Below are 55,758 nucleotides of genomic sequence, written 5' to 3'. Positions count from 1 at the left end.
CCGACCACGTCCAGTGGCAGGCCGCCGATGTTCGGCATGCCGCCCGCGAGGGAGACCACTTCGGGGCGGCTGGCAACGGAGAACAGCGCCCGGATCTCGGATGCGGTCATGCCCTTGGTCCGGGCTGCGTACGCCTCGACGTAGTTGTCGAGGCGGGTCTGCCGGACATCAGGCACGTCAGCACTCACGAGGGCCACTCCAACGGTGATCGAGGGGGAAGTCACCAGGTTACGTCGACAGACCCGGGTCCGGGCTGTGGATCGGCGCGACCTCTCACTACCATGCCTTATAGGGGCAGGTTCGACCATGCCGCGATCTGGCTGCTGAGACAGCCGGGCCGGTGCGGTGCGGCCTGAGAGGTGGACTCGGAAGGCAGGATTCGGGATGAGCGTGGGCAAGACAGCCGGATGGACGCTCGGCGGACTGGCGCTGGGCGTGCTGGCCGGGTTCGCCGGCGAGCTGTTCCGGCGGCAACCCGCCGCCAAGGTGCAACAGCGGTACGTCGCCCCCGAGGCGACCCGTACTCCGGACGCGCGCACACCGGCACCGGAGCCCGAGCCGGCGACGGAGCCCGTCGCGCGGTGACACGCATCGTGACGAAGCTAACAAGCCACGATCGACCCGGCACCGCTGACCGGACACGCTGATGGCTCGACGGCTCGAACCGCTCACGCTCGCCAATCTCGACGAGCTGCCGGTCCCGTGCCGTGACTGCGTGTTCTGGGAGCTCGACCCGGTCGCCGCGCGCCAGGCCAAGCGCAACGGGGACACCGCGCTGGAGAAGGAAGCCTGGCTGTCCCAGTTGCTCCTCGACTGGGGACCGGCCGGAGTCGTGCTGTACGTCGACGACGACCCGGCCGGGTTCGCGCTGTACGCGCCGGCGACATACCTGCCCCGGATCCAGGCCTTCCCGACCGCTCCGGTCAGCCCGGACGCCGTCGTACTCGCGACCGGGCGGATCCAGCCGCGGTACCTGGGGCTCGGGCTGGGCAAGATTCTGGTCCAGGCGGTCGCCAAGGACGTGCTGAAGCGTGGGTTCCGGGCTATGGAGGCCTTCGGCGACTCACGCTGGGACGCGCCGGGGTGCGTCTGGCCGACCGACTTCCTCCGCGCTGTTGGCTTCGGGGTCGTCCGTGAGCACCCACGCAATCCGCGGCTGCGGCTCGACCTGCGTTCGGCGATCACCTGGCGCAGCGAGATGGAGGCCGCCGTCGAGCGTCTGATGGGGGCGATCCGCCCGGAGCCCTCGCCGTCGCGGCCGGTGACGGTCCGGGACGCGCTGAGGTCGGGGCCGGAGTAGGCGCATGATCTGGCGAGCGCTGGCCGACGTGGTCATGGTCGTGCACGCCGTCCTGCTGCTCTTCTTCGCGGTGGGTGCGTTCCTCGCCTGGCGGTGGCCCAAGCTGATCTGGCTCCACCTCGCCATCGTGGTGTGGAACCTCGTCATCGTCCTGGTCGACTTCGGCTGCCCGGTGACGGCGACCGAGAAGTTCTTCCGCCGGCAGGGCGGCGAGAGCGTCTACGCCGGCGGCTACATCCACCACTACCTCGAGGGACACCTCTGGCCGGAGGGCGCGACCCCGTGGGCGGAGCGGATCGGGTTCGCGCTGGTGCTGATCGGGTACGCCGGGTTCTTCGTCGTGCGGCACCGGCGGAAGACCAAGGTCAGGGGCGAGTCAGTGGGACCCCGGACGTGAGCAGGGGGCGGGCTCTCCATACTGGGAGGGTGCCCATCGACGACTACCTGGCCGCTTTGAGCAAAGAGCTCCGGGGACCGCGGCGCCGGAAGGCGGATCTGCTGGCCGAGGCCCGCGACCACCTGACCGACGCGACCGAGGCCTTCGAGGCCGACGGTTTCGACCGGTACGACGCGGAGAAGCACGCGGTCGCCGACTTCGGGGCGATCGAGGACGTCGCGCCGGGCTACCGGTCCGAGCTGGCGATCAGTCAGAGCCGGCGTACGGCGATGATGCTGTTGCTGGCGCTGATGATCCAGCCGATCGTCTGGCAGGGCGGCGCCTGGGTCTGGACCCAGGACCAGACCGGCTCGACAGCATTGAACGACCTGCTCCAGGTCGTGGTCCGGGACATCGGCGGCGTCGTGATCGCCGGCGCGGTGCTGGCTGTACTCGGCACCGGCATCGGGCAGCGGTTCCCGCTGGTGCGGGAGCACGTGAGCCGGGTGACCGCACTCTTCACACTGGCCGGTTCCGCGCTGATCGCCGCGATCGGCGTGACCATGACCGCGACCAGCGCCCACGCTCCCGGCCTGCCGGCCTACGGGGTCGTCGGGACGTTCGTCGTCCTGCCGCTCGCGTTCGTGAGTGTGCAGGCAGCCCGCGGGCTACGCCTGGCCCGGGCGTAGCACCCCTTCCACCACGGCGCGGAACGTCAGCCACTCCTGCTTGCCGGTGGCAAGCATCTTCGAGCCGGCGCTGGTGAGCTGGTACGTCCGGCGCTTCCGGCCGCCGACCGTGCTCCACTCGCTCGCCAGGTACCCGGCCCGCTCGAGTCGCCGCAGCGCCGGGTACAGCGTGCCGGTCGGCAGGTCGAGCTCGCCGCCGCTGCGCTCCAGCAGTGCCTCCATGATCGCGTAACCGTGCAGCGGCTCGTGCTCGACGACCGCCAGGATCATCGGGTCGAGGTGCCCACGCAGCGCATCCGCCTTCATGTAGCCAGTCTACTCATATGTCTGTTAGTGTCGAGAGGCAACATGTAGCCATTCTACACATCAAGCAGTGAGGAGGGCCCCGGCGATGACCGTGGACACCCCCGTACGACGACCGCCCGGCACGACACGACCGGGTCTGCTCCACCGGGTGTCCGGATGGGCCATGCGGCACGCCGGACTCGCGGTCCTGCTGTGGGTGGTCGTTCTGGCCGCCGTCACTGCCGCGTCGACGGTGGTTGGCGCCAGCTACAAGAACGACAACTCGCTCCCGGGCACCGACTCCCAGCGGGTGACGGACATCTTCCAGGCGCACCAGCCGAAGGGCGACACGGCGTCGGTGCAGATCGTCGTCCGGGCCGACGGCGGCCTCGACGCGGAGAAGAGCCGGATGGCGTCGATGCTCGCGGTTGTCCGCGACCTCCCGCACGTCGCTTCGGTCGCCGACCCGTTCACCGCGCCGGGCAGTATGTCGACAGATCGACGTACGGCGTACTCCACCGTCAGCCTGGATGTGGCGATGACGGACATGCCGGTGGCGGACGTGCGGACGATCATCGATCGCGCGCAGGACTTCGCGCGGACCGGCTTCCAGATCGAGGTCGGTGGGGATCTGGCGCGGAACGCAGCGGACAGCTCAGGCGGTGCGTCCGAGGGCGCGGGCATCCTGGCCGCGCTGGTGATCCTCGTGTTCCTGTTCGGATCGTTGCTTGCGGCAACACTTCCGCTCTTGACCGCGGTGTTCGCGGTGGGCAGTACGGTCGGGTTGCTGATGCTGGCGTCGCACCTGTTCACCGTTCCGGAGTACACGACGCCGGTAATGCTGCTGGTCGGGCTGGGGGTCGGCATCGACTATGCGCTGCTGATCTTCTCGCGCTACCGCCACGAGCTGCTGAAGGACGAGACGGATCGGGCGACGGCGGCGATCGTTGCCTTGGACACCGCGGGACGCTCGGTACTGTTCGCCGGCTGCACTGTTGTGATCGCCTTGCTCGGATTGCTTGCGCTCGGGCTCGGCTCGTTGCAGGGCGTTGCGCTTGGCGTCACGTTGACCGTGCTGATGACGATGCTGGCCGCGGTGACGTTGCTGCCCGCCCTGCTGACGTTGTTCGGGAAGCGGATCGAGCGGAGTGTTCGCAAACACGCGGCGAAACAGCGCCGTACGCCTGGCGACGGGTGGCGGAAGCTGGCCGCCTTGGTGCAGCGCGGGCCGTGGGTGCCGTTGCTGCTTGGGGTCGTCGCGTTGGTGGCGTTGTCGCTGCCGGCGTTGAACATGCGGCTCGGGTTCGCCGATGCGGGGACGGACGATCCGGCGAAGACCAGCCGGAAGGCATACGACCTGCTGGCCGACGGGTTCGGGCCCGGGTTCAACGGTCCGCTCGTCGTGGTGTCCGAGGGCGACCGGACCGCGGCTCAGGTGCTTGGTCAGACGTTGGCGGCGGATCCTGGCATCGCGGCGGTGACGCCGCCTCAGTTGACGCCGGACGGCAAGATCGCGACCGTACTGGCGTTTCCGAAGTCGGCTCCGCAGGACGCGGCGACCAGCGACCTCGTGCAACGACTGCGCGATGACACGTTGCCGAAGCTCGAGTCGCAGACCAAGGCGACGTACCTCGTCGGTGGGGCGACCGCGGCGGCCGACGACTTCGCGGCGGCGGTGAGCAAGCGGCTGCCGATCTTCGTCCTGGTTGTCGTCGGGCTGTCGGCGCTGCTGCTGATGGCCGTGTTCCGGTCGGTGCTGATCCCGTTGAAGGCCGCCGTACTGAACCTGCTCAGCATCGGCGCCTCGCTCGGCGTGATCACGCTGGTGTTCCAGCAGGGCTGGTTCGGCGCGCAGGCGGGGCCGATCGAGGCGTTCGTACCGGTGATGATCTTCGCGATCGTGTTCGGGTTGTCGATGGACTACGAGGTGTTCCTGGTGTCGCGGATCCACGAGGAGTGGCGGCGTACCAAGGATGCCCGGGCCGCCGTCCGGGAAGGACTGGCGACCACGGGCAGCGTCATCACCGCGGCCGCCGCGATCATGATCGTGGTGTTCGGCGCGTTCCTGCTCAGCCCGGACCGGATGCTCAAGCAGTTCGGCCTCGGCCTGGCGACCGCCGTACTGCTCGACGCCTTGCTGATCCGGTGCGTGATCGTCCCGGCGGTGCTGCGCCTCATGGGCAACCGAGCCTGGTGGCTACCCCGCTGGCTCGACCGCGTCCTCCCGAAGATCGCCCTCGAGAAGGACTGACCTCAGCCGTTGCCGGCGACGCCGATCTTGTGACCTTGTGCGTCGGCGAACACACCGAAGCTCGTGCCGGGGACCTGCTGGGCGGCCTGGACGATCCGTCCACCCAGCTCCTCGGCGCGGGCCAGCGTGGCCGCGACGTCCTCGACCGCGACGAAGAACAGCACCTCGTCCTCGGCGCTCTGCCGCGGACCGATCGCGACGTACGTCCCCTCCGGTGTCCCCGTGTCGATGAACGTGTAGCCCGGGAACGCGCCCTCGGACGCGATCTTCCACCCGAACAGCTCCGCGAAGAACTGCCGGGTCTTGTCCGGATCCGCCGATCGGATCTCGGCGTGGACGACTGGATGTGCCATGAGCCCCTCCTAGGTCAACTGATGCTCAACCAGTTGACGAACGGCTCATCCAGGAATCGACTCAGACGGTCAGTTGGCCGAAGCGGAGCATGCCGGTGGCGGCGTCCTGCTCCGGTGGGAGGTACACGCGCTGGATGGCGACCACGATGGCTTCGGCGATGACGTCGCGGAAGGCCGGGTCGGCCAGGCGGGCCGAGTCGTGGGGGTTGGTGACGTAGCCGATCTCGAGCCGGACCGCGGGCATCTTGGTGCGGCGGAGGAGGTCCCACGTCTTCGCGTGGGTGCGGCAGTTGAGCAGGTCGGTGCGGGCGACGATCTCGCGCTGCACCAGGCCGGCGAACTGCTCGCCGACGCTCGACGAGGCGCCGTGCAGGTCGTTGCCGTAGTAGTACGTCGCGACGCCCTGCGCCTCCGGGTTCATCGAACCGTCGGCATGCAGCGAGACACACAGGTTCGCGTCGGTCTCGTTCGCGAAGGCGGCGCGCGCCAGCTCGTCCGGCCCCTGATCGCGGCCCCGGGACAGATACGCCCGTACGCCGGTGGCGCCGAGCCGGCCCTCGATCCGGGCGGCCAGGTCGTACGCGATGTCGGACTCGCGCAGGCCGTAGCCCTCCCAGCCGTAGTCGAATCCGCCGTGGCCCGGGTCGATCACCACGGTCTTGCCGGACAACCGCGGCCCGGCGGCGCGAACTGCCTCCCGCGCACGCAGCGCATCCGGACGTCCGCCGGTCGCCATCGGACGGATCCGCTGCAGCGCCTTGAACGTCGACGGCCCACAGGTCCCGTCGCCGGGCAGCCCCATGTTCCGCTGGAAGTCGGTCACCGCGCGCTGGGTGTCCGCGCTGAAGATCCCGTCGATCCGCGCGACGGCGAACCCGAGCTCCTGCAGCTTCGCCTGCAGAGCGAGGACGTCGTCTCCGGACAGCGGGTGCGACGGGACGAACGTCAGCAGCCGGTCGCCCAGCCGCCAGCGCGCGTCGTCGATCGCCCGGTACGTCTGCGGGCCGACGACCCCGTCGATCATCAGCCCGCGTTGCTGCTGGAAACCCCGGACCGCGTGCGCGGTCGCCTCGTCGTAGACGTCGTGACCGCCGGCCAGCAGCCCCAGCCGCTGTAGCTTGCCGACGATCTCGGCGACCGCTTCACCGCTGTCGCCGATGCGGTACACGCCGTGCGGGCCAGACGGTGACACTGCCATGCAACTGCTCCTTGCCGTGGGCGGACGGGGCGTCCTCGGTAGATCTCAGGCGGTGAAGTCTGACAGCTCCCTGAGCAGCGCCGCCTTCGGCTTCGCGCCGACGATGGACTTCGCCAGTTCACCATTCACGTAGACGTTGATGGTAGGGATACCGGTGACCTTGTAGTTGCTCGGGGTGACCGGGTTCTCGTCGACGTTCATCTTCAGGAACGTGATCTTGTCGCTGTGGTCCTGCGCCAGCTCCTCCAGGATCGGGGAAACCTGGCGGCACGGGCCACACCACTCGGCCCAGAAGTCCACCAGCACCGGCTTGTCGCTCTTCAGCACGGTCTGGTCGAACTCGGCGTCGGTGACGGCGTTCATCTTCTCGCCCACGGGCGTATCTCCTTCAGTGGTTTTGAAATCAGGTCAGACAGAGACAGGCTCTGTGGCGGCCGCGGCGGCGTGCTCCGCGTCCTCCAGAGTGGCCAGGTAGCGCTCGGCGTCCAGAGCGGCCGCACAGCCGGTGCCGGCCGCGGTGATCGCCTGCCGGTAGGTGTGGTCGACCAGGTCGCCGGCGGCGAACACGCCGCGCAGGTTGGTCTCGGTGCTGTCCTGCTTGACCAGCACGTAGCCCTCTTCGTCCAGGTCGACCTGGCCCTTGACCAGCTCCGAGCGCGGGTCGTGCCCGATCGCGATGAACAGGCCGGTGGCCGGCAGCTCGCGGGTCTCGCCGGTGACGGTGTCCTTCAGCGTCACGTGGGTCAGCTTGTCCTCACCGTGGATCTTGTCGACCGCGGAGTTCCACTGGAACTCGATCTTGTCGTTCGCGAACGCACGGTCGGCCATGATCTTCGAGGCGCGCAGCTCGCCGCGGCGGTGCACCAGGTGCACCTTCTTGGCGAACTTGGTCAGGAAGGTCGCCTCCTCGACGGCGGAGTCGCCACCGCCGACGACCGCGATCTCGTGGTCGCGGAAGAAGAAGCCGTCACAGGTCGCACACCAGGACACGCCGTGCCCGGACATCCGGTCCTCGTCGGACAGCCCCAGCTTGCGGTAGCCCGAACCCATGGCCAGGATCACCGTCTTGGCCCGGTGCTCGGTGCCGGCGGAGTCGGTGACCACCTTGATGTCGCCGGTCAGGTCGACCTTGGTGATGTCGTCGGGCACCAGCTCGGCGCCGAAGCGCTCGGCCTGGGTGCGCATCTCGTCCATCAGGGCCGGGCCCATGATGCCCTGCGAGAAGCCGGGGAAGTTCTCCACCTCGGTGGTGTTCATCAGCGCGCCGCCGGCGGTCACGGAGCCTTCGAAGACCAACGGCTCCAGCGCCGCGCGGGCGGCGTACACGGCGGCCGTGTAACCGGCCGGGCCGGAGCCGACGATGATGACGTTGCGGACTGCGGAGTCGCTCATGCAGGCGTTCCTCGGGGAGTCGAGATTGATACGTCGTACTCAACGGATCCTAGAGGCCGTCCATTCCCCCTGACCGGGGCGGAGGGGTGGGGCCGTATCAATACGGTACCCACCCCGGTGGGGCGGGCCGTGAGTATCAACGCAGGGTGACCGTGGTGTCGTAGAACGGGCTGGCAACTCCGCTCGGCTCGCTACATCCGGTGACCGCGAAGACCTGGATGTCGCGCGCCGACTCGCCCTGCAGCCCGATGATCGTGGCCCGCTTGCCGTCGATCTTGGCGGGCTGGACCAGCCGGACGTTCGGATTCGGCTGCCCGGCCGCGAACGTCCGCGCGCAGGCCTGCTCGTCCGGCGAGCCGTGCATGATCGCGTTCGGAGTGTGTTCGAGCCACTGCTTGATCCGCGGCCCGATGTCGTTGGTCGTGATCGTCACCGCGTCCGCGGGGGGCGTGTTCTGGTCGGTGGCGGCGGCACCCTCGTTCGCCTGGTCGCGGGTGGCGAACACGACGCCGACGCCGATCGCGGCGATCAGCACGACGCCGGCGGCCGCGCCGAGCAGCTTCGGGAGGTGCCGGCGGGGCTCCTCGCGGATCTGGGCCAGCGAGTGCACACCGACCGTCGAGGCACGCAGTACCGACTCCGACACGATCACGGCGTCCAGGTGCTCGGCGACGTCGGTCGGCATCGGGATGTCGGCGCGACCCTCTTCGGCCAGGTCCTCGGACAGCTTCACGAGGGCGTCGTACGTCTGCTGGCACTCCGGACAGGCTTTCACATGCTCACGAGCGCGGTGCGCCTCGGCGGCAGGCAGCAGGTTCTCGATCAGGTCCGCGATCGTGTCCGTGTCCAGGTGCTCGAGGTGCTCACTGGTCGGAAGACCGGATTCGGTCATCGGGGGCTCGCCTCCTCACGGGAGGTATGCGGCGGCCATAGCCACATGGTCATAGAAAGCTCCGGGTCGAAGGCATCAGCAGTCCGGTCGCCAGAGGCAGGCGACTTCGCTTCGACGGGGTACCTACTCATTCGGTTCCCACTGCTTCCGCGGCGGATTTCTCCGGTACGTCGGACTCGCGGGTCGTCTGCCAGTGCCGCAGCAGCGGGAGGAGCTTGGCGCGGCCGCGGGCGCAGCGGGACTTGACCGTGCCGGGGGCGCAGTCGAGGATCGCGGCCGCCTCCTCGATCGAGTAGCCCTCCATGTCGACCAGGACCAGCGCGGCACGCTGGTCCTCGTTGATCTGTTTCAGGGCGTTGAGCACGTCGAGCCGGCGCTCCCGGACCTCGGCCGGGTCCTGCTCGGTCGGCCCGGCCAGCTCGGCAGCGCGGTCCTCGTCCTCGGGCAGCGGGTCGGCGGCGCGCACCTGGCGCCGGCGGATCCGGTCGAGGCAGGCGTTCACGACGATCCGGTGGAGCCAGGTGGTCACCTTCGCGTCGCCGCGGAACGAGTCGGCGCGACGGAAGGCCGAGATGAACGCCTCCTGCAGCGCGTCCGCCGCCTCCTCGGGCTCGCCGAGGGTGCGGATCGCGACCGCCCACATCCGGTCCCGGTGCCGCTTGACCAGGTACCCGAAGGAGTCCGGGTTGCCGGCCACGTGCATCCGGAGCAGCTCGTGATCGTCCAGCTGGTCGTAGCTCGTCGGCGCACCGGCATGGCCAGGTTGCGCAGCCTGCGGCACCGGATCGTCGGCGCCGATGCGCGGGACGTCCGGGCCGGGCTGGTCGCCCGAGTCCAGGTGAGCCGTCATTTCTGGATTGAGACCTCCGAGATGATGCCCCGGAAACCACCGTCGGCCTTAGGCAGCTTGGTCAGGTAGACCAGGACGTACTGCGTCTCGGTCGGCGACTGCGGAGTAAGGGTGACGGTACCCTCCGGCTGGTCCGCCTTGGTGTCCACGGCCGTCCAGCCGCTCACACTGGTCGGGGACTTGGTGGTGTCACCCTTCGGGATCATCAGCTGGACGCTCGTGTCGTCACCCTGCAGCGCGACCGCGACGCTCGAGATCGAGGTCTTCGCGCCGAGGTTGTAGACGATGCCCACACCGGGCTTCGTGCCGCCCAGGTTCGGCTTGTTGTGGTAAGTCTGCGTCTGCCAGGTGGTGCTGGCCTTGCCGTCGTACGTGTTCGGGACGTCGTCGCTGTGCTCTTCGCCGTTCCCGCCGTCGGCCTCCGGGTCGAAGTCCTTGGCGGAGACGATCTTGGCCGGCCCGCTGCTCGCCGACGGCGTGGTGCTGGTCTGCGGCGGGGCACTGCTCTTCGCGCCGCCGCCGTTGCTGTCCTGGTCGTTGTTCATCGCGCCCTTGAGCAGGAACTGCGCCATCGCGATCACCGACAGCAGCGCGAGGATGGCGAGCAGGATCAGGATCCGGCCGCCCCAGGAGCCCTTCCGCTTCGGCTCGTCGTGCCGGCGCCGGCCGTTCCCGTTCGACGGCGGGGGAGGCTGGCGGCGCACCGGCCGCGTCTCGGCCGCGGTGTTGTACGCCGACTGCGGCGGACGGTACCCGTTCGGCTCGGAGTCGTACGTCGGCTGCGGGGTCGGGTCGAGCGCCGGCGGCCCGGCCTGCGGCACCACCTGGGTGGCGTCGTCGATGCTGCCGTTCTGCCGGGCGACCTGGACCGTCTCGTCCATCTGGTTCGGCGGCTCGTGTGAGCTGCCGACGACTCCGGACAGCGCGGCGGACAGGCCGGCCGCGCTCGTGATCGGCGGGGCGTGGTGCCGCGGCGGGTCACCCAGCAGCCGGTCGCTGATGTCGTCCAGCGAGCGCGGTACGCCGGCTCGCACCTGACGCGGGCTCAGCAGCCGACCGTGCTCGACCGGGGCGGGCTGGAGTCCCCACGCGGGCGCCGGACCGGGCCAGCGGCCGGTCAGCGAGGCGAAGAGCAGCTCGCCGAGTGAATGGACGTCCTCCTCGGGCGAACCCGCTCCGGACGAACGCAGCGCCGCCTCGGTGGCGACACCGACGACCTTGATCGCACCCGCGTCCGTGATGATCACGGTCGCCGGGCTGATCGCTCCGTGCGCGTAGCCGGTGCGGTGCAGGTTCTCCAGCGCTTCGGACACCTCGCGGGCCAGCCAGCCTGCCTGCTGCCCGGTCAGCGGTCCGGTGCCGAGCATCCGCTCGAGCGACCGCCCGCCGGCCCACTCGCGCACGCAGTACGTGACGCCGTCGTGCATGTCGCAGTCGAGCACCCGCAGGAAGCGCGGGTCGTTGGCGGCGGCGGCCCGGCGCGCGGCGTCGAACAGCAGGTTCGTCCGCGGGTCACCGACCGGCAGCACGTCGACGACGACCGCCCGGCTGAGGACCTCGTCCACGGCCCGCCACACCCGCGCACCGTCGATCTCTGCCAGCAACTCGGCGATCCGGTACCGCCCGGCCAGCAGGGCACCAGGGGTCACGGTCTGGTTCGACACGGTGTCTCTCGCCCTCCTCGATGCCCCAGCGGCCCTTTCGCAGCCCCCATGCTAGTGCCACCGCTGACTAGACAAGTGGTGCACGAATGCACAAGCGTTCCGGTTCAGCGGCGTACAGGCAACTTCGATGTGACCATGGACACCACGTCGTTCACTTCGTGGATACGGAGTACCCGCGACACGGCGGCGTATATCGGCAGCATCACGACCGCCGCGATCGCCAGTTCGAGGATGGCTCCGACGGGTCCGGACCAGTCGACCGCCAGGCTCACCACCCAGAGCACCACACGTCCAGCACCGGCGCCGGCCACGGCGGCGATCACCATCGCCAGCAGCGGGAGCCCGATCCCGGCGCCGGGCACCCGCGGCACCCTCCGCCGCAGCACCGGGCGGGAGATCAGTACGGCGACCAGATAGGCGAGCGCGTACGCCGCTCCGAGCATCACGCCGCTGAAGCGCAGGTGCTCGGCGTCCAGCAGCACCCGGACCCCGATCACGGCCGCCGCGATGTTGGTCGCCGCGATCACGCACTGCAGGAAGAACGGCGTACGCGTGTCCTCGAAGGCGTAGAAGGTGCGCAGCTGGAAGTACTGCACCGTGAACGGCACGATGCCGAGGGCAAGCGTCATCAGCGTGTACGACATCAGCGTCAGGTTGTTCTTGCCCGAGCCATACCCGGCGATGATCGTGACGATCGGATAGGCGAACGCGATCATCGCGGCGGCCGCCGGTACGACGATCGCCAGCGTCTGCCGGATCGAACGCGCCGACAGCTGGGCCACCGCGGCGGTGTCGCCCTCGGCCGCCAGCGCGGACATCTGCGGCAAGGCAGCGGTCGCCAGTGAGACCGTGACGATGCCGTGCGGCACGAGGATGATCAGCATCGCGGTGCTGTACGCGAACAGACCGGCCTTCGCGCCCGGGTCGTCCGACGCGCTACCCGCGATGGCGAGCTGCGTGACCACGACGAGCGTCACCTGGTTCACGGCAACGAAAAGAACCGTCCAGAGGCCCAATCGGGCAGTGTGCCCCAGACCGGTACCGCGGAGGCCGAACTTCGGCCGATAGGTGTGCCCGCTCGCCTTCAGGTACGGCAGCAGCACCAGCAGCTGTACGGCGATGCCGACGGTGTGCCCGAGCCCGAGCAGCAGCTCCTCGCCGTGGCTGTACGTCGGAGGCGTGTCACCGACCCGGTAGATGAACAGGAAGACGATGATCGAGGCGCAGGCGACGATGTTGTTCGCGATCGGCGCCCACATCATCGGACCGAAGCGGCGCCGCGCGTTCAGCACCTGACCGACCAGCACGAACGCGCCGTAGAAGAAGATCTGCGGCAGGCAGAGCCGGACGAACATGATCATGTTCGCCTTCTCGGTCACCCGGGACGGATCGTGCAGCTCCTTCGGGAGGTACAGCTCGGCGATCGCCGGCGCGAGCATCACGCAGGCGACCGTGACGACGGCGAGGACGACGAAGCCGAAGGTGAGGACCCGGTTGGTGAAGTCCTGACCGTCGTCGTCGTGGTTCTTGATCGCGCGCACCAACTGCGGGACGAGCACCGTGTTGAACACGCCGCCGGCCAGCAGGATGTAGAGGCTGTTCGGGATGGTGTTCGCGGCGGTGAAGATGTCGCCACGCAGCGCGGTGCCGATGGCGGCGGCGAGCAGGGCGATCCGGACGAATCCGAGCAGGCGGGACAGCACCGTTCCGGCTGCCATCACCGCCGCTGATCGCAGGGTGCGGTCAGCCATCCTTCGAACCGACTCCTTCTTTCAGCGACGCATCCGGAGCAGAGGCTTCGGGTACGCCGTTCGCCTCGGGGCGATCGTGGGCGGGATCAGGGGTGTCGGCGGCTCCGGCGGCTCCGGCGGCCTCTGCAGCCTCGGCCGGCGCGGCCGGGTTGCGGCGCTCGGTGCGGACGCGGCGGTAGATACGGACGAACGACGTACCGAACAGGAGGGCGCAGGCGGCGCCGACCAGGATCCAGCCGACGCTGCCGTACTGGCTGGCCTGGATCAGCAGCTCCTGGGACTTGCCGACCGGCTGCCCGCCCGCGGTGACGACCTGGGCGTTGGCCCGGATCAGACCGTTCTGCTCGGCGCTCGCGGTGATCCGCGGGGTCCATTTCTGCCGGGGGCCGAGGACAGCGGTCTGCGGCTGCTTGATCTTCAGGTCGGGCCGGTTCACCGCGGTGACCTCGATGCCGACCCGGACCGACCACTCGGTGTCGTTGGTGATGGTCAGCGGGAACGTGCCCTTGCTACCGGCCAGGTTGACCTTGATCTCCTTGCGAAGCCCGCGCTGGACGCTGGCGTTCACCAAGGAGACCTTGCCGAGCTGCTGGTTGGCCGATCCGAGCTCCACCGCAGCGAAGTGCCGGGCCTCTTCCGGATAGCCGTTCCAGCCCAGTGAAGTGGAGCGCAGCAGCGCGTTGGACATCACTTCGGGCAGAGCGTTCTCGTCGACCAGCAGGTTCTGCATGGTGGTCGTCGCTGCGTCGAGCTCGCGAACGCCGTCCAGCTGCGCCTCGGTCAGCACGCCGTTGGAACGCGGCGCCTTCGGTGCTGCCGTTGCCTGCGGCTTCGGGTTGCTCGCCACGATCGCATCGACGTCAGTGGCCTTGATCCACGGCAACGACAGGCTCGCGGCCAGCTCCGCGGTGGCCGCGCCGTCGGTGTCCCAGCCGCGGGGCGGTAGTGCGACCACGGATGCGGCGCCCTTGCCGCTCGCGGCGATCAGCGCGGTCTCGGCTGCGAACCGCTGCCGCACCTGGAGCGGGGAGGCGGCGGTCTCCGGGTCCGGGCCGCCGTTGGTGAGCGAGGAGTTCGCAATGACGGTCCGTACGGAGCGGTCCGGGCCCACCGTCGTCACGTCGTACACGGGGGTCGTGGTCAGCACGGGCCGGGTCGCGGCGGACCACGAGGAACTGCTGACCAGGTTCAAGTCGTTCTCACTGGAACCGGCGAAGCCGACAGAGGCCGCGCCCAGGTAGCGGCTCGCTGCCGCGCCCGCTTCGAGCCACAGGCCGTTGGTGAACGCTGGTGGCATGTTCAACGAGGCTGTGCCCAAGGCATAGCCCTGAGTTGTCTCGCGGGCACCGGCGACCAACTTCTTCAGTGGGTCGCCCGAATCGAGAAGGCCGGCCACGTCTGGATCGCCGTACGGCAGGAGAACGACCTGGTTGCCCGCGATCCGGCTGGCGTCGAACTCCTTGAGCCAGGCCGCCGCGTCGGCCTGCCCGCTGCCGGGCGTGGTCTGGCCGTCGTCGCCGACGATGACGTAGCTCTTGGCCATCTGCCGGATCTCGTCGAGCATCGCGGGGTCGAGCAGCCAGGTGACCTTGTGCTGCTTGCCGAGCGCGAGCAGCCGGGTCAGCGAGCCCTTCGGCGCCAGTGCCTCCGCCAGCGAGTCGTTGGCGAAGTTCTTGCCGCCGAGCTGGGTCGGGCGGTGCCGCAGCGGGATGACCAGCGCCGTGTTCACGGTGCGGCTCAACGGTGTGGTGCCGGCCACCGGCATCAGCGTGCGGGCGCGGCCGGCCATGATCCGGGAGCTGTTCGGTGGTTCGCCGCGGAAGGTGACACCGACGACGTACACGCCGGTCTGGTCCTTGATCCGCCATTCCTTCCACGGCACCGTCAGCGTGAACGCGACCGTCTGCTTCGGCGCCAGCGGCTGCTCGAACGGCTTGAACGTCTGCGGATCGTTGGTCAGGTTGCTGCAGCTGTCCCGGTCGTTCAGGGGGATGTTCTGCTCGGTCGGGATCCGGTCCAGCGCGACCGTGCTGGCCAGCCGGGTCCGGTCGATACAGGCGAGCGCCTGCGGGTCGTTGAACGTCACCGAGCTGGTGTTGGTCACCCGGCCCTTGATCACCACCGGCTGGCCGGGCTCGAGCGCGACCGGGGAGAACGAGTCGATGGTGACCTGGACGGCCGGATCGTCGGCCGGTGCGGCATCGGCCGGAGCGCCCAGGGCCGCTGCCGAAGCAGCAACCAACAGGCACACCCCCATCACCACGGAAGGCCTCAGTCGCCGTCTGAACACGCCGTCACCGTAACCTAGTTCTCCGTGTCACCCTTTGCCGACCAGTCAGCCTCCGCCGGATCGTTGCCCGCAGTGCAGCGGCGAGCCGTCCAGGCGTTGCTGGAACTCGCTCCGGTCGTCGACGAACTGGGCTCCCGCTTCGATGCCGCCGGCCATGAGATCGCCCTGGTCGGCGGTCCTGTCCGGGACATTCTGCTCGGCCGGGGGAGCAAGGATCTGGACTTCACCACGTCAGCGCACCCCGATGTGATCGAGCGGTTGCTGTCCGGCTGGGCGGACCATGTGTGGGACATCGGCAAGGCGTTCGGCACCATCGGTTGTCGTAAGGGCGAGTGGGTCCTGGAGATCACGACGTACAGGTCGGAAACCTACGATCCCACCTCGCGCAAGCCCGAGGTCTCCTACGGCGACAGCCTGGAGGGCGACCTGGCCCGCCGGGACTTCGCGATGAACGCGATGGCGGTCCGGCTGCCGTCGCGCCAGTTCGTCGACCTGTACGGCGGGATCGAGGACGTCGCGCACAAGCGGATCCGGACGCCGGGCACGCCGGAGGACTCGTTCTCCGACGACCCGCTGCGGATGATGCGGGCGGCCCGGTTCGCCGCGCAGCTCGGGTTCACGCCCGATCCGGCGGTGGTGGCCGCGATGACGGCGATGGCCGAGCGGATCACGATCGTGTCCGCCGAGCGGGTCCGCGACGAGCTGGAGAAGCTGATCTGCGCCGACCAGCCGCGGATCGGGCTCGGTCTGCTGGTCGAGACCGGGCTGGCGGAGTACGTGCTGCCGGAGCTGCCCGCGCTGCAGCTCGAGGTCGACGAGCACCATCGGCACAAGGATGTGTACCAGCACTCGCTCACCGTCCTCGACCAGGCGATCGACCTCGAATCGCGTCTGTCTGTTCCGACGCCCGATTTCGTCATTCGGTTCGCCGCGCTGATCCACGACATCGGGAAGCCGAAGACCAAGCGCAACGAGGACGGCGGCAAGGTGACGTTCCACCACCACGACGTGGTCGGGGCGAAGCTGGCCCGGAAGCGGCTGAAGGCACTGCGGTTCAGCAACGAGCAGATCGACCAGATCAGCAAGCTGATCGAGCTGCACCTTCGCTTCCACGGGTACGGCGACGGCGAGTGGACCGATTCCGCCGTACGGCGCTATGTCCGCGACGCCGGCGACCAGCTCGAGCGTCTGCACGTCCTGACCCGGGCCGACTGCACGACCCGCAACCGGCGCAAGGCCGAGATGCTCCGGGCCGCGTACGACGACCTGGAGACACGGATCGAGCGGCTGCAGGAGCAGGAGGAGCTCGATTCCCTGCGCCCCGACCTCGACGGCAACCAGATCATGCAGATCCTCGGGATCGCACCGGGGCGCGAGGTCGGCGAGGCCTACAAGTTCCTGATGGAACTGCGCCTCGATCAGGGTCCTCTCGGCGAGGACCGCGCCCGCGAGGAGCTCCTGCGCTGGTGGTCCGAGCGCGGCTAGACCGCCTGCGCCGGCTGGGTCGCGTACGCCCGGGCGATGAGCTCGGCCGACTCCGGGTGGGGTTCGTACGTCGTGGTGTTGATCGCCGCGACCGGCAGCGCGGGGTCGATCGAGTTGGTGAGGTACGCCGCGTCGTACGTCGGGAGGTCGGCCAGCGGGATCGGCGCGGTCGTGTACGTGTCGAGGCCGCGCTGCAGCACCTGCTGGCGGATGCCGGGGAGGACCGGGGCGGCCGGGAACACGATCTCGGCGCCGCGGGCGAAGCAGATGTTCCAGATCGAGGCCTCGGAGATCTCACCGGACGCGGTGTGGAAGACAGCGTCGTCGTACCCCTCGCGCACTGCTCTGTGGGCGTAGTAGGTGAGGTCGAACGTGCCGGTGTGTTTGAGGTGCGGCACGGCGCGCTGGTGCTGGAAGGCTCGGAGCCGGACGGGTTCGGTGCCCGGAGCCACGGGCGGGCTGGTCCGCGTGAGCAGTTGGAGCTCGTCGGTCCAGAAGACGTTGATGCGGATGGACAGGTCGAGGGACTGAGCCAGGGCGGTCCGGAGGTCGGCGTGGACGCGCTCGGCCGGGAGCGGTTGGCCGAAGATCTCGCGGGTGCTGCGGTCGAGGCGGTCGAGGTGAAGGTCCAGGCCGTCGACCTTGCCGTCGCGGACCTGCAGCGAGGTGAAGTGGCCGAAGGTGGTTGCGCGCAGCAACGCCGGATCGACAGCCGGTAAGGGTGCGCCGTTGAGCAGCAGCGATTCACTCATCGGCATAGTCTCCCGCTGTGGACGTTTGGAGCATTATCGGGTGGGGCGGGTCCGCGCTCGTTGTGTGGTCGTTGTTGCAGTCGCGGATCCTGCGGCTGCGGGTGCTGAACCTGATCGGCTGCGTGATCCTGGTCGGCTTCAACGCCGCGGTCGGCGTCTGGCCGATGGTCGGCATGAACGCGGTGCTGGCGGTCATCAACGTCGTCCATCTGTGGCGGCTGCTCCGGCACCGGCACGACGAGGCGGCGTACCAGGTGTTGCAGGTCGACAGGACGGACGCGTACCTCGGCTACGTCCTGGATCGGCACGCGAAGGACATCACCAAGTTCAACCCCGGGTTCGCGGTCGGGGCGAGCCAATACGCGTTCCTGGTCCAGCACGACGACCGCACTGTCGGGGTCGTCCTGGCCCACGACGCGGGCGCCGGCCGCGCCCAGATCGATCTCGACTACGTGGTCCCGAAGTACCGCGACTTCACGCCGGGCGAGTTCGTCTACCGCCGCAGCGACGTCTTCACCGACCAGGGCTTCCACCAGGTCCTCGCCCCGCCCCGCATGCTCGATTCCACGCCGTACCTGAAGAACCTCGGCTTCCACCGCGACGGCGACCACGTGGTCCTGAACCTCTAGCGGCTGGTCCTCTCCGTGATCTGATGGCCGGGTGAGATCGCTTCAGGAAATCGCCACTGGGGTACGTGACGGGTCGCTCGACCCTGTGGAGCTGGTTGAAGACGCATTGGCGCGCGCCGCCGACGCTGCGGAGCTGAACGCCGTGGTGCACCTGGACGTGGAGGGAGCGCGCAAGGCTGCCGCCGCGCACGACCGGTCCGGGGCGCTGGCGGGTGTGCCGGTGCTGGTGAAGGAGATCGTCGAGGTCGAAGGTCTGCCGTACCGCTGCGGGTCCGCGGCCATGGATGAGATCGGCCAGCAGGACGCTGAGGTCGTACGGCGGCTGCGGGCGGCCGGTGCGATCGTCATCGGGCTGTCACACACCCACGAGTTCGCCTACGGCTGCACAGGTACGTCGAACCGCGTCGGACCCTGCCGGAACCCGCATGACCCGTCGCGGATGACCGGCGGCTCCAGCTCCGGGTCAGCTGCCGCAGTGGCGGCTGGTGTGGTGCCGCTGGCGATCGGTACGGACACTGCGGGTTCGGTGCGCATCCCCGCTGCGCTGTGCGGGGTGGTCGGCTTCAAACCGTCGTACAACACGATCCCGGCAGACAGAGTGTTCCCGCTGTCGCAGTCGCTGGACCACGTCGGCGTCCTGACTCGCACGGCCGCAGACGCCGCCTACGCGCTCACCGCTCTGGGCGGGCTGGAGGCCCTCGACCTGTTGGAGCCCCGGTTAGGTGTGGCAACCAACCCGGAGTACCTCCAGCTCACCACCGAGGCACGCCCGGCGTGGTCTGCTGCGTTGGAGTCCTTTGACGCGCTTGAGGTGCAGCTACCCGACTGGTCGCACAGCTTCACCACAGCAGCCAACCTGCAAGGGCCTGAAGCAGTCGCGAATCACGCAGGTCGTTCCCAGGACCGGTACCAGCCAGACGTCCGGCAGCGTCTCCTGGAGGCGTCGGCCGTGGAGCCGGCGGACTACACGCGGGCACAGGAAGACGCAGTACTCATCACTCGCGAGCTGGACGAGCTCCTGCAGCAGGTGGACGCGGTGCTCACGCCGACCGTCCTGACGACCGCACCGCTCATCACCGCAGCAGCTACGGCCGACGGCGGCCTCGAGGTGCGTAAGCAGCTGCTCAACAACACCCGCCTGGCGAACCTCACCCGGCACGCTGCGGTGAGCATGCCGCTACCGACCGACGGCCTCCCCGTCGGCTTGCAGATCATTGCTGCAAGCAACGAGAAGGCCGCCGCAGTGGCGTGCTGGATCGAGGCTCAGCGATAGACCCGCAGATCCGCCAGGCTCCACCAGTTGCCGGCGCTCCCGGTCGACGTGACCCGGACGTACCTTGCATGCGTCGACCGCATCCTGACCGTGGTGAGTTGCCCGGTGGAAGTGCCTGACGCAACGGTCTGCCAGCTGACACCGTCCTTGCTGACAGCAACCTCGTAGCCGCGTGTGTAGTCGCCGACGTTCCCGCCGCTGTCCAGTGCGACCTCGCGGAACGTCTGCGCCCTGCCGAGGTCCGCCTGTACCCACTGACCCGGTGCCTGCGCCTCCTTGCTCTGCCACACCGTCGACCCGTCCTGGTCGACCAGCAGACCGGCATCTGCTCCGTTCACGCTTGCTGTCGCACCTGCGAGCGGCAACTGCTGCGGTACGTCGACGTTGAGGCGGTCCCAGGTGAAGGTGGCGATCGATCCGCCAGGCAGCTCGTACTCGAAGGACTTCCCGCCGACCGCCACGGCGAACGATCGCGGGTCGTCGTTCTCGTTGTGCACCACGAGCGCTGTACTACCGTCCGGGTTGCGGAACGCGGCGGACATCAGCTGCCCGTTCCATCCCGTCGTCCCGTACGACGTACTCCCGATCCGCACCGCGCCCGGCTTCACGAACTTCGACAGGTGGCCGATCGTGTAGTACTCCGCGTCCGTCGTCACCGTTCCGTCCGGCTGCAGCGTGACCAGACCGGTGCAGGTGTCGCAGCCGCCGAGGTGCGGGCCGCCGGTGGAGTCGAGTGCGATGTTCCAGTTGACGACCGACTTGGCCCAGTTGCGCGTCGTACCGAGCATCAGCGTGCGGGCGTGCCAGGTGAGCGTGCCGCGGAAGATCTGCGGCGGGGTGTCCGTCGGCCCATGCGACCCGGAGCACTCGGTGAACCAGATCCCCTTCGACGGGAACGCGTTGTGCAGATCGGTCTGCTTCGACGGGTCGCCGGAGTAGCAGTGGTACGCCGTACCCGCGATCCACTTGGCCGCTGAGGTCTGGAGCAGCTTGTACGGGTAGTCCGTCTCCGGGTCCTCACCTGGCGGGGTGGAGGCGATGTCACCGGGATGCGTGGTCCAGTTGTGGTCGTAGCCGAGGATCTTCGTACGCGGACTGGTCTTTTGCAGCAGTGGACCCAGGGCGGTGATCACTGCTGCTTCCTGCCGGACCGGCATGTCCGTGCCCGGGTAAGCGCTCGGCTTGCGGTTCTGCGGCTCGTTCTGGATCGAGAGGAAGTCGACCGGTACACCGGCCTTCGCGTACGCCTGGACGAACTTGACCAGGTAGCGCGCGTACGCGTCGTACACCTTCGGGTCGTCCTTGAGCCGGCCGCCGACGAGTGAGTCAGCGGTCTTCATCCACGCCGGCGGACTCCACGGCGTCGCCATCACCTTGAGCGCCGGATTGAGTTGCTTCGCCCGGCGCAGCAGCGGCAGCACCTGCTGCTGATCGTGCGCGATGGTGAAGTGCTTCAGCCCGAAGTCGGTCTGGCCGGCCGGTACGTCGTCGTACGTGTAGTGCTCGGCCGCGGCGGTGAAGTCGGACGAGCCGACCGGCTGGCGCAGGAAGCTGACCCCGATCCCTTGGCGGGGATCGAAGAGCTTGCGCATCGTCTGCTCGCGATCGGCCGGGCTGAGCCGGTAGAGCACGTTCGCGGACGAGTCGGTGATCGAGGCCCCGAAGCCGTCCATGGTCTGGTACGACGTCCGCGGGTCGACCGTGATCGTGGTCAGATCGCTCGCCCCGTCGTGGAACGTGACCGGCGCGCGCTCGTGCAGGAGCTCGGCGCGGTCCGGAGTGGTGACCCAGACGCTGGCCTGGGTCGTCGGGGGATGGGCCCGGGCGGGACCGGTGAGTGACGCCACCGTGAGAGCAAGGGCGACGCCGAAGGCGGGTGTTCTCATCGCACTCCTCAGGGATGAAACAAACGGCCACAGGACACGCCCACGATTGAGCACTGTCAAGGTCTGGGAGCGTAGGTCTAGAGTGCTGAGCGTGAAACGTTCGGATGTAACAAATGCCTCGCACTAGGGCGACCGTCCGGGACGTCGCCGCGGCGACCGGGGTGTCCATCGCAACCGTGTCCCGGGTGCTCAACCAGCAGGGCAGCGTCGCGCCCGAGACCCGTCGGCTGGTCGAGCAGGCGATCGAAGAGCTCGGCCTGCGCGCGCCCGCCCCTCGCGGTGGTACGGCGAAACCGGTCGAGGGCGCCGTCTACGTGCGCTGCCCGTACGTGCTCACCGACTACTTCGGCCTGATCGTCTCCTCGATCGCCGAGACCTTGGACCGGCACGGACGACAGGTGATCCTCAACGCCGGCGAAGCTACGCAGGACGATCCCGTTCTGCCTCATCTGGCATCCCGGCGGGACATCGGCGGCGCCGTACTCATCCTTCCGCCGGAGCCACGCGAGGACCTGGTCCGGCTGAGCTCGCGGCGTTTCCCGTTCGTCGTGGTCGATCCGCGGACAGCATTGCCCCGCGACATCCCGTCGGTCTCCGCCGCCCACCACTCCGGCGCCCGCCAGGTCACGGCTCACCTGACCGCGCTCGGCCACACCCGCATCGGCGTCATCGCGGGCCCACGCGAATGGCTCGCCGCGGACGCCCGGCTCAGCGGCCACGCCGCCGCCCTCGCCGACGCCGGGATCCTGCCCGACCCGGCGCTGGTCCGCCACGATCAACCGACGACTGAGCACGGCTACCGGGCGGCTTTGGAGCTCCTCGACCGCGACCCGCGCCCGACCGCCTTGGTCGCGTTCAACGACAAGGCCGCGATCGGCGCACTTCAAGCCGCCGCCGAACGCGGCCTGTCGGTCCCGCGCGACCTCTCGATCGCAGGCTTCGACGACCTCGACCTCAGCCGCGCGACCAGGCCCCAACTCACCACGGTCCGCCAGCCGCTGCAGGAAATGGGCCGAATGGCCGTCAGCCTCCTGACCCGTCTCCTGGACCACCACGAACTCGAGGCCCTCCACGTCGAGCTGGCCACCGAACTGATCCCCCGCGCCTCAACCTCCTCCGCCCCTCCAGCCTCGGCCTGATTCCCTCCGTCGAGTCGTGAAAATCGGTCGGAAATCTTCACCGCGATCCACGACTCGCGGTTGGGGCGCCCAGCCAAACGCCACGACTCGGCGAGCTGTGTCCGGATGTGGAGTTGGGGAGTGCGCGAAACGGCTCGGTTGTGGCAGGTTTTAGTCATGAACCTTCGGATCGGCATTGCCGGGATCGCCATCGAGTCCAGTACGTTCTCGCCGCATCGGGCCGGGCTGGCCGATTTCGACGTACGGCGTGGGGATCACCTGATGGAGCGGTACGAGTTCCTCGGCAAGGACTGGGCGCAAGGGATCGAGTGGGTCCCGCTGCTGCACGCGCGGTCGCTGCCCGGCGGCGCCGTGCTGCCGGAGGTGTACGACGACCTGTCGGCGGAGATCATCACCCGCCTCGAAGGGGCCGGTCAGCTGGACGGGTTCTTCTTCGACATCCACGGCGCGATGAGCGTGGTCGGCCGGCAGGACGCGGAGGCCGATCTGGCCACGCGGATCCGGGCCGTGCTCGGTCCCGACGTACTCATGTCCGCGTCGATGGACCTGCACGGGAACGTGTCGCGCGAGCTCGGTACGGCGGTGGATCTGATCACGTGCTACCGGATGGCGCCGCACGAGGACGCGATGGAGAGCCGCGAGCGGGCGCTGCGCAACCTCGTCGAGCGGATGCGGTCCGGGCTGGGCAAGCCGGGCAAGGCGTGGATCCAGATCCCGGTGCTGCTGCCCGGTGAGAAGGCGTCGACCCGCCTCGAGCCGGCCAAGTCGATCTATCGGCGGGTCGCGGAGATCGCGGACGAGCCCGGGGTGCTGGATGCGGCCGTGTGGGTCGGGTACGCGTGGGCCGACGAGCCGCGGTGCCGGGCTGCTGTCGTCGTCACCGGGGACGACCAGTCACTGATCGTCGAGCGCGCCAACGAACTGGCCCGCCTGTACTGGGAGGCGCGCGACGGGTTCGAGTTCGTCGCGCCGACCGGGACGCTGGCCGAGTGCGTGTCGGCGGGTCTCGCGAGTACGGCGCGCCCGTTCGTGATCAGCGACTCCGGTGACAACCCGACCGCCGGCGGCGCTGACGACACGTCGTGGACGTTGGCCGAGCTGCTCAAGATCGAGGAACTCACCTCGGGGAAGGCCACCGCCATCCACGCCAGCATCGTCGACCCCGAAGCCGTCGCGGCCTGCGTTGCAGCGGGCGTCGGCAATCCGGTCGAGGTCGCCGCCGGTGGCAAGGTCGACTCCGGTCCGGCAGGTCCGGCCGAGATGTCCGGCACCGTCTTCTCCCTCTCGGAGGACCCGGTCGGCGGCACCGTCGCCGTCGTCCAGGTCGGCGGTTTGCACAGCATCCTGACCTCCCGCCGCAAGCCGTACCACCACATCGCCGACTTCACCCTCCTCGGCCTGGACCCGGCTGCGACGGACCTCGTCATCGTGAAGATCGGCTACCTGGAGCCAGAGCTCTACAACCTCGCCGCCGACTGGCTCCTGGCCCTAACCCCCGGCGGCGTCGACCAAGACCTCCTCCGCCTCGGCCACCACGGCGTACTCCGCCCCCTGTTCCCCTTCGACCCCGACATGTCCACCCCAGACCTCACCCCAGAGCTCCTCCCGTAGGTCCCACCTCTCCACGTGTCACGCAGGAGGTTCCCCGACCCTCCGCCGACGACCGCTAGTTACAGCTTGCGGAGGGTGTGGAGGGCTTCGATGGCGTGGTTGATCAAGTAGTCCGCGGTGTACGGGCGGTCTTCCTCCCGCAACCCGGACCACTCGATCGCCAGGTCCTCGGCGTACGAGAGCCACGCGTGGATCCGCAGATACTCGGGTGACTTGGGATCGTCAGCCACCTCGGGCGTGCCGATGTACGTCAGCACGCGCTTCGTCAGACCGGCCCGGGTCTCGTCGTACACCTCGACGGCGAAGTCGTCGCCACCTGCCGCGCCGCGGACGAACGAGATATACGCAGGACGCCGGCGCTCGATGAAGGCGACGAACTGGGTCAGCATCTCGCGGAGCTGCTCCTCGGGCGGGAGCGACTCGTCCGGCTTGGTGACGCGGAGGAGGCGGCGGCCGGCGGCGGAGATGACGGCGACGTAGTAGTCGCGTTTGCTCGGGAAGTAGTGGAACAGCAGGCCTCGGGAGATCCCGGCCTGGCCGGCGATGGCATCGATCGACAGTTCGTGGATCGGTTTGGTCCGCAGCATCATCAGGCCGATCTTGACCAGTTGCTTCTTGCGGTCGTCCGCCGACAGCCGGTGATCCATGCTATTGAGCATTGCTTAGAAGCTGAGCTACGGTCAAGGCGAGGAGAGGAGTCTTGATGGGGTTCGAACCTTCGGCCCGAGCTCAGGATCTGATCGCGCGGGTGGACGCCTTCCTGCGCAGCGAGATCGAGCCGGTCGAGGCGGAACTGCACAGCGCGATCCGATCCGCCGGTGATCCCTGGCAGCCGCAACCGATGGTCAAGGACCTGCAGGCGAAGGCGCGCGACGCCGGCCTGTGGAACCTGTTCCTGCCACCCGCCGAGCCGGGCAACGAGCAGTACGGCGAAGGCCTGAGCAACCTCGACTACGCCCCGATCGCCGAGCTGACCGGCCGGTCGTTCATCGCGCCGTACATCTTCAACTGCAACGCGCCGGACACCGGCAACATGGAGGTCCTGCTCCGCTACGGCTCCGACGAGCAGAAGAAGCAGTGGCTGGAGCCGTTGCTCGACGGCACGATCCGGTCCGCGTTCTGCATGACCGAGCCGGATGTCGCGTCGTCCGACGCCACCAACATGGAGGCGACCGCGGTCATCGACGGCGACGAGGTCGTGATCAACGGCCGCAAGTGGTGGAGCACGGGCGTCGGCCACCCGGACTGCCGGCTGCTCATCTTCATGGGCCTGACCGACCCCGACGCCCACCGGTACGCACGCCACACGATGGTCCTCGTCCCGCGCGACACCCCGGGTGTGAAGGTCGAGCGCCTGCTGCCGGCGATGAGCAGGTACGACGAACCGCACGGCCACGGCGAGGTCTCGTTCACCGAGGTCCGCGTCCCGGCATCGAACATCCTGATGGGACCGGGGCGGGCGTTCGAGATCGCGCAGGGCCGCCTCGGTCCGGGGCGCGTCCACCACTGCATGCGGCTGATCGGCCTCGCGGAGAAGGCGCTCGAGCTTGCGCTGAAGCGTGGCACCAGCCGTACTGCGTTCGGCAAACCGCTGGTGAACCTCGGCGGCAACCGCGAGCGGATCGCCGACGCGCGGATCGCGATCAACCAGGCACGCTTGCTCGTGCTGCAAACGGCGTACCTGCTGGACACCGAAGGGCTCGCTGGTGCGTTGAGCGAGGTGAGCCAGATCAAGGTCGCCGTACCGCGGATGGCGCAGGACGTCATCGACATGGCGATCCAGCTGCACGGCGGCGGCGGGCTGTCCGACGACTTCCCACTCGCGGCCGCGTGGACGAGTGCGCGCGCGTTGCGACTGGCCGACGGGCCGGACGAGGTGCATCGTGGGGTGATCGCGAGGATCGAGCTCGCGTCGTACCTGTCTGCTGCTCAGGAGGCCAAGTGAGCCGAGTCCTCGTCACCGGCGCCGCTAGTGGGCTCGGTGCGGCGCTGGTCGCCAAGTTCGTTGCCGAAAGCCACCAAGTCCTGTCGACAGATGTGGGCGAGGACGGCGAGGGTACGGCGTACCTCAAGCTGGACGTGCGCCGCCCGGAGGACTGGGATGCCGCGGTCGCGTGGTGCGAGGAGCACTGGGGCGGCCTGGACATCCTGGTGAACAACGCCGGGATCGCGACCGGTGGCCGGATCGACGTCGAGACGCTGGACGAATGGGACCGGGTCGTCGACATCAACCTGATGGGTGTGGTGCGCGGCTGCCGCGCGTTCGCCCCGCTGTTCAAACGCCAGCACTCCGGCCACATCGTGAACACCGCGTCCGCGGCCGGGCTCGTCCACCCGCCGATGATGAGCTCGTACAACACGGTGAAGGCCGGCGTGGTCGCGTTGTCCGAGACGCTGTCGCACGAGCTCCATCCATACGGCGTGACCGTGTCCGTGGTCTGCCCGTCGTTCTTCCGGACCAACCTCGCCGACTCGATCCGCGGCGCGGACAGTGCGATGGGAGTGACCGCGCGACAGCTGATCGAGAAGTCGCCGCGGTCCGCCGACGACATCGCGACCGCCGTACTCGCGGGGATCAAGAAGAAGCAGTTCCTGATCATCCCGGACCGGCCGGCCGCGATGGCGTGGCGCACCAAGCGCTTCGCGAGACCGCTGTACAACCGGCAGATGCGCAAGATCGCGGAGCGCGCCCGGCAGCGGGCCGAGACGTCGAATGGGTGATGGCGCGCGGGCGGTCCGCAGTGAGGATGCCTTCGACGTGCCGGCGGTCGACGCCTGGTTGCGGCAGCGGACGGAGCTGCCGGACGGCCTGCCCGAGGTCAAGCAGTTCACCAGCGGCGCGTCCAACCTGACCTATCTCTTGAGGTACCAGGGCCACGACCTCATCCTGCGCCGCCCGCCGGCCGGGACGAAGGCGAAGAGCGCGCACGACATGGGCCGCGAGTACCGGATCCAGGCGGGTCTGAAGCCGGTGTTCCGCTACGTCCCCGAGATGGTTGCCCACTGCAACGACGGCGGCGTGATCGGCTCCGAGTTCTACGTGATGGAGCGGGTCGCCGGCACGATCCCCGGGCACCACGAGCTGGGCGTCGACCTCACCCCGGAGCAGACCAGGCAGCTCGGCTTCACCTTGATCGACACGCTCTCCGAGCTGCACGCGGTCGATCCCGAGGCGGCCGGCCTGTCCGAGCTCGGCCGCGGCGTCGGGTACGTCGAACGCCAGGTCACCGGCTGGTCCGACCGCTACCGCAAGGCCAAGACCTGGAACGTTCCCAGCTACGAGCGGGTGATGGCGTGGCTCGCGGCGAACCAGCCGGCCGACGTCCGGACGTGCGTTATCCACAACGACTTCCGCCTCGACAACGTCGTACTCGCACCGGACGATCCGCTGCGCGTGGTCGGCGTACTCGACTGGGAGTTGGCCACGCTCGGCGATCCGTTGATGGATCTCGGCAGCGCGCTCGCGTACTGGGTGCAGGCCGACGACGACTGGGCCTTCCGCCGGTTCAGGCTGCAACCGTCTGACGTGCCGGGGATGCTGACGCGCGACGAGATCGTGGAGTACTACGCGAAGCGGTCCGGGCTCGTGGCGGACAACTGGGCGTTCTACGAGGTGTTCGGGCTGTTCCGGCTGGCGGTGATCGCGCAGCAGATCTACTACCGCTACCACCACAAGCAGACCCGGAATCCGCGGTTCAAGAGCTTCTGGCTCCCGGTCAACCTGCTCGAGCGCCGCTGCCGTCGCATCATCCGGCAGGCGTAGATGGCGGCCATCTACCTGATCCGCCACGCGCAGGCGTCCTTCGGCGCCCGCGACTACGACAAGTTGTCATCGCTCGGTGAGAAGCAGGCGCTACGGCTCGGCGAGACGCTGTCCGACGTGAAGCCGGACCTGGTGATCTCCGGCTCGATGCGCAGACATCAGCAGACGGCGACGCTCGCCGGATTCACCCCAGAGGTCGACAACGGGTACGACGAGTTCGACCACGAGCAGGTGATCATCGCGCACAAACCGGCGTACCGCGTGCGTGCGGTGATGGTTGCTGATCTGGCGCGGACCGGGAATCCGCAGCGGGCGTTCCAGGACATGTTCACCGCGGCCACGCAGTGCTGGATCGACGGTGGTGACGGATACACCGAGTCCTTCGAGGCGTTCTGTGAGCGGTCCGAGGCGGCGGTACGACGTACGGCCGAGCGACTCGGGAAGGGTGGAACGGCGCTGGTGTTCACCTCCGGCGGGCCGATCGCGGCCGTGGTGAGCCGGCTGCTGTCCGGTGGCAACGGGCTGTGGGCGAAGCTGAACCCGGTCACGATCAACACCGCGGTCACCAAGGTCGTGTCCGGGCGCGGTGGGCTGACTGTGGTGAGCTACAACGAGCACGTCCACGTTGGCAGCGAGATGCTCTCCTATAGATAGGACTGCGATGCGACGGAACATCCTGATCACGGGCGCCAGCTCCGGGCTCGGTGCGGAGATGGCCCGGCAGTTCGCCGCGAAGGGCCACAACCTGGCCCTGACCGCCCGCCGGACCGACCGGCTCGAAGCGCTGCAGGCCGAGCTGACCGAACGTTATCCACAGCTTCAGGTGGTTATCCACAGTCTGGATGTGAACGATCACGCTCAGTTGTTCGAGGTGTTCCGCAAGATCGACGCCGAGCTGCCGCTGGATCGGATCATCGTCAACGCCGGTCTCGGCAAGGGCGCGCCGCTCGGCACCGGCCGGTTCGACGCGAACCGGGAGACCGCGCTGACGAACTTCGTCGGCGCGCTCGCCCAGGCGGAGGCGGCAATGGAGCTGTTCCGGGCGCGGAACGCCGGCCATCTGGTCTTCATCTCGTCGATCTCGGGGCTCCGCGGCCTCCCGAAGACGGTCACGACGTACGCCGCGACGAAGGCCGGCATCGCGTCGCTCGCCGAAGGGCTGCGGATGGAGCTGCTCGGCAAGCCGATCAAGGTCAGCACGATCTACCCCGGGTACATCCGGTCCGAGATGAACGAGCGGGTCGCGCACACGCCGTTGATCGTCGACACCGTGCCGGGCGTGCGGGCGATGGTGGCCGCGATCGAGTCCGAGAAGGCGAAGGCGTACGTGCCGTCGTGGCCGTGGGCGCCGCTGGCTCAGGTGATGCGGTTCGCGCCGCTCGCCGTACTGAAGAGGATGCTGTGATGCGCTGGGGTCTGACTGTTCCGTTGACCGGCGTGCCGCTGCGGGACCACCGCTCGCTGATCTCCGAGTTGTTCGAGTTGGGGTACACCGATCTGTGGTCGGCGGAGGTGGCGGGCGCGGACGCGTTCACGCCATTGGTCCTCGCGTCCGAGTGGGACGCGCGGTTGCGGCTGGGGACGGCCGTCGTACCGGTGCACACCCGCGGGCCAGCGGCATTGGCGATGAGTGCGGCGGCGTTGGCGGACCTCGCGCCGGGCCGGTTCGTGCTCGGGATCGGGGCGTCGTCGGAGACCATCGTGACCGGGTGGAACGGGATCGCGTACGACCCGCCGCTGGCGCGGACCCGCGACGTACTGCGGTTCCTCCGGCAGGCGTTCGCCGGCGAGAAGGTGGACGGGTCGTTCGACAGCTTCACCATCAATCGCTTCCGGTTGGAGAAGGCGCCGGACGTGCCGCCGGCGATCATGCTCGCCGCGTTGCGACCGCAGATGCTGCGGTTGGCTGCCCGGGAGGCGGACGGGGCGATCACGAACTGGTTGTCGGCGGACGACGTACGACAGGTCCGCGCCGAGCTCGGCCCGGACAAGGAGTTGGCCGCGCGGATCTTCGTCTGCGTCACCGAGGACGCGGAGATGGCGCGCAACATCGGGCGCTTCCTGATCGCGACGTACCTGACGGTGCCCGGGTACGCCGCCTTCCACGACTGGCTCGGCCGCGGTACGGCGATGAAGCCGATGCGCGACGCCTGGGCCGCCGGCGACCGCAACGCCGCGATGGCCGCCGTACCGCTCGAGGTCCTGGACGCGCTCATCGTCCACGGCACTCCCGCCGAATGCCGCGCCCACATCAACCGCTACGTGGAGAACGGCCTCGACACCCCGATCATCGCCGCCCTCCCGACCGGCACCAGCCTGCTGGACACCGCTCGAGCCCTGGCCCCGAACTCAGCCTGAGGTTGTTCTGGTGGTGATGGTGAAGACCTGGACGCACATCGGGTCTGGGCCGAGTTTCTGGATGAGGAGGGTGCCGCTGACGGTTGCGCCCTTGGAGGTGCCGGACAGCGGGATCACGAACGAGGGTGCCTGGCCGAGGGGGGCGCCGGCGGTCAGTTTGGTCGGCGGACCGAGGAGGCTTCGCATCAGGAGAGGGATCAGTTGCTCTGAGCCCTTGCAGGCGTAGGCAGCGGCGCCCTTCGAGCTGTTGGCGTTGAGTTGGGCAACGAAACGGCGGCCCAGGTCGGCGGCGGTCGTCACCGGACTTGTTGCCGTGGTCGTCGGCGCGCTCGTGGGTTTCGCGGGGGTGGTGGGCGCGGGTTTGGACGGAACGGTCCGGGTGGATCTGGTCGCGGGCGGGGGTGCGACCGACGTACTCGGGGCGGGGCCGGACTTGGAGTCCTGATGGTCGGCGACGAGGCGGTAGGCGAGTACGCCGATGGCGCCGACGGCAACGACGATGAGGAGCACGATCAGCACGATGATCAGGCCGGCCCGGCTCTTCTTGGGCGGCCGGCCGTACGGAGGTGCCGATGTGAAGTTGCCGGGTTGAGGTTGCCAGCTGTAGTTCGGCCCCGGTGGCGTTGAGCTCACAGGAACAGTGTGGCAGCCAAGTCAGCTCAACCGATGTTCTTTCAGCCACGTCGTGGCTCGGCGGTTGGAGGCCCGGGAGAGCCATGCGTCCTGGATGATCTCGGCCAGCTCCTGCTTCGAGATCTCGCCTAGTTCGCTGCCGCGGATCAGGACCGATGGGTGGCCGTCGAAGTGGGGCGTGGTGAAGAACGGGTTCGACTCGTCCGAAACGAGGGCGAGCTTCTCGTCCTCGGATTCGACCCAGATCATGATCACGTCGTCGTACTTCTCACCGGTGACCGGATCGGTCGCGTCCGGGCGCGGCGTACGGAAGAACACGAACGACTTGCCGCCGACCTGGTACACCGGGCGATCGGAACCGTCGTCGCGCTCCCACTTGGTGACGTGCGGCATCGCCGACGCGATCTCGTGGACGTCGGCCACACGGGCCTTCCTCGGTGCCATCCCGATCAGGGCGCGAGCGAGGTCAGGCGGACGCAGAGCGGGAGGGACGGTGAGTCCATGATGTCGACGGTACCCGCGAGCGGGGCGCCGCCCTTCGTGGTGCCGGAGAACGGGACCGAGATCCGCGGGTAGTAGCTCGTCACCGACGCGGCGGGTCCGCTGACCGTCAGCCTGGTCGGCGGGTCGACCATCACCAGGAGCTGACCTGCCAGCAGGTTCTTGCTGTCCGCGCAGCCGAGTGCGGTGGCGTGCTTCTGGTCGTTCGCGTTGAGGAAGGTGAGGAACCTGGTGGCGAGCGTTGTGGCCTCGGTGAGGCGCGGGCCGCCGGGGGTCTCCGATTGCTGGGCTGCCGGTTGCGGTGAGCCAGCCGGCCGAGCCGCGGCCGGGGATGGTGCGGTCGGGCCGCTGCCCTGGTCGTCGTCGCCGCCCATCAGGCCCGGAAGAACCAGCGCGACGACGCCGAGAAGCACGATGACCCCTGCTGCGGCGAGCACCACGTACAAGGTCGTCCGCGACCGACGCGGCCCGCGCGGCTCGAACCCGGGCGCATACCCCCGTCCATCCCACGAGCCGGGTGGGGGCTGTTGCTGCCAGCCACTGTTCTGAGGTCCGGACGGGTGCGGAGGCTGTGTCACCCGGACAGTGTGGCAGCCGCAGGGAGCCAGATCGTGAAGGTGGACCCGGATCCCAGGCGGCTGGTGACGGCGATCGTCCCGCCGTGTGCCTCGGCCAGGTGCTTGGTGATCGCCAGTCCCAGGCCGCTGCCGCCGGTACTGCGGCTACGGGAATGCTCGGCCCGGTAGAAGCGGTCGAACACGTACGGCAGGTGCTCCTCGGCGATTCCGGTGCCGTTGTCGGTGACGCTCACGGTGTAGCCGTCGCCGACCCGTCGTACGCCGACCACCACGGTGCCACCGGGCGGCGTGTAGCGGATGGCGTTCGAGACGAGGTTGCCCAACGCCTGACGAATGCGTGCGCTGTCGACCGTCGCTGCGGAGGGCTCACCAACAGCAGTGACAGTCACGTCGGCAGCGTCGGCCGTCGGCCGGTGGGCGGCGACGACTTGCTGCGCGAGTTCGGTCAGGTCGCGGGGGGCCGGGTGCAGGCGGAGCATGCCGGCGTCCGCCAGCGCGAGGTCCTGCAGGTCCGCGACCAGGTGCTCGAGGAGATCTGTCTCTTCCAGCAGCGACGTGACGAGCTCGCTGTCGAGCGGCACCACGCCGTCCTCGGACGCGACGAGATATCCCTTGATGTTGGCCAGCGGCGTACGCAGCTCGTGCGCGACGTCGCTCACCATCGCCTTCCGCTGGAAGTCGTGCCGCTGGATGGATTCGGCCATGTCGTTGAACGCGTGCCCGAGCCGCGCGACCTCATCCTTCCCGCTCACCGGTACGCGGGCCGCATGGTCGCCGTTCCGCATCCGCTGCGCCGCGCCGGTCAGCGCCACGATCGGCCGTACCAGCCGCCGCCCGGCGAAGATCATCACCAGCGCCGCGATCAGCAGTACGCCGAGCGCGGTGGCCGCCGTCCGCAGCAGGCCCTCACCCGAGAACACGTTGAACGTGCTCTTCGCCCCGAGATACAGCTTCGCCGGCGGAGCGACGTACGGCGTCAACGCCTGCACCCGGGCCTGGGTCGCGCAGTTGTCGAACGCCTCTCCGGCGTCGCCCTCGGTCTTCGGCTCGACCGCCTTCAGGCCCTCGAATTCGTTGATGTTGTACGTCAGCCCGGCGGCGTCCAGGCACCCCGCCGCGCGCCGGATCTCGTCGTCGTTCACGATCTTCGCCTTGGCGCTCGGTGCGTTCAGCCCCGGCGGCGTGCACTCGTCCTTGGCCAGGGCGCTGGCCTTCACCTGAACCCCGGCCAGTGATTCCTTCGACTCGATCATCACCTGCGGAACGCCGCCGCCTGCCTGGATCACGGTCGCCGCCTTGCCCTTGGCGTTGTAGCAGTTCATCGACTGGCGGGCGAGCTGGTCGCGCTGCCGAGTCTCCTCCTCCGTCATGCCCCAGCCGGGGTAGCCGCCGTACGGCGCGATCAAGGCCGCGGTCGCGACGAAACCACCAGGCTCCCCGGCGGCGATGGTCTTGCGGGCGGAGTACACGTTCATCGCGCCCGCCAACTTGCTCACGGCAACGTTCCGGGCGTCGATGGTTGCTGCGGGCACCGAAGGGAGCTGGGGAGCGGCGCCGAGCATCCGGGCCGAGTCCGCGATCACCGAGCCGTCATCGGTGGTCACCGCGACCCGGCGGCCGAGTTTGCCGGCCAGGTCGTGCACCAGCTTGTCCACACCGGACCAGCTCGGATGGTCCGAGGCGTACCGCGACAGCTGGCTGTAGATCTCACCGTCGACCTGGAGCTGCCCGGTGTTCGCGTCCATCTCGCCCTGCAGCTTCTCCGACGTGCTGTACGTCGCGATCAACGCGGTCGCGATCACCGCGCCGAGCGCGACCGCGAGCGACAACCCCAGGAACCGGACCAGCACGCTACGACGCATGGCTGACCACCTTGTCGGCCAGCTTGTACCCGACGCCGTACACGGTCTTCAGGTACGTCGGAGCGGTGGCCGGCTCGATCTTCTTGCGCAGGTTCATCACGTGTACGTCGACCGTCCGGTCGAACACGTAGTGGTCGAACCCGAACGCGTGCTCGAGCAGCTGCTGCCGGGAGAACGCCCGCCCCGGCGACGCGGCCAGGCAGGCGAGGATCTTGAACTCTGCCGGCGTCAGCTCGATCAACTGCCCCGCCAGCCGGACCTCGTGCCGGCCCGGATCGATCTCCAGCTCGCCCACTCGGTACACCTCGCCCTCGGCGCGCACCCGGGTACGCCGCAGCACGGTCCGCACCCGGGCGACGAGCTCGCGCGGGTTGTACGGCTTGGTCAAGTAGTCGTCCGCGCCCAGATCGAGCCCCAGCAGCAGGTCGTCCTCGGTCGAGCGGGCGGTCAGCATGATGATCGGCACCCCCGAGTCGCCGGGGCCGTCGGCACGCAGTACCCGGCAGACGTCGAGACCGTCGACCTTCGGCATCATCACGTCGAGCACCAGCAGGTCCGGACTGCGCCGGCGGGCCTCGTCGATCGCGGCCCGCCCGTCGTGCACCACGACGGTCAGATGCCCCTCCCGCTCGAGATACCGCCGGATCAGCTCCGCCTGCTTCAGGTCGTCTTCGGCGACCAGGATCCGTGCTGGCATAGCCCTCAATGTCCCCGAACATGATGAGAATCCGATGAAGATCGGCTGAGAGCATCAGGTGCATACCGGTCCTTCACAGGTTCTTCACCGCCCCGGCGGCACGCTCGACCGCCATGAAGACCTCACGAACTGCGTCCGCTCTAGCCATCCTGGCCGTGCTCGCCGTGGCCGGCTGCGGGAACGACAAGGCGCCGGTCGCGTCCGGCGACCAGAACAGCGACAAGAGCCCGCTCGCGGAGTACATGGGCGACGGATTCGCGAGTTCGTCGGGCGGTGGGTTCAAGATCGCGGTCCGGGCCGGCGGTTCGCAGCAGCCGAGCGAGGAGGAGCTGGCCAAGCAGCGCAAGGTCGAGGACGCCACCGCCGCCTGCATGAAGGCGGCCGGCTTCGACTACGTCGCCGTACCGCCGGAGCAGAACGCGAAGAGCAAGTTCACCGACGCGTTCAACCTGCCGCCGGACAAGTTCGCGCAGCAGTACGGGTACGGCATCAGCACGATCGACTGGTCCAAGGCCGGGGACGACGACTCGAACCCGAACACCAAGATCCGTGCCGCGCTGTCGCCGGCCGCGCAGAAGGCGTACGACAAGGCGCTCAACGGGCCGAACGCGACCGGGAACGGCACCGTGGTGGTCCAGGGCAGCGGCGGCGGGCCCGCCAGCACCGGGCAGCAGGACCTGGGCTGCCGGGGCAAGGCGGTCGAGCAGGTCTACGGCAAGGGCGAGGACCGGGCGGCGGACTTCAAGAAGTTCGACAGTCTGTTCAAGGACATCCAGGCGCTGCAGAAGCGGATCGAGAGCGACCAGCGGGTCGTGGACGCGACCAGCACCTGGTCCGACTGCCTGGCCGACGCCGGGCACGCCGGCTTCAAGAAGGTGGATGATCCGCGCAACCAGGTCCAGCAGAAGCTGGACGCGCTGACCGGGAACAAGCCGCCGGCCAAGGGTTCCGGTCCCGCCAAGACGATCACCGGACCGCCGTCGTTCGACAAGGTCGACTCCGCCAAGCTGACGGAGCTGCGCAAGTTCGAGATCGACCTCGCGGTGGCGGACCAGAAGTGCAAGGCCAAGGGGTACGACGACGCGTACAAGAAGGTGCAGTACGACGCCGAGAAGGAGTTCGTCGACCAGCACAAGGCCGAGCTCGAGGCGTACCGCGACGAGATGGCGAACCGGTGACCGCTACGCCCAAGTCCCGGCGCCGGGTCCTGGTCGGGGTGGCCGGGGTCGCCGTGGTCTCGCTCGGTGTCGGCGTGGCCGCGGGCAGCCGGATCAGCTCACCGGAGGACGCGGCGGCCAAGACCGCGGCGCCGAAGGCCTCCCAGATCACCGTGCCGGTGGCGAAGAAGGCGCTGTCCAGCAAGGTGGTCGGCCGGGGTGACGCCTCGTTCGACGGCGCGGTGAACATCCGGGTCGAGACCAGCGGACTGACCACGCCGCCGATCGTCACCGGGAAGGTGCCGGCGGTCGGGTCGACGATCATCGAGGGCAAAGCGCTGCTCGAGATCACCGGGCGGCCGGTGATCGGGCTGGCCGGCGTACTGCCGATGTACCGGACGCTCTCGCCCGGGAGCAAAGGACCGGACGTGCTGCAGCTGGAGCAGACGCTCGACCGGCTCGGGTTCGACCCCGGCGACGTCGACGACGAGTACACCCTGGCGACGTCGGCCGCGGTCGAGGAGCTGTACGAGGAGGCGGGGTACGACGCCCCGGAGCCGGAGGAGCGGCTGACGCAGGCCGTCGACCAGGCGAAGAAGCAGGTCGACGCCGCGAAGAACCAGCTCCGGCAGGCGCAGTCCCAGTTGAAGGCGGCGAAGACCGCACACGCGAAGGACACCTCGGTGCAGCAGGGGGCTGTGGATGACGCGGAGGAGAACCTGTCGGACGCTCAGGATGCCCAGAGCGAGGCCGAGTTCAAGGCTGGTACGCCGCTGCCGGTGTCCGAGGTGGTCTACGTGAAGACGCTGCCCCGCCGGGTCGACGACGTGAAGGTGGAGCGTGGCGGGACGGTGAACGGCGTGGTGATGTCGGCCAGTGGTTCCTCGCTGGTCGTGACGCTGAAGGTCGACGCGGAGACGGCGCAACGATTGAAGGCGGGCATGGTCGCCTCGCTCGACCTCGACGGGACGGCGATCGCGGCGAAGGTCCGCCGGGTCGCGAAGAACGGCAGCACGTACGACGTCGTGGTCGCGCCGAACACGTTGACCGCGAGCCAGTTGGCGTTGCTGCGGGAGGCGAACGTGCGGGTGACGATCCCCGTGAAGAGCACCAGCGGCAAGGTTCTCGCCGTACCGCTGGCGGCGTTGTCGTCCGGGTCGGACGGCAGCTCGCGGGTCGAAGTACTGCGGGACGGTCAGGTGGAACTCGTGCCGGTCACGGTCGGGTTGTCCGCGGACGGGTTCGCGCAGGTCACCCCGAAGGGCGATGCCAAGTTGTCCGACGGCGATCAGGTGGTGGTCGGACGATGAGTGCGACAGCGGTTGCCCTGCCGGCGCCGGTGGTCGAGATGATCGGCGTACGGCGGTTCTTCGAGGGGCCGCCCGAAGTACGGGCGATCAACGGGGTCGACCTGACCATCGGGCCGGGCGAATACCTGTCGATCGTCGGTCCGTCCGGGTCGGGGAAGTCGACGTTGCTGCACCTGCTCGGGCTGTTGGACAACCCGACGGGCGGGGTCTATCGGCTCGACGGCGTGGACACGATGAGCCTGCGGGAGCGGCGTCGCGCCGTACTGCGCGGCGAGCGGATCGGGTTCGTGTTCCAGTCGTTCCATCTGCTCGACCACCGGACCGTGCTGGAGAACGTGGCGCTGTCGATGGTGTACGTCGGTGTGCCCCGCCGGGAGCGTCTCGCCCGCGCCCGGGTGGCGCTCGACCGGGTCGGCCTGTCGCACCGGATGGACTTCGCGCCGACGACGCTCTCCGGTGGTGAGCGCCAGCGGGTCGCGATCGCGCGGGCCCTGGTCGCGGAGCCGAGCCTGCTGCTCGCGGACGAACCCACCGGAAACCTGGACAGTGCCAACGCGGAGGCGATCCTGCAAGTGTTCGACGAACTCCACTCCGAGGGCATGACGCTGGCCGTCATCACCCACGACGCCCACGTCAGCCGCCGGGCCCAGCGCCAGGTCCGCATCGTCGACGGCACCCTCCAGTGGTAACTCAAGCAGGCCCCCCGGATCCCGCCGGCGGGCCGTCCACCAACCAGCCGGGAGCGGCGTCGTCCTCCACCCCGACCCGCTCCCGGCGCCGTCGGCTGAGATCTCGTCCCGCGATACGGGATCTTCTGGACGAAGCGCTGGCCGGTGTTGCTGCCCGTCCGACCCGATTGATCCTCACCACCCTCGGCACCGTGCTCGGAGTTGCGGCACTGGTGGGGACCGTCGGACTGGGGCAGACCGCGGCCGGGCAGATCACGCAGCGGTTCGACCTGGCCGCGGCCACCCGCGTCGTCGTACAGCCGGACGACAAAGGCGGCCAGGAAGGCGAAGCGGCCACGCAGTTGCCGTGGGATGCGCCCGACCGCATCAAACGGCTGAACGGCGTGGATGCGGTCGGTACCGTCAGCAACCTGGAGATCGGCGATGATCTGGTCCAGAACGTCACCGGCCTGGACAACGGCGCCGGCAAGGCCCTGCAGGTGATGGCCGGTTCGGCCGGGCTGTGGGACGCCGTACGGGCGACGCTCAGAACCGGCCGGTTCTTCGACGCGGGCCACGACCAGCGCGCCGACAAAGTGGTTGTCCTCGGCAAGCATGCGGCCGAGCGGCTCGGCATCAACCGGGTCGACTCGCAACCCGCGGTCTTCATCGGCGACGAGCCGTACACGGTGATCGGCATCCTCGACTCCGTCAGCGGTCGCGCGGAGCTCAACGATGCCGTGATCATGCCGAACGGTGCGGCCCGGAACGCCTACGACCTGGAGTCCCCGGACGCGGTCGAGATCCGGACGGCGGTCGGCGCGGCGCAACTGATCGCCGAGCAGGCGCCGATCGCGATCGAGCCGAACAACCCGAGCACGCTGCGCGTCGACGCTCCGCCGAAGCAGGGGGCGGTCCGCAAGGGCGTCGAGTCCGACCTGAACGCGCTGTTCCTGCTGCTCGGGGCGGTCGCACTCCTGGTCGGCGGTCTCGGCATCGCGAACGTCACGCTGCTGTCGGTGCTGGAACGCATCTCGGAGATCGGCCTGCGCAGAGCGTTGGGCGCGGCGCGAAGACATATCGCCGTGCAGTTCCTGGTCGAGAGCGTGATCGTCGGGTTCCTCGGCGGCCTGCTCGGTACGGCGGTCGGCGTGATCCTCACCGTGAGCGTGTCGTGGATCCGTGACTGGACGCCGATCCTCGACAACCGGCTGGCGTTCGGTTCACCCCTGCTGGGTGCGTTCATCGGTCTGGTCGCCGGCACGTATCCCGCCTGGAAGGCCTCCGCCATCCAGCCGATCACCGCGCTGCGCGGCACGTGAGCTGAGGCGTCCGTAGACCAGAGCGGTCATGGCGAAGCCGACCACGATGAACGCCAGTACTGCGTAGGACTTCCCGCTGTCGGGCAGGATCGCCGCGCCGAGTGCGGCCGCGGAGACCTGCCCGACGTTGAAGATCATGTCGTACAGCGAGAAGACCCGTCCGCGGTACACGTCGTCGATACCCGTCTGCACGAGGGTGTCGACGCTGATCTTGATGCCCTGCGCGCAGAACCCGGTGAGGAACCCGCCGATCACCAGCGCGGGCTTGGTGTAGAGCCCGATCGGTACTGCACTCACCACCGCGGCAGCCACGAACAGCCAGGTGATCCACTGGCGGAGCGCCATCACGCGAGTGCCCCACGGCGTGACCAGCGCGGCGACGAACAGCCCGGCTCCGACCGCGCCGGTCGCGATCGCCAGTGCACCGAACGCTTGATCGAGCTGTCCGGGTCCGTAGAAGTAGTTGCGGTACAGCAGGATCATCGCGACCGTCATCAACCCGAAGAAGAACCGGAGCGAGCCGATCGCGGCAAGGCCGAGTGCCGGTTGCGGGCGTGCCTTGAGGTGCCGGCCGCCGTCGATCAGGCCGGCCGCGATGGTCCGGAGCGCTTCGCCGATGCCGGGCTCGTCGCCGCTCAGGTCCGGGCCGAGCTGGTCGCGCCGCAGGCGGAGGGCCAGCAGCGCGGCGGCGGTGTAGATGACGACAGTCAGTCCGAGGACGGACAGATCCGAGTCGACGACCAGCTTCACCCCGGCGCCGACACCGCCGCCGATCAGGAAGGACGCCGTACCGCTCGTCGGCGTGACCGCGTTGGCCATCACCAACTCGTCGCGCTCGACGACGTGCGGCAGGCCGGCCGACAGTCCGGAGAGCAGGAAGCGGTTGACGCCGAGGGTGAGCAGTACGGCGATGTAGAACAGCACGCCGGCGTTGTCGGCCGCGACGATCGCTCCGACCCCGATGACGAGCACGGCGCGGGTCAGGTTCGCAGCGAACAGGATCTGGCGGCGCGACCACCGGTCCAGGAGTACGCCGGTGAAGGGTCCGAGGATCGAGTACGGCAGCAGCGCGACCGCGAACAGCCCCGCGATCGCCGCCGCGTCCGGCGCCCGCTCGGGCGAGAACAGCACGTACGCCGCCAGGGCAACCTGGAAGACACCGTCGCCGAACTGCGACGTCAGCCGCACCGCGAACAGCCGCCGGAAATCACGACGCTGCAACAGCGTCCACAAGTCCCGGATAAACCGCACGCCTGCACTGTAACCGCACTACATGGCGAGCTCGGCCTACTCGGTTTGGTGCAGGCGTTGGGCTGCTGTGTCGGTGCGTTGGCTGACCGGTTGGACGCCCTTGACGCGGCCCAGGCCGAACAGGGGCATGTTGCCGTAGATGGTTTCGGTGTTGCCGGCCGGTACGACGTACGTCTCGTGCCAGATGCCGACCGCGCCGCCCTTGAACGAGTTGCGGAAGAAGTCGACCCACGCGGGCCGGTGCGTCCGGTCGTTGTCGCCCGCGAACGCCTGGAGCTTCTCGATCGACTCCCAGTACTGGATCAGCGTGACCCCGCGCCAGGTCGGGAGCGTCCGGAAACCGAGCAGTCCGCTCTCCTTGTCCTTCATCAGCTGCTGCAGCATCGGGCCCATCGCCTTCGCCACCGGCATCCACTCACGCACCTTGAACACCGAGTTGACCCGCATCCCGATCAGGAAGACGACCACCTCACCGTCGTACGCCGCCATCTGCCGCCCCTGCACCACATCACCCATGACGCCCCCTCGCGTTTGAGACCCAGTCGACCGTCAATTCAATCCTCTGTAAAGCCCTGCCGCTGACGCGCCGGAGCTGATGGCAGGAGGCCGGGGAAGCGATAGTGTCGTCCTGCCGGGTGTCACAGTCCGTTGTGCACCGGTTACGATGGCTCTTCAGTTCTGAGCCGCAGCGCGGATGGGAATTTCATGGCTGAATCGCAGGATGCCGACGTCGACCCGCGGATGTACGAGCAGTTGAAGCTCGACCGGCCGCACGGCGCTCGGGTGTACGACTACTTCCTGGGCGGGAAGGACAACTTCGCGATCGACCGGCAGGCCGCCGAGCACCTGCTCCAGGCGTTCCCCGGCTTCCGCACCGCCGCCCTCTCGAACCGGATGTGGATGCACCGCGCGGCCAAGTACGCCGCGGAGCAGGGCATCACCCAGTTCCTCGACGTCGGTACCGGCATCCCCACCAGCCCGAACCTGCACGAGGTCGTCCAGAAGATCGCCCCGTCGGCGCACGTGGTCTACGCCGACAACGACCCGATCGTGCTCGCGCACTCCCGGGCCCTGCTGGTGAGCGACCCCGCGGGCAAGACGGCGTACCTCGAGGCCGACGTCACCGACCCGCAGGCGATCCTGGCGTCCGACGAGGTCAAGGAGCTGATCGACTTCAGCCAGCCGGTCGCGCTGAGCATCGTCGGTGTCTTCCATTACCTGCCCGACGCCCTCAAGCCGTACGACCTGGTCCGCCAGCTCGTCGAGCCGCTGGCGCCCGGATCGCTGCTGATCTTCTCGCACTGCACCCCCGACTTCGCGCCGGAGTTGTGGGAGCGGGCGATGGTGGTCTACAAGGCCGACGGCGGTGACGCGCAGGTCCGCTCGAAGGAAGAGGTCACCCGCTTCTTCGAGGGCACCGAGCTGATCGAGCCCGGCGTCGTGTCGCCGTTCCGGTGGTACCCGGACGACGAGACCCAGCGCCTGGTCGACAAGGGCGAGTTCACCGACATCATGTGCAGCCTGTGGGTGGGCGTCGGCCGCAAGCCGTAGTTCTCGATGGACCGCGGCGCGTATCCGCACCACCTCGCGATCACGCTGCGGTGGAAGGACAACGACGTCTACGGGCACGTCAACAACGTCGAGTACTACAGCTTCTTCGACACCGTGATCAACGACTTCCTGATCCGGTCGGGTGAGCTCGACATTCACGGCGGCGACGTGATCGGGCTGTGCGTGGACTCGCAGTGCACGTTCAAGCAACCGCTCGAGTTCCCGGGCGTCGTGGATGCGGGCCTGCGCTGCGGTCAGCTCGGCAACTCCAGCGTGCGGTACGAGATCGGCCTGTTCCGCGAGGGATCGGACGAGCCGGCCGCGACGGGGCGGTTCGTGCACGTCTTCGTCACGCGGGAGGATCGCTGCCCGGTGCCGGTCCCGGACCACATCCGGGCGGCACTGGAAGGGATCACGGGATGATCGTGCGCGGCGCCGTACTGCGGGAGATGGGCCTGCCGGCGCCGTACGCCGCGTCGCGTCCGCTGCGGACCGAAGACGTGGAGCTGGCGCCGCCCGGTCCGGGCGAGCTGCTGGTCCGGATCCGGGCCGCTGGGTTGTGCCACTCGGACCTGTCGGTGATCGACGGCTCGCGTCCGCGGGTGATGCCGATGCTCCTCGGCCACGAGGCCACCGGCGAGGTCGTGGTTTCCGAGGCGGCCGGCTTCGCTCCGGGTGATGTGGTCGCCTGCGCGTTCGTCCCCGCCTGCGGCACCTGCGCCCCCTGCGCCGAAGGCCGCCCCGCCCTCTGCGAGCCCGGCGCCACCGCCAACACGGCTGGCACCCTGCTGTCCGGCACCCGCCGCCTGACCGACGTACATCATCATCTGGGCGTGTCCGGGTTTGCGGATCATGCTGTGATCTCGGCGCATTCGGCGGTGAAGATCGACCCGTCGCTCCCGCCCGAGATCGCCGCGCTCTTCGGCTGCGCAGTCATGACCGGCGTCGGCGCAGTGGTGAACACCGCGCAGGTCCGGGCCGGCCGCAGCGCAGTCGTCTTCGGCCTCGGCGGCGTAGGCCTGTCCGCACTGCTCGGCGCCGTCCTCGTCGGAGCGCATCCGATCGTCGCGGTGGACGTCGTGCCCGCCAAGCTCGAGTTGGCGCGGGAGTTGGGTGCGACGGTTGCTGTGGACGCGCGCTCGTCGGACGCCGTCGACGCGGTGCGGGAGGCCACCGCGGGCGGAGCCGACTACGCCTTCGAGACCGTCGGCAACGCGCAGGTGCTCGAGCAGGCGTACGCCGCCACGCGCCGCGGCGGGACCACGGTCACCATCGGGCTGCCACACCCCTCGCAGTCGTTCAGCGTGCCCGCGGTCAGCCTCGTCGCAGAGGAGCGCACCGTGAAGGGCTCGTACCTCGGCTCGTCGGTGCCGTCCCGCGACATCCCGCGGTACGTCGCCCTGTACCGAGCCGGCCGACTCCCAGTCGACCGGCTGCTGACCGCGACGGTCGGGCTCGACGACCTCAACGAGGCCTTCGACGACCTGGCCGCGGGTACGTCGATCCGTCAGGTGTTGCTCTTCTGAAGGTTCTCGGCGGCCTTCTCGAAAGTGTGTTCGTTGCGCTCGCGCGCCTCGTCGGTGTAGTTGTCACCGAAGAAGTCGGGGGTCGGGACCGGACGGATCTCCAGCTCGCCGTCGGTGCGGCCGTCAGCGGCCACGCAGCGCCAGCCCCACTCGATCGCCTCCTCGCGGGACGCGACCTCGATCAGGCAGAACCCGGCGATCAGCTCCTTGGTCTCGGCGAACGGGCCGTCGATCACGCGGCGCTCCTTGTCGTCGTCGAACCCGAGCCGGAAGCCCATCGAGCTCGGCAGCAGCCCGTCGCCCGCGAGCAGCACGCCCTTCTCCGCCATCTCGGCCATCACCAGGCCCATCGCGGTCAGGCTCTCCTCGCTCGGCAGCCCTCCCGCCTCGGACTCCTCGCTTGCCTTGAACACCATCATGAAGCGCACTGCGACCTCCCCAAGTAGGCGTTAAATCCCGAGACGAATCTATACAGGGCGAGGGACCTTCGGGCAGGCTACGCACAGTGCGTGCCCACGCACGAGATGTGAGGCCGCCCGGAGTCCCTGAGGAGGACCCCCAAGCATGCACACCCGCCCCCGCCGGATCGGTGCCCTCGCCGTCGCCGGTGCAGTTGTCTTCGGAGCCCTGGCCGTCGTCGTCAGCAACCAGGCCGACGCCGAACAGCCCGCTCCGCTCCCCATCGACCAGTTGCTCGGCCAGGATCTGCAAGGCAGGTCCGCTCTCGGCCGGGTCCAGTCCCGGCTCGCCGAGGTCGCCGGCCAGAACAAGCTGTCCACCGATCACCTGCGGCAGATTCTTGCGACCGACAGGACCGCCTGGCTGGACCGCGGCGGCAAGCTGTTCTACCGCGAGCCTGTCGCCACCCGCGTCGAGCGGCAGACGGCCGCCGCACATTCCCCGCGCTGGGCCGCACGCGCCGTCGCCGGTGCGACCGGTCCCGCCTTCGAGCTGCACAGCAAGCCTGGCTCGAATCGAGTCATCTACCTGGACTTCGACGGCCAGACGATCACCGGTACGGCGTGGAACACCGGCGGCAAGCCCGCCACCGTCAACGTCACGCCGTACGACACCGACGGCAACCCGAACAGTTGGAGTACCGCCGAGCAGGACGTCGTACGCGACGTCTGGGCCCGGGTCGCCGAGGACTACGCGCCGTTCGACGTGGACGTCACCACGCAGCAGCCGACCGCCGCGGCGATCGACCGGACCGGCGCCTCCGACCAGCAGTACGGCACGCGCGTGCTGATCGACCCGACCACCTGGTACCAGTCCGGCTGCGGTTGCGGCGGGGTCGCGTACGTCGGGGTGTACGACAACACCAGCCAGCACTCCTACTACCAACCAGCGCTCGTGTTCACGAAGGGCGTCGGCACCGGCGCCAAGAACATCGCGGAGGCTGCGGCGCACGAGGCCGGCCACAACGTCGGGCTTTCGCACGACGGCACGGCGTCGGTCGGGTACTACGCCGGGCACGGCGCCTGGGCGCCGATCATGGGCGTCGGCTACTCCAAGGCGATCAGCCAGTGGAGCAAAGGCGAGTACTCCGGGGCCAACAACAAGGAAGACGACTTCGCGGTGATCGGCCAGAACGGGCTGGCACTGCGGGCCGACGACCACGGCAACGGCACTTCGGATGCCACCGCGCTGACCCTCGGGACCAGCGTGAAGGGCATCTACGCGAACGACTCGGACGTCGACACCTTCCGTATCGACCTCGCGGCCGGCACCTTCACCTTCGCTGCGTCGCCGGCCGCCTCCGGCGCAGACCTGGACATCAAGCTGCAGCTGCTCAACTCGTCCGGCGCGATCGTCGCCACCGCCGACCCGGCATCCGGGCAGTCGAACGCGGCTACGCCGACCGGCCTGGGCGCGAGCATCAGCCGGCAGGTCACCGCGGGCCGCTACTACCTGCGGGTCGACAACACCGGTTACGGCAACCCGCTGAATACCGGCTACTCGACGTACGGCAGTCGCGGTGCCTACTCGGTCCGCGTCACCGCGGGCTGACATCCGAACCGCCCGGGGCCGTCGATCCCACCGAGATCGACGGCCCCGGGCACTTAGAGGAACACAGCTTGGGGGGGAACCGCCCAAGACCGGGGGGAATCCTGTGAGGAGGATTCCGAGTGACCAACTTCCGCCGTACCGGTGCGCTCGCGTGCGTCGGTGCTGTCGTACTTGGTGGCCTGGCTGTCGCTGCCGGCAACCAGGCCGATGCCCAGCAGACGCCCGTCGATCAGCTGTTGTCGCAGCCGTTCGTGGGTGGCGCCGCTCTCGGCAAGGTCCAGTCGAGACTCGCCGACGTTGCCGACCACAACCGCCTGCCCGCGGACCAGTTGCGGCAGATCCTTGCCACCGACAAGACCGCATGGCTCGATGCCGACAGCAAACTCTTCTTCCGCGAGCCAGGACTGACCAGCGTGCAGAAGGCTCCCGAGGCGTCGCCCCGCTGGGCGAGTAGCGCCGTCGAGGGAGCGACCGGTCCGGCGTTCGAGCTGCACAGCAAGCCTGGCTCGAACCGGGTGATCTACCTGGACTTCGACGGCCACACCATCACCGGTACGGCGTGGAACGCGTCGAAGGGCATCGACCCGGTGAACGTCTCGGCGTACGACACGGACGGTGACCCGAACGGTTGGAGCACCGCCGAGCAGGACGTGGTCCACGAGGTCTGGGCGCGAGTCGCCGAGGACTACTCGACCTTTGACGTGGATGTGACGACGCAGGAGCCGCCGCAGTCCGCCATCGACCGGTCAGGTGCGGCGGACGAGCAGTACGGCACGCGTGTGCTGATCGACCCGGACACTTGGTACCAGTCCGGCTGCGGGTGTGGCGGGGTCGCGTACGTCGGCGTGTACGACAGCACCAGCCAGCACGACTACTACCAACCGGCGCTGGTGTTCACGAAGGGCGTCGGTACCGGCGCGAAGAACCTCGCCGAAGCCGCGTCACACGAGGCCGGTCACAACGTGGGGCTCTCCCACGACGGGACGTCCACGGTCGGGTACTACCAGGGTCACGGCGCCTGGGCTCCGATCATGGGCGTCGGCTACTACCGCGGCATCAGCCAGTGGAGCAAGGGCGAGTACGCCGACGCGAACAACAAGGAAGACGACTACGCAGTCGTCGGAACGCACGGTCTGGCCCTGCGCGCCGACGAGGCAGGTGACACGACTGCCGACGCTGCCGCGCTGACCCTCGGTACGCCGGCGGCCGGGATCATTGCGGCAGAGGACGACACCGATGTCTACCGCGTCGACGTGAGTGCCGCTGGCAACTACACCGCGACGGCGAGCCCGGCGCCGACCGGGGGCGACCTCGACATGAAGCTCGACCTGCTGGACAGCTCTGGCGCGGTCGTTGCCTCGAACGACCCGGCCTCCGGACAGAGCGACGCCGGCACGCCGACGGGTCTCGGCGCGAGTGTTAGCGGTGCCCTCCAGCCGGGTACGTACTATCTGCGGATCGACAACGTCGGTTACGGCGATCCGCTCAACACCGGCTACTCGACGTACGGCAGTCGCGGCGCCTACACACTCAGCGTTTCGCCCTCCTGATCCCTGGGGCTGGTCGGTCTCTGGCGGACTGACCAGCCCCAGGCTTCGCTTTGCTACGCCGGGATCAGGTGATGCGCGGCGAGCTGCGCCAGCGCCGCCGCTTGGTCGCTGAGCACGGCGTCGTCGAACCGCACGATGCTCGAATGGTTCGACGGCGCCTCCGCCGCGGAGACGTCGTCGGGCCGTGCGCCGACCATCGTGAACGTCCCCGGCACCTCGTTCAGCACCATCGAGAAGTCCTCGGCCCCCATCAACGGGTTCTCCAGCCGCTGCACGCGGTCCGCGCCGAACAGGCCGGTGAGGATCTCGGACGTCTCCGCCGTACGGCCGGCATCGTTCAACGTCACCGGGTACTGCGGGTTGAGCCGCGCGTCCACGGTGCATCCGTGCGCGGCGGCGATCCGTTCCGCCAGCGCGGGGAGCTCACGCGTCAACTGCTCGAGCGTTGCATCTGACAACGTCCGCACCGTCGCGCCGAGGCGGGCCGTGTTCGGGATGACGTTGATCGCGACGCCGGCCTCGAGCTGAGTCACGGTGATGACCACCGGATCGAACACGTTCACCCGCCGCGTCGCGTACGTCTGCAGCGCCAGCACCAGCTCCGCCACTACCGGCACCGGGTCGATCGTCCGATCCGGCATCGACCCGTGCCCACCCTTGCCGCGGACCGTGATGTGCAGCTGGTTCGAGCTGGCCATCATCGTGCCCGGCCGCATCTGGAAGACGCCCTTCCCAGCCTGCGCCCAGACGTGCAACGCGTACGCCGCGATCGGCTTGTCACCTGTTGCCTGCAACAGACCTTCCCGCAGCATGTAGCCCGCTCCGCCGAGCCCTTCCTCGCCCGGCTGGAACATGAAGATCACGTTGCCCCGCAGCTCCTCGCGATGAGCGCTCAGCAATTGGGCCGCTCCGACGAGGCCCGCCGTGTGCAGGTCGTGGCCGCAGGCATGCATGTTCCCGTTCTCCGCCGCGTACTCGAGCCCCGTCTCCTCGACCACCGGCAACGCATCCATGTCGCCGCGCAACAACACCGTCGGCCCCGGCGCCCCACCCCGCAACACAGCCACCACGGAGGTCAGCTCTTTCCCGGCCGTCACCTCCAACGGCAACCCGGCGATCGCGTCGAGCACCATCGCCTGAGTCCCCGGCAACTGCAACCCCACCTCAGGCTCCCGATGCAAAGCCCGCCGCAACCCAACCAACCCCGCCGCAATCCCCGCACCTTCCCCAACAAACTCCACCAAAACCTCCACTCACCACACCCACACACCCAACCCCCGCCACCGTACCCACCCAAACCCCCACCCACCCCGCAGCACCACCACCCACCACCGACCACACGCACCGGCTGGCGTCCAGCGTCGGCAGCCATCGCGCGGCACCGACCGCACCTGCCGGCTAGCACCGAGCGTCGGCAACATCCCGCGAGTGCCCGCATCGACGATCGCACCGCCTTGCATTGGCAGCCACCTCGGCACGGGTTCAGCGATCGGGTTCGGCTGGGCGTGGGGGGTCTCGGTGGGCTTGGGGGTGGTTGGGGGAGCGGCGGGGCGGTGCTGTGGCGCCGGAGGTTGGGGACTGTGTGTTCTGGAGAGGTGGTGTCGCGCCGAGGCCGGCGTCCAGAGTTCGGCGTAGATCCTGGTTTGCGGACCAGTGCTCGGCGAGCTTCTGGATCTCCTCACTAGCCTTGCGGACGGCACTTCGTCCCGCCAGGGCCGACACCCGGACATCCGAGGGGTCCTTCGGGTCGTAGTCGTACACAGTGGCGAACGGGCCGTGCATGGCCTCAGCGATGCGACTGATGGCGTCTGCCTTCGCAACCTCCGGAACCAGTTGGCTCAGATGCTTCGTGTACAGCAGCTCCGCGGCCACCGGGAACTTCTCCGCGGCATTCACCACCGCCATCCGCTGGATGACCTCGGCAGCTTCCAAACCGACCTCCGCGCCAACAGCCTCAAGGAACGCATCGACGGCAGGAACGTACGCGCCGTACGCATGCGGAGCCTGCACCGCGCTGACACCGGGCGCGATCTTCTCGAGACCGAGCTCATCGATGTACTTGTTGAGTTCGTTCTGCGTCGTGCGCTCTGTGACAGCCTCCTCGAAGACCTTGTGGGCCTTGCCTTCGTACGCATCGAGCGGGAACGTCAACGAAGTACCCGGGCCCGCCAGCAGATGGATGTTCTCGTGGAACACGGTGCGCAGAGCTTCGCGGTACCTGTCCAGCGTCTCGTTGTCGTGCTGCAAATAGGCGCGATCGAACATCTCTTGCAGAGGCTCGATGACATCCTGCGGGTGGTACAGGATCGTGCCGTCCCACCGCACCTTGGACACCTGGTTGCCGCCGTGGGGGAGCACTTCGTAGCGCTTGTTCCAGGACGAGTGGTGCGCGTGCATGACCGCGACCGTGACGTCGGCCTGGACCTGCATCAGCTCGGCGAGACTCGAGACCATTGGCACGGTCCTGCTAGGCGCTTCCGGGGGTGCCTCGGTGGTCGGGGTCGCTGGTGACGCGGATGGCTTCGAGGTCCATCGCGAGTGGTTCGCTGAGGTTGCGGATCCTGGTTGCCTCGGCTCCCGACACCGTGCTGGCTATCTGGCCGATCTCGGCGATAGCAGCCTCGAGGAGCTCGAACCGTTCCGCCGGGGCGCCGTTGCCGGCCATCGCCCGAGACTGGATCCGGATCGCTGCTGCCAGCTCGTCGGACATCGGCGGGACCTGGTAATTCAGCGCGTACTCCAAAGAGGCGAGACTCCGCTCGGCCCGCTCCCGATCGGCGGCCGGCTCGATCGTCGGAACCAGGCTCCGCAACCGCTCAACCTCAGTCCACAGCCTCTCCTCGGGGATCTCCTTGGCCGTCACCGCCTCGACCAGCCGCTGCTCCTCTTCGTCGTACGCCGCGTAATCCATAACCCTCAGTATCCCGTGCGCCAACCGACCCGGTGAAGCTGCTCACACCTCTCAACCGACCTCCCTCGCCGCCGACCCAAACCTCCACCCGCGGCCACGAAGCGAAGTCAGTATCCCGACCGCCAGGGCCACGCCGAACACCACCGCGAGCACGCTGTCGGTGCCGTGCACGTCTGCGCCGCCCACGTCCGCCCGATCGGGGAACGCGTGGTCCGAGGTCGGGCCGTCCGAGGTCGTGTCGTGGGAGTCGAGCCGACGGAAGAACACGCCGTCCGGTGTCGAGGCCGAACGGCGAAGACGCCGTCCACGTCCGCCCAGTCGCGGTCGCGTGGTCCGCGTCCGTGCCAGGTCCGCGTCTGCGCGCGGACCACCTCCGCCCTGGCCGGGCTCGTGTGGTCCGAGGTCGTGTCGTCTGGGGTCGGGCCGACGGAAGAACATGCGGTCCGGTGTCGGGGCCGAACGGCGAACACCCCGTCCACGCCCGCCGGTCCAGTGTCGTGTGGTCCGCGTCCGCCGGTCTGGTCCACAGCCGCCCGGTCCGGGAACGCGTGGTCGAGGTTGGGGCGTCCGAGGTGGTGTCGTCCGGGTCGGGCCGACGGGCGAACACTCCGTCCGAGGTCCGGGGCTGACCGGGGGTACGTCCCTCCACGCGTGGTCGTCTGCGTCGCGGTGGGTGGCGGGTCAGGCGCTCCGGACGCGATGCAGGGGTACGCCGCGTGGGCGCGGCGTCGGTGTCGCTCGTGAGGCTGGGGAATGCGGTTGTGGGGATGGGGATGCGGTGGTCGGGGGCGCGAGGCCGGATAGCGCCACTTGGTGGGCGGAGCGGTTGGGGGTCGGTGGCGGCAGGGTGCAGGCGTTGGGATGGGGTTGGGCGGGCTTGTTGGGCTGGGTTGGGGTGAGGGTGTGGGTGGGCTCGTCGGGCTGGGTTGGGGTGAGGGTGTGGGTGGGCTCGTCGGGCTGGATTGGGTTGACGGTGCAGGCGGGCGCCGCGGACTGGGTTGGGGTGAGGGTGTGGGCCGACTCGTGGGGCTGGGTCGGGGTCGAGGTGTGGGCGGGCTCGTTGGGGTGGATCGGGGCGAAGGTGTGGGCGGATTCGGCGTGGGCGATCTCGTGGTGGAGGTGGGTCAGGAGTTGGTTGGCGGTGGTGAGGGACTTGGTGGTGGCGAAGCCGGGGGCGGTTAGTTCGTAGGTGTCCAGGTGGTCGAGGCCTGCGCGGAGGATGGACTCCAGGCGGGAACGGGTGTCTGCGCCGGTGGGCTCCAGGTCGGGTAGGCGGGTGGAGTTGTAGACGAGAGTTACTAGCAGGGGGAGCTGGCCGGCTGCGGTTTGGCGGTTGAGGAGGTTGAGGACCTCGCCAGGTGGGAGGTCGTTGCGGGACTCGAGGTCGGCGGTGAGTTTGCGGACGGCGGGGACGAACGCGGCGTAGTACCCACCGGCCGGGACGGATTCGATGCCGGGGGCAAGTTTGTCGACGCCTAGTCGGTGGATGTACTCGTCGAGGTGGTCCTGCGCCCAGGCTTCGGTGACACCCTCCTCCAGCTCGCGACTGCCGGGCTTGACGAATCCCTCGCGGGCGGCCTCCTGGGTGGAGTCGGACGGGCCGAGGAAGTGGGCGTGCTCGTGGAGCAATGTGGCGAGGGACTCGCGGTACCGAACGAGCGTCGAGACGAGCCGCTTCTCGCCGGCGTGCTCATACAGGTGACGGAGCGGATCGAGGATGGTCTCGCCGTCGAGGTAGAGCGTCCCGTCCCAATGGGCGAGGCCGAGCATGGCGCCGGATGACTCGACGATCTGCCCGTTCCACGCAGACTGGTCCGCTGCGGCGAGGACTCGCGCGGTCTCCCCGCTGGCAGCCAGCAGCTCTTCGACTGATGTCGGTGCGGACGCCGCCACCGTGATGGTCACGAGCGGAACGCCGCGGACAGGCGGACGAGGGAGTCGGCCGTCCGACGGAACCGGGCACCGTCGCGTGGATCGTCGGCATCGGCGGCGAGGCGGCTGAGCTCGGTGATCAGCCAATTGGCCCGTGCCTGTCGCTCGGCAATCGTTGCGGTCGGCCTGCGGCGGGCGGCATCAGCCGAAGTGTTGCCGAATGTCGAGGAGTCGCCGACGGGTGGGGTCGGGTCGAGGCTGGATGGGTGCTCCATGGGTGTCCTCCCGAGATGTGAAGTCGGCGGAGAACATATGGAGATCGGCGCGGAAATCGGCCGCGAGTTTGAAGCTGTGGATAACTAGCCTGTGGATAACTAGAAGAGCGTCGGCGGTTCGGCTTCGACGGGCTCCGGCAGCGGGGCCAGCGTCGGCACGGCGGCGGCGACGGTCGCGTAGAAGTGCCGGGCCAGGTTGAGGGCCTGGGCGTTGTCGGGCGTGTGCAGGAAGATCGTCGGGGAGCGGCCCTCGGAGAGCCAGTGCACGACCAGTTCGACGAGGTACGTCCAGCCGTCGACGGTCTCGGCCACCGAGTCGCGGCCGATGTAGCGAACGATCGGGAACGCGGTCAGGGCGCGAGTACGACGGGCCACGCGCGGCTTCTTCATCCACGCGTCACGCTCGGCGAGGCTGGTCGGGCGTTGGCCGAACAGCGTGCCCGTGTCGAACGGGATCCACTCGGCGTCGACGCGGGCGAGCACCCGCTCGAGATTGGCCGCGGCATCCGGCTCGTCGAAGAAGGCGCGGTGGCGGACCTCGACGGCGTACCGATAGTCGCGGGGAACCTGGTGGAGAAAGGCGGCGAGAGCGCCGAGGTCCGTTGGGGAGAACGCAGCCGGCAGCTGAATCCAGACGGCATGGTTGCGTGGGCCGAGCGGCTCGATCGCGCTGAGGAAGTTGCGGAACTCGGCCTCGACGTTCGTGAGCCGCCGCTCGTGCGTGATCACCTGCGGAAGCTTCACTACGAAGCGAAAGTCAGCCGGCGTCTGAGCCGCCCAGTTCTCCACAGACGCACGCGACGGCGTGCCGTAGAACGTGGTGTTGCTCTCCACCGCGTTGCACCACGTCGCGTACGAACGCAGCTTGTCCCGCGAAGGCTGCGGCCACGCAGGATGCGTCCACTGCGCACAACCGACGTGCAACCTCATAGCGACCGGACGTACTGCCGGCAGACATGGACCCGCGAGAAGCGCCGACGCAGAGAAGCCTCGAGCGAGATCGGCGCGTGCATGAACGCGGTCACCGGTTTGCCCAACCCCTCCGGCGTCTCGAAGCCGTCGGCATCGTCCTGCCCCGACTTGTAGACATGGAGATACCGAAAGTTCTCCGTGAACCCCGACCGCCGGTACCACTCGTTCGCCGACGCATCCCCGCGCGTCCACGCATCGAGTACCCCGCCCTGCAGCCGAGGAATGACCGCGTCGAGCAGTTGCGTCGCCAACCCTCGGCGTTGGTGGTCGGGATGTACGGCAAGCACGTCGATCGTGGCGCGGTCCGCGAAGATCTCGACGTCCGTCAGGCCGATCACCGCATCGTTCTCGACGGCCACGAGGCGGTGCGCCGGGTTCTCGAAGACCGGGCGATCCACCACGATGTCGTCGTAGTACTCCGTGCCGAAGAAGCTGAGCAGCCGGCACCGCAGCCAACTGGCGGCATCGGCGTCACGGTAGTCGCGGATCTCGGTCATCCGGCGACATGATGGCACGCCGCCCCGCCACCCGGAACCGGGTGACGGGGCGCGCGTCATCGCGGTACAGGGGTCAGCGCTCGACCTCGCCGCGGATGAACTTCTCCACCAGGTCGCGGCAGACGTCGTCGGCGTACTGCTCCGGCGGGGACTTCATGAAGTACGACGAGGCGGACAGGATCGGGCCGCCGATGCCGCGGTCCTTGGCGATCTTCACCGCGCGGATCGCGTCGATGATGATGCCGGCCGAGTTCGGCGAGTCCCAGACCTCGAGCTTGTACTCCAGCGACAGCGGCACGTCGCCGAAGTTGCGGCCCTCGAGCCGGATGAAGGCCCACTTGCGGTCGTCCAGCCAGGCCACGTAGTCCGACGGGCCGATGTGCACGTTGCGGGGCTCGATCTCCTCGCGCAGCTGCGAAGTGACGGACTGGGTCTTGCTGATCTTCTTGGACTCCAGCCGCTCGCGCTCGAGCATGTTCTTGAAGTCCATGTTGCCGCCGACGTTCAGCTGGTACGTCCGGTCCACGGTGACGCCGCGGTCCTCGAACAGCTTGGTCAGCACGCGGTGCGTGATGGTCGCGCCGATCTGCGACTTGATGTCGTCGCCGACGATCGGCACGCCGGCCGCGGTGAACTTGTCCGCCCACTCCTTGGTGCCGGCGATGAAGACCGGCAGCGCGTTCACGAACGCGACACCCGCGTCGATCGCGCACTGCGCGTAGAACTTGGCCGCCTGCTCCGAACCCACCGGCAGGTAGCACACGAGTACGTCGACAGCCGCCTCACGCAGCGCCGCCACGACGTCGACCGGGTCGGCGTCGGACTCGGTGATGGTCTCGCGGTAGTACTTGCCGAGGCCGTCGAGGGTGTGGCCGCGCTGGACGGTGACGCCGGTCGGCGGTACGTCGCAGATCTTGATCGTGTTGTTCTCGCTGGCGCCGATCGCATCGGCGAGGTCCAGGCCGACCTTCTTGCCGTCGACGTCGAAGGCGGCGACGAACTCCACGTCGCGGACGTGGTAGTCGCCGAACTGGACGTGCATCAGACCGGGGACGCGCTCCTCGGGCTTCGCGTCGCGGTAGTAGTGCACGCCCTGGACGAGCGAGCTGGCGCAGTTGCCGACACCGACGATCGCTACGCGGATCGAGGTCATCTGGAATCTCCTTGGGTAGGCGGTTGGTGCTGTTCAGGGGGCCGCTGTTGCCGCCGCTCGCCGTCGATCAGCTCGTTCAGCCAGCGGACCTCGCGCTCGGCCGACTCCAGGCCGTGCCGTTGCAGCTCGAGGGTGTAGGCGTCGACCCGCTCCGCCGTCCGGCTCATCGCCGCCCGGAAGTTGGCCAGCCGCTCCTCCATCCGGGCCCTCCGGCCCTCGAGGATGCGCAACCGGGTAGCCGGATCGGTCCGGCCGAAGAACGAGAAGCGGACGCCGAACGTGTCGTCCTCCCACGCCGACGGACCGGCCTCGTGCATCGCGTGCGCGAAGTAGTCCTTGCCGTCGGCGGTGATCGTGTAGACGATCTTGGGCCTGCGACCCGACTCCGGCGTCCCGGGGTCGGCCGTGATCAGCCCGTTGCGGAGCATCGCCTTCAGACCCGGGTAGAGCGAACCGAACGACAGCACGCGTCCCCAGCCGAACTGGGCGTTGACGCGCTTGCGGAGCTCGTAACCGTGCATCGGCGCTTCGTGCAGCAGACCGAGTACGGCGAGCTCCAGGACCCCACTGCGGTTTCCCATGAGCCACCTCCCTCGGTCCAGTTTGTCATGACCTGATGTATCGGTTCGATACATCGCCTCGCCACTGTAAGCAGACCCGTGGGCTGTGGACAACTCATGACAAACGCGGCCTTTGTCACCTTCGCCGTCCGGCGCGCCGGGAAACCTGTTACGTCAGGCGCAGATCGGCGTTAATCGAATGACACGCAGAGTCGCACGCCAAGAGCGGAGGGTCATGGCCGACAGCCATGGGAAGCACGCCAGGTCCGAGGTCGAAGCCGACGGCGCGCTTGCGCGGCTGGCGCTGCGGTTCACCGCGTTCACGGAGAAGTGGCTGCCGGACGCGTTCGGGTTTGTCCTGGTCGGCACCTTCGTGGTGCTGGCGTTCGGGCTCGTCACCGGAGAGCCGCTGCTGAAGCGCCCGGACGACCCGGCCGCGACCAAGGGTTTCGGGATGGTCGATGCCTGGGGCATCGGGTTCTGGTCGCTGATCACGTTCACCCTGCAGATGGCGATGATCATCATCGGCGGGTACGCCGTCGCGACCAGCGGACCGGTCGCCCGCCTGATCACGCGGCTCGCGCGGATCCCGAAGGACCCGCGTACCGCGGTCGCGTTCGTCGCCGCGGTCGCGATGCTGGCGTCGTACCTGAACTGGGCGTTCAGTCTGATCTTCGCGGCGATCCTGGCGCGCGAGGTGGCGCGGAACGTGCCG

General features: G+C 68.7%; 57 protein-coding genes (2 of these 57 cut by a window edge). 26 read left to right on the top strand and 31 right to left on the bottom strand.

The annotated features are described in order from the left end of the window. On the bottom strand, window positions 1-188 hold the 5' end (the start) of the coding sequence (locus tag ACIA58_RS06535) for a PLP-dependent aminotransferase family protein (RefSeq protein ID WP_396402570.1). It extends 1,123 nt beyond the left edge of the window; the window shows 188 of its 1,311 coding nt (coding positions 1-188); the start codon lies at window positions 186-188; the stop codon falls past the left edge of the window. A 196-nt stretch (window positions 189-384) separates the two neighbouring features. On the opposite strand from ACIA58_RS06535, the gene ACIA58_RS06530 reads away from it, so the two are divergent. From ACIA58_RS06530 to ACIA58_RS06515, 4 genes are all read left to right on the top strand, one after another. After that, window positions 385-585 carry a hypothetical protein gene (locus tag ACIA58_RS06530; RefSeq protein ID WP_396402569.1) on the top strand — a complete coding sequence of 67 codons (201 nt, stop codon included), beginning with the start codon at window positions 385-387 and terminating at the stop codon, window positions 583-585. Between the two features lie 61 nt (window positions 586-646). Then, on the top strand, window positions 647-1,300 hold the full coding sequence (locus tag ACIA58_RS06525; protein WP_396402568.1) for a GNAT family N-acetyltransferase: 654 nt from the start codon (window positions 647-649) through the stop codon (window positions 1,298-1,300). Window positions 1,301-1,304: 4 nt separating this feature from the next. Then, window positions 1,305-1,697: a DUF2784 domain-containing protein gene (locus tag ACIA58_RS06520; protein ID WP_396402567.1), complete on the top strand. Its 393-nt coding sequence runs from the start codon at window positions 1,305-1,307 to the stop codon at window positions 1,695-1,697. A 29-nt stretch (window positions 1,698-1,726) separates the two neighbouring features. After that, the gene (locus tag ACIA58_RS06515) at window positions 1,727-2,365 is read left to right on the top strand and encodes a permease prefix domain 1-containing protein (RefSeq protein WP_396402566.1); all 639 of its coding nucleotides are present in this window, start codon (window positions 1,727-1,729) and stop codon (window positions 2,363-2,365) included. Here ACIA58_RS06515 and ACIA58_RS06510 read toward each other — a convergent pair. Continuing rightward, window positions 2,345-2,671, bottom strand: a complete 327-nt coding sequence (locus tag ACIA58_RS06510; protein ID WP_396402565.1) for a PadR family transcriptional regulator — start codon at window positions 2,669-2,671, stop codon at window positions 2,345-2,347. The genes ACIA58_RS06515 and ACIA58_RS06510 overlap by 21 nt on opposite strands. An 85-nt stretch (window positions 2,672-2,756) precedes the next feature. On the opposite strand from ACIA58_RS06510, the gene ACIA58_RS06505 reads away from it, so the two are divergent. After that, the gene (locus ACIA58_RS06505; RefSeq protein WP_396402564.1) at window positions 2,757-4,901 is read left to right on the top strand and encodes an MMPL family transporter; all 2,145 of its coding nucleotides are present in this window, start codon (window positions 2,757-2,759) and stop codon (window positions 4,899-4,901) included. Window positions 4,902-4,903: 2 nt separating this feature from the next. Here the strand turns inward: ACIA58_RS06505 and ACIA58_RS06500 are convergent, their stop codons facing one another. From ACIA58_RS06500 to ACIA58_RS06460, 9 genes are all read right to left on the bottom strand, one after another. Then, a complete protein-coding gene (locus ACIA58_RS06500) occupies window positions 4,904-5,254 on the bottom strand; it encodes a VOC family protein (RefSeq protein ID WP_396402563.1) in 351 nt (116 codons plus the stop codon). 61 nt (window positions 5,255-5,315) lie between these two features. Beyond that, complete coding sequence (locus tag ACIA58_RS06495) at window positions 5,316-6,452, bottom strand: N-acetylmuramoyl-L-alanine amidase (RefSeq protein WP_396402562.1); 1,137 nt, start codon at window positions 6,450-6,452, stop codon at window positions 5,316-5,318. 45 nt (window positions 6,453-6,497) lie between these two features. Beyond that, window positions 6,498-6,827, bottom strand: coding sequence for a thioredoxin (gene trxA, locus ACIA58_RS06490; RefSeq protein WP_396402561.1), 330 nt, complete (start codon window positions 6,825-6,827; stop codon window positions 6,498-6,500). 33 nt (window positions 6,828-6,860) lie between these two features. Then, on the bottom strand, window positions 6,861-7,844 hold the full coding sequence (gene trxB, locus ACIA58_RS06485; RefSeq protein ID WP_396402560.1) for a thioredoxin-disulfide reductase: 984 nt from the start codon (window positions 7,842-7,844) through the stop codon (window positions 6,861-6,863). 136 nt (window positions 7,845-7,980) lie between these two features. Next, entirely contained in the window at window positions 7,981-8,736 is a 756-nt protein-coding gene (locus ACIA58_RS06480; protein WP_396402559.1) for an anti-sigma factor family protein, read from the bottom strand. 127 nt (window positions 8,737-8,863) lie between these two features. Continuing rightward, window positions 8,864-9,586, bottom strand: a complete 723-nt coding sequence (gene sigM / locus ACIA58_RS06475) for an RNA polymerase sigma factor SigM (RefSeq protein ID WP_396402558.1) — start codon at window positions 9,584-9,586, stop codon at window positions 8,864-8,866. Next, complete coding sequence (locus ACIA58_RS06470) at window positions 9,583-11,250, bottom strand: protein kinase family protein (RefSeq protein ID WP_396402557.1); 1,668 nt, start codon at window positions 11,248-11,250, stop codon at window positions 9,583-9,585. Before ACIA58_RS06470 ends, sigM begins: the two co-directional genes overlap by 4 nt. A gap of 104 nt (window positions 11,251-11,354) precedes the next feature. Next, window positions 11,355-13,001: a murein biosynthesis integral membrane protein MurJ gene (gene murJ, locus ACIA58_RS06465; protein ID WP_396402556.1), complete on the bottom strand. Its 1,647-nt coding sequence runs from the start codon at window positions 12,999-13,001 to the stop codon at window positions 11,355-11,357. Then, window positions 12,994-15,291 (bottom strand): hypothetical protein, encoded by a 2,298-nt coding sequence (locus tag ACIA58_RS06460; RefSeq protein WP_396402555.1) that lies wholly within the window; start codon window positions 15,289-15,291, stop codon window positions 12,994-12,996. Before ACIA58_RS06460 ends, murJ begins: the two co-directional genes overlap by 8 nt. A gap of 24 nt (window positions 15,292-15,315) precedes the next feature. On the opposite strand from ACIA58_RS06460, the gene ACIA58_RS06455 reads away from it, so the two are divergent. After that, window positions 15,316-16,776 (top strand): CCA tRNA nucleotidyltransferase, encoded by a 1,461-nt coding sequence (locus ACIA58_RS06455; protein ID WP_396402554.1) that lies wholly within the window; start codon window positions 15,316-15,318, stop codon window positions 16,774-16,776. Here ACIA58_RS06455 and ACIA58_RS06450 read toward each other — a convergent pair. Beyond that, window positions 16,773-17,528 carry an aminotransferase class IV gene (locus tag ACIA58_RS06450; RefSeq protein ID WP_396402553.1) on the bottom strand — a complete coding sequence of 252 codons (756 nt, stop codon included), beginning with the start codon at window positions 17,526-17,528 and terminating at the stop codon, window positions 16,773-16,775. The genes ACIA58_RS06455 and ACIA58_RS06450 overlap by 4 nt on opposite strands. A gap of 17 nt (window positions 17,529-17,545) precedes the next feature. On the opposite strand from ACIA58_RS06450, the gene ACIA58_RS06445 reads away from it, so the two are divergent. Together ACIA58_RS06445 and ACIA58_RS06440 are read left to right on the top strand one after the other, a co-directional pair. Further along, complete coding sequence (locus tag ACIA58_RS06445) at window positions 17,546-18,157, top strand: hypothetical protein (RefSeq protein WP_396402552.1); 612 nt, start codon at window positions 17,546-17,548, stop codon at window positions 18,155-18,157. An 85-nt stretch (window positions 18,158-18,242) separates the two neighbouring features. Continuing rightward, window positions 18,243-19,430 (top strand): amidase, encoded by a 1,188-nt coding sequence (locus ACIA58_RS06440; protein WP_396402551.1) that lies wholly within the window; start codon window positions 18,243-18,245, stop codon window positions 19,428-19,430. Here the strand turns inward: ACIA58_RS06440 and ACIA58_RS06435 are convergent. Then, on the bottom strand, window positions 19,421-21,316 hold the full coding sequence (locus tag ACIA58_RS06435; protein WP_396402550.1) for a glycoside hydrolase family 30 beta sandwich domain-containing protein: 1,896 nt from the start codon (window positions 21,314-21,316) through the stop codon (window positions 19,421-19,423). The two genes, ACIA58_RS06440 and ACIA58_RS06435, sit on opposite strands and share 10 nt — an antisense overlap. A gap of 113 nt (window positions 21,317-21,429) precedes the next feature. Between ACIA58_RS06435 and ACIA58_RS06430 the strand changes: the two genes are divergently transcribed. After that, a complete protein-coding gene (locus tag ACIA58_RS06430; protein WP_396402549.1) occupies window positions 21,430-22,455 on the top strand; it encodes a LacI family DNA-binding transcriptional regulator in 1,026 nt (341 codons plus the stop codon). A gap of 156 nt (window positions 22,456-22,611) precedes the next feature. Further along, window positions 22,612-24,066 carry a M81 family metallopeptidase gene (locus tag ACIA58_RS06425; protein WP_396402548.1) on the top strand — a complete coding sequence of 485 codons (1,455 nt, stop codon included), beginning with the start codon at window positions 22,612-22,614 and terminating at the stop codon, window positions 24,064-24,066. A gap of 59 nt (window positions 24,067-24,125) precedes the next feature. Here ACIA58_RS06425 and ACIA58_RS06420 read toward each other — a convergent pair whose 3' ends face one another. After that, window positions 24,126-24,713, bottom strand: coding sequence for a TetR/AcrR family transcriptional regulator (locus ACIA58_RS06420; RefSeq protein WP_396402547.1), 588 nt, complete (start codon window positions 24,711-24,713; stop codon window positions 24,126-24,128). 56 nt (window positions 24,714-24,769) lie between these two features. Between ACIA58_RS06420 and ACIA58_RS06415 the strand changes: the two genes are divergently transcribed. The 6 genes from ACIA58_RS06415 to ACIA58_RS06390 are packed head-to-tail and all read left to right on the top strand — an operon-like array spanning window position 24,770 to window position 30,187. After that, window positions 24,770-26,011, top strand: a complete 1,242-nt coding sequence (locus tag ACIA58_RS06415) for an acyl-CoA dehydrogenase family protein (RefSeq protein ID WP_396402546.1) — start codon at window positions 24,770-24,772, stop codon at window positions 26,009-26,011. Then, window positions 26,008-26,787, top strand: coding sequence for an SDR family NAD(P)-dependent oxidoreductase (locus tag ACIA58_RS06410; RefSeq protein WP_396402545.1), 780 nt, complete (start codon window positions 26,008-26,010; stop codon window positions 26,785-26,787). Before ACIA58_RS06415 ends, ACIA58_RS06410 begins: the two co-directional genes overlap by 4 nt. Next, the gene (locus ACIA58_RS06405; protein ID WP_396402544.1) at window positions 26,780-27,829 is read left to right on the top strand and encodes a phosphotransferase family protein; all 1,050 of its coding nucleotides are present in this window, start codon (window positions 26,780-26,782) and stop codon (window positions 27,827-27,829) included. The genes ACIA58_RS06410 and ACIA58_RS06405 overlap by 8 nt, the downstream gene beginning before the upstream one ends. After that, on the top strand, window positions 27,830-28,483 hold the full coding sequence (locus ACIA58_RS06400; RefSeq protein WP_396402543.1) for a histidine phosphatase family protein: 654 nt from the start codon (window positions 27,830-27,832) through the stop codon (window positions 28,481-28,483). It begins immediately after the preceding gene. 7 nt (window positions 28,484-28,490) lie between these two features. Beyond that, window positions 28,491-29,234 (top strand): SDR family oxidoreductase, encoded by a 744-nt coding sequence (locus ACIA58_RS06395; protein ID WP_396402542.1) that lies wholly within the window; start codon window positions 28,491-28,493, stop codon window positions 29,232-29,234. Continuing rightward, window positions 29,234-30,187 (top strand): LLM class F420-dependent oxidoreductase, encoded by a 954-nt coding sequence (locus ACIA58_RS06390; protein ID WP_396402541.1) that lies wholly within the window; start codon window positions 29,234-29,236, stop codon window positions 30,185-30,187. The genes ACIA58_RS06395 and ACIA58_RS06390 overlap by 1 nt, the downstream gene beginning before the upstream one ends. Here the strand turns inward: ACIA58_RS06390 and ACIA58_RS06385 are convergent. The 5 genes from ACIA58_RS06385 to ACIA58_RS06365 are packed head-to-tail and all read right to left on the bottom strand — an operon-like array spanning window position 30,179 to window position 34,458. Continuing rightward, window positions 30,179-30,820, bottom strand: a complete 642-nt coding sequence (locus ACIA58_RS06385) for a hypothetical protein (RefSeq protein WP_396402540.1) — start codon at window positions 30,818-30,820, stop codon at window positions 30,179-30,181. The genes ACIA58_RS06390 and ACIA58_RS06385 overlap by 9 nt on opposite strands. A 21-nt stretch (window positions 30,821-30,841) precedes the next feature. Further along, the gene (locus ACIA58_RS06380) at window positions 30,842-31,243 is read right to left on the bottom strand and encodes an MmcQ/YjbR family DNA-binding protein (protein ID WP_396402539.1); all 402 of its coding nucleotides are present in this window, start codon (window positions 31,241-31,243) and stop codon (window positions 30,842-30,844) included. Between the two features lie 26 nt (window positions 31,244-31,269). Beyond that, entirely contained in the window at window positions 31,270-31,899 is a 630-nt protein-coding gene (locus ACIA58_RS06375; RefSeq protein WP_396402538.1) for a hypothetical protein, read from the bottom strand. Beyond that, window positions 31,896-33,761, bottom strand: coding sequence for a sensor histidine kinase (locus tag ACIA58_RS06370; RefSeq protein ID WP_396402537.1), 1,866 nt, complete (start codon window positions 33,759-33,761; stop codon window positions 31,896-31,898). Before ACIA58_RS06370 ends, ACIA58_RS06375 begins: the two co-directional genes overlap by 4 nt. Further along, the gene (locus ACIA58_RS06365; protein ID WP_396402536.1) at window positions 33,751-34,458 is read right to left on the bottom strand and encodes a response regulator transcription factor; all 708 of its coding nucleotides are present in this window, start codon (window positions 34,456-34,458) and stop codon (window positions 33,751-33,753) included. The genes ACIA58_RS06370 and ACIA58_RS06365 overlap by 11 nt, the downstream gene beginning before the upstream one ends. A gap of 113 nt (window positions 34,459-34,571) precedes the next feature. Between ACIA58_RS06365 and ACIA58_RS06360 the strand changes: the two genes are divergently transcribed. The 4 genes from ACIA58_RS06360 to ACIA58_RS06345 all read left to right on the top strand — a co-directional run bounded on the left by ACIA58_RS06360 (window position 34,572) and on the right by ACIA58_RS06345 (window position 38,915). Beyond that, on the top strand, window positions 34,572-35,636 hold the full coding sequence (locus ACIA58_RS06360; protein WP_396402535.1) for a hypothetical protein: 1,065 nt from the start codon (window positions 34,572-34,574) through the stop codon (window positions 35,634-35,636). Then, window positions 35,633-36,925, top strand: a complete 1,293-nt coding sequence (locus ACIA58_RS06355; protein ID WP_396402534.1) for a peptidoglycan-binding protein — start codon at window positions 35,633-35,635, stop codon at window positions 36,923-36,925. Before ACIA58_RS06360 ends, ACIA58_RS06355 begins: the two co-directional genes overlap by 4 nt. After that, complete coding sequence (locus tag ACIA58_RS06350) at window positions 36,922-37,614, top strand: ABC transporter ATP-binding protein (protein WP_396402533.1); 693 nt, start codon at window positions 36,922-36,924, stop codon at window positions 37,612-37,614. The genes ACIA58_RS06355 and ACIA58_RS06350 overlap by 4 nt, the downstream gene beginning before the upstream one ends. 167 nt (window positions 37,615-37,781) lie before the next feature. After that, complete coding sequence (locus ACIA58_RS06345) at window positions 37,782-38,915, top strand: ABC transporter permease (protein WP_396402532.1); 1,134 nt, start codon at window positions 37,782-37,784, stop codon at window positions 38,913-38,915. Here the strand turns inward: ACIA58_RS06345 and ACIA58_RS06340 are convergent. Then, a complete protein-coding gene (locus tag ACIA58_RS06340) occupies window positions 38,817-40,166 on the bottom strand; it encodes an MFS transporter (RefSeq protein WP_396402531.1) in 1,350 nt (449 codons plus the stop codon). The genes ACIA58_RS06345 and ACIA58_RS06340 overlap by 99 nt on opposite strands. A gap of 36 nt (window positions 40,167-40,202) precedes the next feature. Continuing rightward, entirely contained in the window at window positions 40,203-40,682 is a 480-nt protein-coding gene (locus tag ACIA58_RS06335; RefSeq protein WP_396402530.1) for a DUF4188 domain-containing protein, read from the bottom strand. A 189-nt stretch (window positions 40,683-40,871) separates the two neighbouring features. Between ACIA58_RS06335 and ACIA58_RS06330 the strand changes: the two genes are divergently transcribed. Genes ACIA58_RS06330 through ACIA58_RS06320 form a run of 3 tightly spaced genes read left to right on the top strand, consistent with a single transcriptional unit; the run spans window position 40,872 to window position 43,243 of the window. Beyond that, window positions 40,872-41,717 carry an SAM-dependent methyltransferase gene (locus ACIA58_RS06330; RefSeq protein ID WP_396402529.1) on the top strand — a complete coding sequence of 282 codons (846 nt, stop codon included), beginning with the start codon at window positions 40,872-40,874 and terminating at the stop codon, window positions 41,715-41,717. 6 nt (window positions 41,718-41,723) lie between these two features. Beyond that, complete coding sequence (locus ACIA58_RS06325) at window positions 41,724-42,140, top strand: acyl-CoA thioesterase (RefSeq protein WP_396402528.1); 417 nt, start codon at window positions 41,724-41,726, stop codon at window positions 42,138-42,140. Further along, on the top strand, window positions 42,137-43,243 hold the full coding sequence (locus tag ACIA58_RS06320; protein ID WP_396402527.1) for a zinc-dependent alcohol dehydrogenase family protein: 1,107 nt from the start codon (window positions 42,137-42,139) through the stop codon (window positions 43,241-43,243). The genes ACIA58_RS06325 and ACIA58_RS06320 overlap by 4 nt, the downstream gene beginning before the upstream one ends. On the opposite strand, the gene ACIA58_RS06315 is transcribed toward ACIA58_RS06320, so the two are convergent. Beyond that, a complete protein-coding gene (locus ACIA58_RS06315; RefSeq protein ID WP_396403314.1) occupies window positions 43,225-43,662 on the bottom strand; it encodes a YciI family protein in 438 nt (145 codons plus the stop codon). The genes ACIA58_RS06320 and ACIA58_RS06315 overlap by 19 nt on opposite strands. A gap of 145 nt (window positions 43,663-43,807) precedes the next feature. On the opposite strand from ACIA58_RS06315, the gene ACIA58_RS06310 reads away from it, so the two are divergent. Next, window positions 43,808-45,253 (top strand): M12 family metallo-peptidase, encoded by a 1,446-nt coding sequence (locus ACIA58_RS06310; RefSeq protein ID WP_396402526.1) that lies wholly within the window; start codon window positions 43,808-43,810, stop codon window positions 45,251-45,253. 119 nt (window positions 45,254-45,372) lie between these two features. After that, the gene (locus ACIA58_RS06305; RefSeq protein WP_396402525.1) at window positions 45,373-46,803 is read left to right on the top strand and encodes a pre-peptidase C-terminal domain-containing protein; all 1,431 of its coding nucleotides are present in this window, start codon (window positions 45,373-45,375) and stop codon (window positions 46,801-46,803) included. 53 nt (window positions 46,804-46,856) lie between these two features. Here ACIA58_RS06305 and ACIA58_RS06300 read toward each other — a convergent pair whose 3' ends face one another. From ACIA58_RS06300 to ACIA58_RS06260, 9 genes are all read right to left on the bottom strand, one after another. After that, window positions 46,857-48,044: a M20 family metallopeptidase gene (locus ACIA58_RS06300; protein ID WP_396402524.1), complete on the bottom strand. Its 1,188-nt coding sequence runs from the start codon at window positions 48,042-48,044 to the stop codon at window positions 46,857-46,859. A 241-nt stretch (window positions 48,045-48,285) separates the two neighbouring features. Further along, window positions 48,286-49,257, bottom strand: a complete 972-nt coding sequence (locus ACIA58_RS06295) for a hypothetical protein (RefSeq protein ID WP_396402523.1) — start codon at window positions 49,255-49,257, stop codon at window positions 48,286-48,288. Window positions 49,258-49,270: 13 nt separating this feature from the next. Then, window positions 49,271-49,714, bottom strand: coding sequence for a hypothetical protein (locus tag ACIA58_RS06290; RefSeq protein WP_396402522.1), 444 nt, complete (start codon window positions 49,712-49,714; stop codon window positions 49,271-49,273). A gap of 681 nt (window positions 49,715-50,395) precedes the next feature. After that, window positions 50,396-51,619: a hypothetical protein gene (locus tag ACIA58_RS06285; protein WP_396402521.1), complete on the bottom strand. Its 1,224-nt coding sequence runs from the start codon at window positions 51,617-51,619 to the stop codon at window positions 50,396-50,398. Continuing rightward, window positions 51,616-51,861 carry a hypothetical protein gene (locus tag ACIA58_RS06280; RefSeq protein WP_396402520.1) on the bottom strand — a complete coding sequence of 82 codons (246 nt, stop codon included), beginning with the start codon at window positions 51,859-51,861 and terminating at the stop codon, window positions 51,616-51,618. Before ACIA58_RS06280 ends, ACIA58_RS06285 begins: the two co-directional genes overlap by 4 nt. Window positions 51,862-51,960: 99 nt before the next feature. Then, entirely contained in the window at window positions 51,961-52,791 is an 831-nt protein-coding gene (locus ACIA58_RS06275) for a DUF72 domain-containing protein (protein WP_396402519.1), read from the bottom strand. Continuing rightward, window positions 52,788-53,330 (bottom strand): GNAT family N-acetyltransferase, encoded by a 543-nt coding sequence (locus ACIA58_RS06270; protein ID WP_396402518.1) that lies wholly within the window; start codon window positions 53,328-53,330, stop codon window positions 52,788-52,790. The genes ACIA58_RS06275 and ACIA58_RS06270 overlap by 4 nt, the downstream gene beginning before the upstream one ends. 73 nt (window positions 53,331-53,403) lie before the next feature. Then, window positions 53,404-54,483, bottom strand: coding sequence for an inositol-3-phosphate synthase (locus tag ACIA58_RS06265; protein WP_396402517.1), 1,080 nt, complete (start codon window positions 54,481-54,483; stop codon window positions 53,404-53,406). Continuing rightward, on the bottom strand, window positions 54,480-55,064 hold the full coding sequence (locus tag ACIA58_RS06260; protein ID WP_396402516.1) for a helix-turn-helix transcriptional regulator: 585 nt from the start codon (window positions 55,062-55,064) through the stop codon (window positions 54,480-54,482). The genes ACIA58_RS06265 and ACIA58_RS06260 overlap by 4 nt, the downstream gene beginning before the upstream one ends. Window positions 55,065-55,278: 214 nt before the next feature. On the opposite strand from ACIA58_RS06260, the gene ACIA58_RS06255 reads away from it, so the two are divergent. Next, on the top strand, window positions 55,279-55,758 hold the beginning of the coding sequence (locus ACIA58_RS06255; RefSeq protein WP_396402515.1) for a short-chain fatty acid transporter. 1,002 nt of this gene lie beyond the right edge of the window; 480 of the gene's 1,482 nt are visible here — the first part of the coding sequence; it begins with the start codon at window positions 55,279-55,281; its stop codon lies beyond the right edge, outside the window.

Source organism: Kribbella sp. NPDC051586 (genome assembly GCF_044453965.1).
Lineage (GTDB): Bacteria > Actinomycetota > Actinomycetes > Propionibacteriales > Kribbellaceae > Kribbella.
Note: the sequence above shows the minus strand (reverse complement) of the source record. Positions and strands in the feature narration are given on the sequence as shown.

Coding starts and splice junctions, on each gene's coding strand:
- ACIA58_RS06315 (WP_396403314.1), bottom strand. CDS start 43,662: ATGATGGTGTTCAAGGCAAGCGAGGAGTCCGAGGCGGGAGGGCTGCCG.
- ACIA58_RS06310 (WP_396402526.1), top strand. CDS start 43,808: ATGCACACCCGCCCCCGCCGGATCGGTGCCCTCGCCGTCGCCGGTGCA.
- ACIA58_RS06405 (WP_396402544.1), top strand. CDS start 26,780: ATGGGTGATGGCGCGCGGGCGGTCCGCAGTGAGGATGCCTTCGACGTG.
- ACIA58_RS06275 (WP_396402519.1), bottom strand. CDS start 52,791: ATGAGGTTGCACGTCGGTTGTGCGCAGTGGACGCATCCTGCGTGGCCG.
- ACIA58_RS06435 (WP_396402550.1), bottom strand. CDS start 21,316: ATGAGAACACCCGCCTTCGGCGTCGCCCTTGCTCTCACGGTGGCGTCA.
- ACIA58_RS06520 (WP_396402567.1), top strand. CDS start 1,305: ATGATCTGGCGAGCGCTGGCCGACGTGGTCATGGTCGTGCACGCCGTC.
- ACIA58_RS06260 (WP_396402516.1), bottom strand. CDS start 55,064: ATGGGAAACCGCAGTGGGGTCCTGGAGCTCGCCGTACTCGGTCTGCTG.
- ACIA58_RS06415 (WP_396402546.1), top strand. CDS start 24,770: ATGGGGTTCGAACCTTCGGCCCGAGCTCAGGATCTGATCGCGCGGGTG.
- ACIA58_RS06505 (WP_396402564.1), top strand. CDS start 2,757: ATGACCGTGGACACCCCCGTACGACGACCGCCCGGCACGACACGACCG.
- ACIA58_RS06495 (WP_396402562.1), bottom strand. CDS start 6,452: ATGGCAGTGTCACCGTCTGGCCCGCACGGCGTGTACCGCATCGGCGAC.
- ACIA58_RS06425 (WP_396402548.1), top strand. CDS start 22,612: ATGAACCTTCGGATCGGCATTGCCGGGATCGCCATCGAGTCCAGTACG.
- sigM (WP_396402558.1), bottom strand. CDS start 9,586: ATGACGGCTCACCTGGACTCGGGCGACCAGCCCGGCCCGGACGTCCCG.
- ACIA58_RS06325 (WP_396402528.1), top strand. CDS start 41,724: ATGGACCGCGGCGCGTATCCGCACCACCTCGCGATCACGCTGCGGTGG.
- ACIA58_RS06370 (WP_396402537.1), bottom strand. CDS start 33,761: ATGCGTCGTAGCGTGCTGGTCCGGTTCCTGGGGTTGTCGCTCGCGGTC.
- ACIA58_RS06530 (WP_396402569.1), top strand. CDS start 385: ATGAGCGTGGGCAAGACAGCCGGATGGACGCTCGGCGGACTGGCGCTG.
- ACIA58_RS06270 (WP_396402518.1), bottom strand. CDS start 53,330: ATGACCGAGATCCGCGACTACCGTGACGCCGATGCCGCCAGTTGGCTG.
- ACIA58_RS06360 (WP_396402535.1), top strand. CDS start 34,572: ATGAAGACCTCACGAACTGCGTCCGCTCTAGCCATCCTGGCCGTGCTC.
- ACIA58_RS06525 (WP_396402568.1), top strand. CDS start 647: ATGGCTCGACGGCTCGAACCGCTCACGCTCGCCAATCTCGACGAGCTG.
- murJ (WP_396402556.1), bottom strand. CDS start 13,001: ATGGCTGACCGCACCCTGCGATCAGCGGCGGTGATGGCAGCCGGAACG.
- trxB (WP_396402560.1), bottom strand. CDS start 7,844: ATGAGCGACTCCGCAGTCCGCAACGTCATCATCGTCGGCTCCGGCCCG.
- ACIA58_RS06510 (WP_396402565.1), bottom strand. CDS start 2,671: ATGAAGGCGGATGCGCTGCGTGGGCACCTCGACCCGATGATCCTGGCG.
- ACIA58_RS06390 (WP_396402541.1), top strand. CDS start 29,234: ATGCGCTGGGGTCTGACTGTTCCGTTGACCGGCGTGCCGCTGCGGGAC.
- ACIA58_RS06365 (WP_396402536.1), bottom strand. CDS start 34,458: ATGCCAGCACGGATCCTGGTCGCCGAAGACGACCTGAAGCAGGCGGAG.
- ACIA58_RS06295 (WP_396402523.1), bottom strand. CDS start 49,257: ATGGTCTCGAGTCTCGCCGAGCTGATGCAGGTCCAGGCCGACGTCACG.
- ACIA58_RS06420 (WP_396402547.1), bottom strand. CDS start 24,713: ATGGATCACCGGCTGTCGGCGGACGACCGCAAGAAGCAACTGGTCAAG.
- ACIA58_RS06350 (WP_396402533.1), top strand. CDS start 36,922: ATGAGTGCGACAGCGGTTGCCCTGCCGGCGCCGGTGGTCGAGATGATC.
- ACIA58_RS06280 (WP_396402520.1), bottom strand. CDS start 51,861: ATGGAGCACCCATCCAGCCTCGACCCGACCCCACCCGTCGGCGACTCC.
- ACIA58_RS06395 (WP_396402542.1), top strand. CDS start 28,491: ATGCGACGGAACATCCTGATCACGGGCGCCAGCTCCGGGCTCGGTGCG.
- ACIA58_RS06400 (WP_396402543.1), top strand. CDS start 27,830: ATGGCGGCCATCTACCTGATCCGCCACGCGCAGGCGTCCTTCGGCGCC.
- ACIA58_RS06500 (WP_396402563.1), bottom strand. CDS start 5,254: ATGGCACATCCAGTCGTCCACGCCGAGATCCGATCGGCGGATCCGGAC.
- ACIA58_RS06330 (WP_396402529.1), top strand. CDS start 40,872: ATGGCTGAATCGCAGGATGCCGACGTCGACCCGCGGATGTACGAGCAG.
- ACIA58_RS06480 (WP_396402559.1), bottom strand. CDS start 8,736: ATGACCGAATCCGGTCTTCCGACCAGTGAGCACCTCGAGCACCTGGAC.
- ACIA58_RS06265 (WP_396402517.1), bottom strand. CDS start 54,483: ATGACCTCGATCCGCGTAGCGATCGTCGGTGTCGGCAACTGCGCCAGC.
- ACIA58_RS06320 (WP_396402527.1), top strand. CDS start 42,137: ATGATCGTGCGCGGCGCCGTACTGCGGGAGATGGGCCTGCCGGCGCCG.
- ACIA58_RS06430 (WP_396402549.1), top strand. CDS start 21,430: ATGCCTCGCACTAGGGCGACCGTCCGGGACGTCGCCGCGGCGACCGGG.
- ACIA58_RS06450 (WP_396402553.1), bottom strand. CDS start 17,528: ATGAGTGAATCGCTGCTGCTCAACGGCGCACCCTTACCGGCTGTCGAT.
- ACIA58_RS06290 (WP_396402522.1), bottom strand. CDS start 49,714: ATGGATTACGCGGCGTACGACGAAGAGGAGCAGCGGCTGGTCGAGGCG.
- ACIA58_RS06335 (WP_396402530.1), bottom strand. CDS start 40,682: ATGGGTGATGTGGTGCAGGGGCGGCAGATGGCGGCGTACGACGGTGAG.